The organism is Streptomyces sp. JK94 (assembly GCF_053613315.1).
This window is the reverse complement of record NZ_JBSICH010000009.1, coordinates 173,015-229,746: the sequence shown is the minus strand read 5'-3', so window position 1 is coordinate 229,746 and position 56,732 is coordinate 173,015. Positions and strand designations below refer to the sequence as shown.

The 56,732-nt window shown below is 73.6% G+C and carries 48 protein-coding genes (2 of these 48 running past the window's edge); 23 read left to right on the top strand and 25 right to left on the bottom strand.

The window, feature by feature from the left end; genetic code table 11:
• Positions 1-844 carry the 3' portion of a macrolide-inactivating glycosyltransferase gene (mgt, locus tag ACVV2G_RS10050; protein WP_453842275.1) on the top strand. Its footprint begins 359 nt before the window's first position, so only the last 844 of its 1,203 coding nucleotides appear in the window; its start codon lies off the left edge, out of view; the stop codon is at positions 842-844.
• A 123-nt stretch (positions 845-967) separates the two neighbouring features.
• Here mgt and ACVV2G_RS10045 read toward each other — a convergent pair whose 3' ends face one another.
• Complete coding sequence (locus ACVV2G_RS10045) at positions 968-3,271, bottom strand: MMPL family transporter (protein WP_453842274.1); 2,304 nt, start codon at positions 3,269-3,271, stop codon at positions 968-970.
• A 374-nt stretch (positions 3,272-3,645) separates the two neighbouring features.
• Between ACVV2G_RS10045 and ACVV2G_RS10040 the strand changes: the two genes are divergently transcribed.
• Positions 3,646-4,197 carry a DUF1697 domain-containing protein gene (locus ACVV2G_RS10040; RefSeq protein WP_453842273.1) on the top strand — a complete coding sequence of 184 codons (552 nt, stop codon included), beginning with the start codon at positions 3,646-3,648 and terminating at the stop codon, positions 4,195-4,197.
• Positions 4,198-4,421: 224 nt separating this feature from the next.
• On the opposite strand, the gene ACVV2G_RS10035 is transcribed toward ACVV2G_RS10040, so the two are convergent.
• The 15 genes from ACVV2G_RS10035 to ACVV2G_RS09965 all read right to left on the bottom strand — a co-directional run bounded on the left by ACVV2G_RS10035 (position 4,422) and on the right by ACVV2G_RS09965 (position 19,610).
• Complete coding sequence (locus ACVV2G_RS10035; protein WP_453842272.1) at positions 4,422-5,204, bottom strand: sirohydrochlorin chelatase; 783 nt, start codon at positions 5,202-5,204, stop codon at positions 4,422-4,424.
• An 8-nt stretch (positions 5,205-5,212) separates the two neighbouring features.
• On the bottom strand, positions 5,213-6,139 hold the full coding sequence (locus ACVV2G_RS10030; protein ID WP_453842271.1) for an ABC transporter permease: 927 nt from the start codon (positions 6,137-6,139) through the stop codon (positions 5,213-5,215).
• A complete protein-coding gene (locus ACVV2G_RS10025) occupies positions 6,126-6,920 on the bottom strand; it encodes an ABC transporter ATP-binding protein (RefSeq protein WP_453842270.1) in 795 nt (264 codons plus the stop codon). Before ACVV2G_RS10025 ends, ACVV2G_RS10030 begins: the two co-directional genes overlap by 14 nt.
• 34 nt (positions 6,921-6,954) lie before the next feature.
• Positions 6,955-8,058 carry an aliphatic sulfonate ABC transporter substrate-binding protein gene (locus tag ACVV2G_RS10020; protein ID WP_453842269.1) on the bottom strand — a complete coding sequence of 368 codons (1,104 nt, stop codon included), beginning with the start codon at positions 8,056-8,058 and terminating at the stop codon, positions 6,955-6,957.
• Positions 8,059-8,280: 222 nt separating this feature from the next.
• Positions 8,281-9,636 (bottom strand): sulfate adenylyltransferase subunit 1, encoded by a 1,356-nt coding sequence (locus ACVV2G_RS10015; protein WP_453842268.1) that lies wholly within the window; start codon positions 9,634-9,636, stop codon positions 8,281-8,283.
• A gap of 2 nt (positions 9,637-9,638) precedes the next feature.
• Positions 9,639-10,577, bottom strand: coding sequence for a sulfate adenylyltransferase subunit CysD (gene cysD, locus ACVV2G_RS10010; protein WP_453842267.1), 939 nt, complete (start codon positions 10,575-10,577; stop codon positions 9,639-9,641).
• On the bottom strand, positions 10,574-11,152 hold the full coding sequence (gene cysC / locus ACVV2G_RS10005) for an adenylyl-sulfate kinase (RefSeq protein WP_453842266.1): 579 nt from the start codon (positions 11,150-11,152) through the stop codon (positions 10,574-10,576). Before cysC ends, cysD begins: the two co-directional genes overlap by 4 nt.
• 1 nt (position 11,153) lies before the next feature.
• The gene (locus ACVV2G_RS10000) at positions 11,154-11,864 is read right to left on the bottom strand and encodes a phosphoadenylyl-sulfate reductase (RefSeq protein WP_453842265.1); all 711 of its coding nucleotides are present in this window, start codon (positions 11,862-11,864) and stop codon (positions 11,154-11,156) included.
• Positions 11,861-12,040, bottom strand: coding sequence for a hypothetical protein (locus ACVV2G_RS09995; RefSeq protein ID WP_453842264.1), 180 nt, complete (start codon positions 12,038-12,040; stop codon positions 11,861-11,863). The genes ACVV2G_RS10000 and ACVV2G_RS09995 overlap by 4 nt, the downstream gene beginning before the upstream one ends.
• Complete coding sequence (gene sirA / locus ACVV2G_RS09990) at positions 12,037-13,734, bottom strand: sulfite reductase SirA (protein WP_453842263.1); 1,698 nt, start codon at positions 13,732-13,734, stop codon at positions 12,037-12,039. Before sirA ends, ACVV2G_RS09995 begins: the two co-directional genes overlap by 4 nt.
• Positions 13,735-13,862: 128 nt before the next feature.
• Positions 13,863-13,946 (bottom strand): putative leader peptide, encoded by an 84-nt coding sequence (locus ACVV2G_RS09985; protein WP_351391960.1) that lies wholly within the window; start codon positions 13,944-13,946, stop codon positions 13,863-13,865.
• A gap of 115 nt (positions 13,947-14,061) precedes the next feature.
• Positions 14,062-14,634 (bottom strand): GNAT family N-acetyltransferase, encoded by a 573-nt coding sequence (locus ACVV2G_RS09980; RefSeq protein ID WP_453842262.1) that lies wholly within the window; start codon positions 14,632-14,634, stop codon positions 14,062-14,064.
• A gap of 100 nt (positions 14,635-14,734) precedes the next feature.
• Positions 14,735-16,042: a hypothetical protein gene (locus tag ACVV2G_RS09975; protein WP_453842261.1), complete on the bottom strand. Its 1,308-nt coding sequence runs from the start codon at positions 16,040-16,042 to the stop codon at positions 14,735-14,737.
• A 388-nt stretch (positions 16,043-16,430) separates the two neighbouring features.
• Positions 16,431-17,720: a GAF domain-containing protein gene (locus ACVV2G_RS09970; protein ID WP_453842260.1), complete on the bottom strand. Its 1,290-nt coding sequence runs from the start codon at positions 17,718-17,720 to the stop codon at positions 16,431-16,433.
• Positions 17,721-17,966: 246 nt separating this feature from the next.
• Positions 17,967-19,610, bottom strand: a complete 1,644-nt coding sequence (locus ACVV2G_RS09965) for an acyl-CoA dehydrogenase family protein (protein ID WP_453842259.1) — start codon at positions 19,608-19,610, stop codon at positions 17,967-17,969.
• 99 nt (positions 19,611-19,709) lie between these two features.
• On the opposite strand from ACVV2G_RS09965, the gene ACVV2G_RS09960 reads away from it, so the two are divergent.
• Positions 19,710-20,843 carry a YihY/virulence factor BrkB family protein gene (locus ACVV2G_RS09960; RefSeq protein WP_453842258.1) on the top strand — a complete coding sequence of 378 codons (1,134 nt, stop codon included), beginning with the start codon at positions 19,710-19,712 and terminating at the stop codon, positions 20,841-20,843.
• Positions 20,844-21,032: 189 nt separating this feature from the next.
• Entirely contained in the window at positions 21,033-21,560 is a 528-nt protein-coding gene (locus tag ACVV2G_RS09955; protein WP_453842257.1) for a copper chaperone PCu(A)C, read from the top strand.
• 177 nt (positions 21,561-21,737) lie between these two features.
• On the opposite strand, the gene ACVV2G_RS09950 is transcribed toward ACVV2G_RS09955, so the two are convergent.
• Entirely contained in the window at positions 21,738-22,295 is a 558-nt protein-coding gene (locus ACVV2G_RS09950) for a DUF2238 domain-containing protein (RefSeq protein ID WP_453842256.1), read from the bottom strand.
• Positions 22,296-22,805: 510 nt separating this feature from the next.
• Between ACVV2G_RS09950 and ACVV2G_RS09945 the strand changes: the two genes are divergently transcribed.
• Entirely contained in the window at positions 22,806-24,158 is a 1,353-nt protein-coding gene (locus ACVV2G_RS09945) for a DUF2254 domain-containing protein (RefSeq protein WP_453842255.1), read from the top strand.
• 35 nt (positions 24,159-24,193) lie between these two features.
• Here ACVV2G_RS09945 and ACVV2G_RS09940 read toward each other — a convergent pair whose 3' ends face one another.
• Positions 24,194-25,057, bottom strand: a complete 864-nt coding sequence (locus ACVV2G_RS09940; RefSeq protein WP_453842254.1) for an NmrA family NAD(P)-binding protein — start codon at positions 25,055-25,057, stop codon at positions 24,194-24,196.
• A gap of 82 nt (positions 25,058-25,139) precedes the next feature.
• Between ACVV2G_RS09940 and ACVV2G_RS09935 the strand changes: the two genes are divergently transcribed.
• A complete protein-coding gene (locus ACVV2G_RS09935) occupies positions 25,140-26,072 on the top strand; it encodes an AraC family transcriptional regulator (RefSeq protein WP_453842253.1) in 933 nt (310 codons plus the stop codon).
• Between the two features lie 10 nt (positions 26,073-26,082).
• Positions 26,083-26,772 (top strand): helix-turn-helix domain-containing protein, encoded by a 690-nt coding sequence (locus ACVV2G_RS09930; RefSeq protein WP_453842252.1) that lies wholly within the window; start codon positions 26,083-26,085, stop codon positions 26,770-26,772.
• On the opposite strand, the gene ACVV2G_RS09925 is transcribed toward ACVV2G_RS09930, so the two are convergent.
• Positions 26,752-27,156 carry a VOC family protein gene (locus ACVV2G_RS09925; protein WP_453842251.1) on the bottom strand — a complete coding sequence of 135 codons (405 nt, stop codon included), beginning with the start codon at positions 27,154-27,156 and terminating at the stop codon, positions 26,752-26,754. The two genes, ACVV2G_RS09930 and ACVV2G_RS09925, sit on opposite strands and share 21 nt — an antisense overlap.
• Positions 27,157-27,304: 148 nt before the next feature.
• Here ACVV2G_RS09925 and ACVV2G_RS09920 point away from each other — a divergent pair, with 148 nt between their 5' ends.
• From ACVV2G_RS09920 to ACVV2G_RS09910, 3 genes are read left to right on the top strand one after another with little or no spacing between them, the layout of a single operon-like run.
• The gene (locus ACVV2G_RS09920; RefSeq protein ID WP_453842250.1) at positions 27,305-27,634 is read left to right on the top strand and encodes a hypothetical protein; all 330 of its coding nucleotides are present in this window, start codon (positions 27,305-27,307) and stop codon (positions 27,632-27,634) included.
• A 23-nt stretch (positions 27,635-27,657) separates the two neighbouring features.
• Entirely contained in the window at positions 27,658-28,305 is a 648-nt protein-coding gene (locus tag ACVV2G_RS09915) for a hypothetical protein (protein ID WP_453842249.1), read from the top strand.
• A gap of 41 nt (positions 28,306-28,346) precedes the next feature.
• Positions 28,347-28,994, top strand: coding sequence for a ThuA domain-containing protein (locus tag ACVV2G_RS09910; protein ID WP_453842248.1), 648 nt, complete (start codon positions 28,347-28,349; stop codon positions 28,992-28,994).
• Positions 28,995-29,025: 31 nt separating this feature from the next.
• On the opposite strand, the gene ACVV2G_RS09905 is transcribed toward ACVV2G_RS09910, so the two are convergent.
• The 4 genes from ACVV2G_RS09905 to ACVV2G_RS09890 are packed head-to-tail and all read right to left on the bottom strand — an operon-like array spanning position 29,026 to position 31,683.
• The gene (locus ACVV2G_RS09905; protein WP_453842247.1) at positions 29,026-29,880 is read right to left on the bottom strand and encodes an ABC transporter permease; all 855 of its coding nucleotides are present in this window, start codon (positions 29,878-29,880) and stop codon (positions 29,026-29,028) included.
• Positions 29,881-29,891: 11 nt separating this feature from the next.
• Complete coding sequence (locus ACVV2G_RS09900) at positions 29,892-30,830, bottom strand: ABC transporter ATP-binding protein (protein ID WP_453842246.1); 939 nt, start codon at positions 30,828-30,830, stop codon at positions 29,892-29,894.
• Complete coding sequence (locus tag ACVV2G_RS09895) at positions 30,827-31,180, bottom strand: transcriptional regulator (protein WP_453842245.1); 354 nt, start codon at positions 31,178-31,180, stop codon at positions 30,827-30,829. Before ACVV2G_RS09895 ends, ACVV2G_RS09900 begins: the two co-directional genes overlap by 4 nt.
• Complete coding sequence (locus ACVV2G_RS09890; protein ID WP_453842244.1) at positions 31,177-31,683, bottom strand: hypothetical protein; 507 nt, start codon at positions 31,681-31,683, stop codon at positions 31,177-31,179. Before ACVV2G_RS09890 ends, ACVV2G_RS09895 begins: the two co-directional genes overlap by 4 nt.
• A 300-nt stretch (positions 31,684-31,983) precedes the next feature.
• Between ACVV2G_RS09890 and ACVV2G_RS09885 the strand changes: the two genes are divergently transcribed.
• From ACVV2G_RS09885 to ACVV2G_RS09870, 4 genes are all read left to right on the top strand, one after another.
• A complete protein-coding gene (locus ACVV2G_RS09885) occupies positions 31,984-33,279 on the top strand; it encodes a sugar-binding transcriptional regulator (RefSeq protein WP_453842243.1) in 1,296 nt (431 codons plus the stop codon).
• Entirely contained in the window at positions 33,276-33,935 is a 660-nt protein-coding gene (locus tag ACVV2G_RS09880) for a type VII secretion system-associated protein (RefSeq protein ID WP_453842242.1), read from the top strand. Before ACVV2G_RS09885 ends, ACVV2G_RS09880 begins: the two co-directional genes overlap by 4 nt.
• A complete protein-coding gene (locus tag ACVV2G_RS09875) occupies positions 33,932-37,258 on the top strand; it encodes a hypothetical protein (RefSeq protein ID WP_453842241.1) in 3,327 nt (1,108 codons plus the stop codon). Before ACVV2G_RS09880 ends, ACVV2G_RS09875 begins: the two co-directional genes overlap by 4 nt.
• A 62-nt stretch (positions 37,259-37,320) precedes the next feature.
• The gene (locus ACVV2G_RS09870) at positions 37,321-38,604 is read left to right on the top strand and encodes a hypothetical protein (RefSeq protein ID WP_453842240.1); all 1,284 of its coding nucleotides are present in this window, start codon (positions 37,321-37,323) and stop codon (positions 38,602-38,604) included.
• Positions 38,605-38,685: 81 nt separating this feature from the next.
• On the opposite strand, the gene ACVV2G_RS09865 is transcribed toward ACVV2G_RS09870, so the two are convergent.
• The gene (locus ACVV2G_RS09865) at positions 38,686-42,009 is read right to left on the bottom strand and encodes a right-handed parallel beta-helix repeat-containing protein (protein ID WP_453842239.1); all 3,324 of its coding nucleotides are present in this window, start codon (positions 42,007-42,009) and stop codon (positions 38,686-38,688) included.
• A 74-nt stretch (positions 42,010-42,083) separates the two neighbouring features.
• Between ACVV2G_RS09865 and ACVV2G_RS09860 the strand changes: the two genes are divergently transcribed.
• Positions 42,084-43,310, top strand: a complete 1,227-nt coding sequence (locus ACVV2G_RS09860) for a S8 family serine peptidase (protein ID WP_453842238.1) — start codon at positions 42,084-42,086, stop codon at positions 43,308-43,310.
• A gap of 224 nt (positions 43,311-43,534) precedes the next feature.
• Here the strand turns inward: ACVV2G_RS09860 and eccCa are convergent, their stop codons facing one another.
• On the bottom strand, positions 43,535-47,485 hold the full coding sequence (eccCa, locus tag ACVV2G_RS09855; RefSeq protein ID WP_453842237.1) for a type VII secretion protein EccCa: 3,951 nt from the start codon (positions 47,483-47,485) through the stop codon (positions 43,535-43,537).
• A gap of 345 nt (positions 47,486-47,830) precedes the next feature.
• On the opposite strand from eccCa, the gene eccD reads away from it, so the two are divergent.
• The 8 genes from eccD to ACVV2G_RS09815 form a co-directional block, all read left to right on the top strand.
• Positions 47,831-49,228 (top strand): type VII secretion integral membrane protein EccD, encoded by a 1,398-nt coding sequence (eccD, locus tag ACVV2G_RS09850; RefSeq protein ID WP_453842236.1) that lies wholly within the window; start codon positions 47,831-47,833, stop codon positions 49,226-49,228.
• Between the two features lie 17 nt (positions 49,229-49,245).
• Entirely contained in the window at positions 49,246-50,718 is a 1,473-nt protein-coding gene (gene eccB, locus ACVV2G_RS09845; RefSeq protein WP_453842235.1) for a type VII secretion protein EccB, read from the top strand.
• Between the two features lie 390 nt (positions 50,719-51,108).
• Positions 51,109-51,459 carry a hypothetical protein gene (locus ACVV2G_RS09840; protein WP_453842234.1) on the top strand — a complete coding sequence of 117 codons (351 nt, stop codon included), beginning with the start codon at positions 51,109-51,111 and terminating at the stop codon, positions 51,457-51,459.
• Between the two features lie 84 nt (positions 51,460-51,543).
• The gene (locus ACVV2G_RS09835) at positions 51,544-51,864 is read left to right on the top strand and encodes a WXG100 family type VII secretion target (RefSeq protein WP_159535892.1); all 321 of its coding nucleotides are present in this window, start codon (positions 51,544-51,546) and stop codon (positions 51,862-51,864) included.
• Between the two features lie 29 nt (positions 51,865-51,893).
• A complete protein-coding gene (locus tag ACVV2G_RS09830; RefSeq protein WP_453842233.1) occupies positions 51,894-52,340 on the top strand; it encodes a type VII secretion system-associated protein in 447 nt (148 codons plus the stop codon).
• Between the two features lie 12 nt (positions 52,341-52,352).
• A complete protein-coding gene (locus ACVV2G_RS09825; RefSeq protein WP_453842232.1) occupies positions 52,353-56,162 on the top strand; it encodes an AAWKG family protein in 3,810 nt (1,269 codons plus the stop codon).
• A 16-nt stretch (positions 56,163-56,178) separates the two neighbouring features.
• Positions 56,179-56,682, top strand: coding sequence for a YbaB/EbfC family nucleoid-associated protein (locus tag ACVV2G_RS09820; protein ID WP_453842231.1), 504 nt, complete (start codon positions 56,179-56,181; stop codon positions 56,680-56,682).
• Positions 56,683-56,684: 2 nt separating this feature from the next.
• On the top strand, positions 56,685-56,732 hold the beginning of the coding sequence (locus ACVV2G_RS09815) for a GCIP family protein (RefSeq protein ID WP_453842230.1). 300 nt of this gene lie beyond the right edge of the window; only the first 48 of its 348 coding nucleotides appear in the window; its start codon is at positions 56,685-56,687; the stop codon falls past the right edge of the window.

Here is a 56,732-nt window from a genome sequence, read left to right as displayed (position 1 = left end):
CTGGGGCGTCCCCGCCGTCTCGCTCTCGCCGAACCTGGTCGCCTGGGAGGGGTACGAGCAGGAGGTCGGCGAGCCGATGTGGGAGGAGCCGCTCAAGACCGTGCGGGGCCAGGCGTACTACGCCCGTTTCCACGCCTGGCTGGAGGAGAACGGGATCACCGAGCACCCCGACCCGTTCGTCGGCCGCCCCGCCCGTTCCCTGGTGCTGATCCCGAAGGCGCTCCAGCCGAACGCCGACCGGGTCGACGAGAAGGCGTACACCTTCGTCGGCGCCTGCCAGGGAGACCGTGCCGCCGAGGGCGACTGGCAGCGTCCCGACGGCGCGGAGAAGGTCGTCCTCGTCTCGCTCGGGTCCTCCTTCACCAAGCAGCCGGCGTTCTACCGGGAGTGCGTCAAGGCCTTCGGCGAGCTGCCCGGCTGGCACGTGGTGCTCCAGGTCGGCCGGCACGTCGGCGCCCCCGAGCTGGGCGACGTACCGGACCACGTGGAGGTCCGTTCGTGGGTGCCGCAGCTGGCGGTCCTCAGGCAGGCCGACCTGTTCGTCACCCACGCGGGCGCGGGCGGCAGCCAGGAGGGCCTCGCCACCGCCACGCCGATGATCGCCGTACCGCAGGCCGTGGACCAGTTCGGCAACGCGGACATGCTCCAGGGGCTCGGCGTCGCCCGCCACCTGCCCACCGAGGAGGCCACCGCCGACGCACTGCGCACCGCGGCCCTCGCCCTGGTCGACGACCCGGAGGTGGCACGGCGGCTGGAGGAGATCCAGGCCCGGATGGCCCGGGAGGGCGGCACCCGGCGGGCCGCCGACCTGATCGAGGCGGAGCTGGCGGCGGTGAAGGCGTGACCGCACCGCCGGTGGAGGCGTGACCGCACCGCCGGTGGAGGCTCGACCGCACCGCCGGTGAGGAGGCGCGAAGGGCCCGTCGGTTCCCCCGAACCGACGGGCCCTCCCCGCGTACCGGGACACTCAGACCCCGACCCGCTCGCCCCGCTCCCCGCGCTCGCCCTCGTCGTTCCGGTGCGTCGGCACGATCGCCTCGGGCGTCTCGTCGTGGGTGAGGTCGGGCAGCCGGTGCAGCCACTTCGGCAGGTACCAGTTGCGTTCGCCGAGCAGGGCCCTCACGGCCGGCAGCAGGACGCCCCGGATGACCGTCGCGTCGATCAGCACCACCGCCGCCAGGCCCACCCCCATCTGCTTCATGGACTGCATGGACAGCGTGCCGAAGATGGCGAACACGGCGACCATGATGACGGCGGCGCTGGTGACGACGCCGGCCGTGGTGACCACATCGTGCCGGATCGCGTCCCCGGTGGTCCGCCCGCGCAGCCGGGCCTCGCGGATCCGGGACACCACGAACACGTGGTAGTCCATCGACAGGCCGAACAGGATCACGAAGAGGAACAGCGGCAGCCAGGAGATGATGGCGCCCACGCCCTCCGCGCCCACCAGCGAGGCGCCCCACCCGTGCTGGAAGACGGCGACCAGGATGCCGTAGGCCGCGCCCACCGACAGCAGGTTGAGCACGATGGAGGTGAGCGCGATCGTGAGCGAGCGGAACGACAGCAGCATCAGCACGAAGGCGAAGATCACCACGAACACGAAGACCGGGAGGACCGATCCGACGAGCTGGTCGTTGAAGTCCTTCGAGCCGGCGACCTGCCCGGTGATCGGCGCCTCGACCCCGTCGACCTTGCCGAGCGTCGCCGGCCGCACCTCGTCGCGCAGCTTGTCCAGGCTCTCGCCCGCCTCGTCCAGGTCGGAGCCGCCGACCAGCGGGACGTACACCAGGGCCACGTTCTGCTCGTCGTGCGTCACGACGTGGACCGGCCCGCGCGAGGCACCGGAACCGACCGCCCGCTCGCGGAAGGCGGCGAGCGCCTCCCTCACCTCGGGCGCGTTGATGTCGTCGGCCTTCACGACCACCTCGGCCGGGTCGGAACCGCCGGGGAAGGCCTCGTCGGCCCGGTTGTACGTCTGCACGACGGGCAGCGAGGCGCCGAACTCCTGGTCCAGCGTGAAGTTCTGCGTCTTCATGCCGAGGGCGGGGGCGGCGACGGCCAGCAGCGCGCCGGTCGCCACGGCGGCGGCGAGCAGCGGCTTGGCGAGCACGCGGTCCAGAACGGCCGTCCAGAACCGGCTGCCCTCCCCGCCACCGTTCCCGCGGTGCCTGCGCAGGAACGGCACGCGGCCCTTCTCCACCCGCTCACCCAGCAGGGACAGCAGCGCGGGCAGCACCGTCACCGAGCCGACCATGGCGACCGCGACCACCATCAGCGAGGCAAGACCCATCGCCTCGAACTCGGCGATACCCGTGAACAGCATGCCCGCCATCGCCGCGCACACCGTGACACCGGAGACGACGATCGCCCGGCCGCTGGTGGCGGCGGCGATCCGCAGGGCCGTCCGCGCGTCCCGCCCGGCGGCCCGTTCCTCGCGTTCGCGGCGCAGGTAGAACAGGCAGTAGTCGACGCCCACGGCCAGACCGACCAGCAGCATCACGGAGTTGGCGGTCTCGCTCATCGGCTGGAAGTGGCTGACCAGCCCCATCAGGCCCATCGTCGCCATGATCGCGGTGATCGCGGTGATCGCGGTGATCGCGGTGATCGCCAGCGCCACCGGGACCGGCGCCGCCACCAGCGCGCCGAACGCGACGAGCAGGATGCCGAGGGCCACCGGCACCGCGGAGTACTCGGCCTTCTTGAAGTCGTCGCCGAACGCGTCGTCGAACGTCTTCATCATGCTGGCGCCGCCGATCTCCTCGATCCGCAGCGAGCCGTGCTTCTCCTGGACGCCCGCGACGGCCTTCAGCACCGGTTCGACCCGCTCGCCCGCGGTGTCCGACGCGCCGCGCACGTCGAACTGCACCAGCGCGCTGCGGCCGTCCTCCGAGATCGTCCTCGTGTCGTACGGGGACGTCACGCCCGTGACCTCACCGGTGCCCTCCACCGCCGCCATCACCGCGGTCACCGCGGTCACCGCGGCACGGAACTCGGCGTCCGTGGCCTTCGTCCCGTCGTCCTTCGCCTGGACCAGGACACTCTCTCCGGCCGGCTCCTCGATCCCGGCGTCCTCGATGATCTTCGCGGCGGTGTGCGTCTCACCCCCCGGCTGGTCGCTGTCCTTGACGTCGACCCGGCCGGCCGCCGAACCGAGCCCCATCGCCAGGACGACGAACAGCACCCAGATCCCGACGGCCGCCCATCGGTGCCGTGCGCTCCAGCCACCGGCCCGGGCGGCTATGCCCCGCACCCGTGTTTCTCCGTTCCGCATGACGGGCCAGCCCCCTCGTGAGAGGTGGCAGCCCCCGCCGCCACCTTCCGTTTCGAAGGTAGGGGCCGGACAAGGCCGTCTCGTCGTGCTCTCCGGTGACCCGCGGCGGCACCGGGGCATCCCCCTGTACCGCCGTTCCTCACCGCTGAGGAGGACGCGGGCCCCTACATCTGTCGGGGTGGCTCGGGGGAGCCGGTCAGGGTGCGGTGCACGCACCGCGCCCTTCCGCAGAGTTGTTGAATAAGTCACAGGTACGCGTAGTGGTTGAAGCGCGCGCCCCGCATCGGAGAGAGTGGCGCGCACGTCCGCCCGGCACGCGGGCACGGCCGTCGTGCCCACCCCCACGGGGCACGACGGCCCCTTATGGTGTGCGCATGACGACGATGTACGCGGCGCTGCTGCGCGGAATCAACGTGGGCGGCGCGAGGAAAGTCCCCATGGCGGAACTGCGCACGCTCCTGGAGAGCCTCGGCCACGAACGCGTGAGCACCTACCTCCAGAGCGGACAGGCCGTGTTCGCGTCCGGCCGTCGCGACGAGGATGGCCTGGCGGCCGAGTTGGCCCTGGCGATCGAGAAGCACTTCGGCTTCACGGCGGACGTGATCGTGCGCGACCACGCCTACCTGAGGGACGTCGCCGAGGCGTGCCCGTTCCCCGCCGCCGAACTGGAGGCCAAGCAGGTGCACGTCACCTACTTCTCCGCGCCGGCCGACGCCGGACGCTTCGAGGCGATCGACCGAAGGGACTTCCTCCCGGAGGAGTTCCGCCTCGGAGACCGGGCCCTGTACCTGTACGTCCCGGACGGCCTCGGCCGCTCGCAACTCGCCGACGCCCTCGCCAGGCCCCGCGTCAACAAGGGCCTGATCGCCACCACCCGCAACTGGAACACCGTCGCCAAGCTCGTGGAGCTGACCCGCCCCTCCTAGTCCGCGAGCCCGGTACGACCCGCGCGGGAGGGCGCCGTGCACGCCCCTCGCCGCACCGCCCCTGACCCGAGCACGTCCAGCGACGGGACCGGGAGCCGGCACTCCCGGTACCGGCGCCGGGAGCCGGCACACCCGGGGCACGGCACACACCCCGGGGCACGCGTCCGGCACCGCGAGGCCCGCCCACCCGGCGGACGACGCGCGTGCGCCGTCCGCGCCCGGGGTCAGGCCCCGACCGCCGCCAGCACCGGCACCCGGGCCTCGTCGTACCGCTCCAGCACCACCCGCGCCACCTCCGGCGAGGGGCCGAGGACGTCCGCCAGCACGTCCGCCCCGTCCGCGCCCCGCGCGATGCGGTCCGGCAGGAAACCGGGGGCCAGGACGTACGGTGCCACGGCGACGCGTGCGCAGCCCAGTTCCCGCAGCTCGCGCACCGCGTCCTCGGTGCGCGGAAGGGATGCGGAGGCGAACGCAGGCCGCACGGCGCACCAACCGGTGTGCCGCCACTCCCGCGCGATTGCTGCGATCACTGCGATCGCCTCCGGGTCGGAGGACCCCGCCGAGGCCAGCACGACCCCGGTCGAGGACTTGTCGGCGGGCGTGAGGCCCGCCTCGTACAGGCGCCGTTCGAGCGCCGACAGCAGCAGCGGAGAGGGCCCGAGCACCTCCGTCTGCCGGATCCTGAGGCGCGGCGGCGCGTCCGCGAGGACCGCCGGGATGTCGGCCTTGGCGTGGAAGGCGCGGGTCAGCAGCAGCGGCAGTGCCACCACCTCCCGCACCCCCTCCCGTCGCCCGCCGCCCCTGCCGCCGGGCGCTGCGCACCGCGCCTCCTCCGCCAGGGACTCCAGAACGGCCTGCACCGAGGGCACGTTGAAGTCCAGGAAGCCGGTCTCCACCCGCAGGTCCGGGCGCAGTGCCTGGACCCGGCGGACCAGGGCGTGCACGGTCGCGGCGTGGCGGGGGTCGCGGCTGCCGTGGGCGACGACCAGAAGGACCGGTGCGGACATGGGGGCCGTCAGCTCCTCACCAGCAGACCGCGGCTGCGCAGCACCCACCGCTCCAGCGGGCTGAAGATCAGCAGGTCGATGGCGATGCCGACGACGAGGATCAGCAGGATGGCCTCGAAGACCATCGCCATGTCGCTGGCGTTGCGGCCGTTCTCCAGCAACTGGCCGAGGCCCACCCCGAGGTCGGGGAAGGACGCGATGATCTCCGCGGCCATCAGCGACCGCCAGGAGAACGCCCAGCCCTGCTTCAGCCCCGCCACGTAGCCGGGCAGCGCGGCCGGCAGCACGACGTGCCAGGTGCCCTTCAGCCCCGTCGCGCCCAGCGTGCGGCCCGCGCGGAGGAACAGCGGGGACACCTGGTCGACACCGGAGACCAGGCCGTTGGCGATGGAGGGCACCGCGCCGAGCAGGATCACGGCGTACATCATCGAGTTGTTCAGACCCAGCCAGATCACGGCCGGCGGCACCCAGGCCACGGACGGCAGCGACTGGAGGCCGGACAGGATCGGTCCGATCGCCGCGCGCACGAACGTGACCCGGGCCACCAGCAGCCCCAGCGGGGTGCCGATCAGCAGCGCCAGCACGAAGCCGGACAGACCGCGCGAGACGCTGGTCCAGATGTAGCCGAGCAGTTCGCCCTGGAGCCAGGCCCGGTGGACCACGTCCCAGACGTCGGACGGGGCGGGCAGCTTGGTCGGATCGTCGACGATGCCGAAGGAGACGAGTCCCTGCCACACCGCCAGCACCAGCAGCACGGCGACGGCCGGCGGCAGGATCTTCTCGACGAAGGTCTGCCGGAAGGGCGTGCGGCCCTGCTGCACCGTCTCCAGCGCGTCCAGGCCCGCCTCCAGACCGGCGAGGTCGCCGCGGTCGTCGGCGCTCCCGTCCCCGCCGCCCCCGTCCTTCGCGGAGCGCGTCGTGTCAGTGCTGGCCATGGCGGCGGATCTCCCCACGCAGTTCTTCGGTGATCTCGACGGACAGTTCCGCCACGGCGGTGTCCTCGATGCGGCGCGGGTGCGGGATGCCGACCGTCCACTGGCGCGCGACGCGCCCGGGGCGCGACGACAGCAGCACCACGCGCTCGGCGAGCCGGACCGCCTCGCGCACGTTGTGCGTCACGAACAGGACGGACAGCCGCGTCTCGCGCCAGATCCGGGTCAGCTCGTCGTGGAGCACGTCCCGGGTGATGGCGTCCAGTGCCGCGAACGGCTCGTCCATCAGCAGCAGCCTGCTCTCCTGGGCGAGCGCCCGGGCCATCGCCACCCGCTGGCGCATGCCGCCCGACAGCTCGTGCACCCGCTTGCCGTGGGCGCCCTTCAGCCGGACGAGTTCGAGCAGCTCGTCCGCCTTGTCGCGGCGCTCGGACCTGGGCACGCCCCGCAGCTTCAGGGCGAGTTCGATGTTCTTGCCCGCGGTCAGCCACGGGAAGAGGGCGTGCTCCTGGAACATCAGGGCCGGCCGCCCGTCCGTGGAGATCGTGCCGGCGCTGGGCCGGTCCAGCCCCGCCACCAGGTTCAGCAGCGTCGACTTGCCGCAGCCGGAGGCCCCGAGGAGGGTGACGAACTCGCCGGGCGCGACATCGAGGGTGATGTCGTCCAGCACGAGCTGCCGCCCGGCGGGGCCGGCGAACGACTTGGATACGTGTGCGATCCGGGCGGCGTGCGGGGCCGTCTCGGTGCTCTCGTCGGCCTTGGCGAGGGTCGTGGTCGTGGCCATGGTCGTCACCTCCTGGGAACGGTCGGGATCGGGCTTACTTCACGCCGAGGCCGGCGTCGTCGACCGCGGGCTCGCCCTTGGCCCGGAGGACCTTGTTGAGCAGGGTGAGGTCGTAGATGCCGGTCAGGTCGGGCTGGTCCAGCAGGCCGGCCTCGACGGCGTGGTCCGCCTGGGCGTCGAGGGTGGCGGCCAGCGGGTCGTCGGTGAGCCGGATCGACTGCCACGCCGGGTCCAGGACGTCGGCCGGCAGCGCCTTGCCGGTGTCCTGCTCCAGCTGCTCGTTCGCCGCGGCCTTGGCCTCGTCCGGGTGGGCCTCGATCCACTCGTTGGTGTCCACCGAGGCCTTCAGCACCGCCTCGACGGCCTTCGGGTGCTCTTCGAGGAACTCCTGCGACACGATGATGTTCGTGGTCACGAACGCCTCGTCCGGCCACAGCGCCGACTCCTCCAGCAGCACCTCGCCGCCCTGGGCGACCAGCTGCGAAGCGGTCGGCTCCGGCACCCACGCGCCGTCCACGGAACCGGACGCGAAGGCGCCGGGGGTGACCTTGTTGTCGCTGCGGACGACCGTGACGTCGCCCCTGCCGCTCTGCGCGTCGACCTTCCAGCCCTGCTCGGCCACCCAGTCGAGGAAGGCGACGTCCTGCGTGTTGCCGAGCTGCGGGGTCGCGATGCGCTTGCCCTTGACGTCCTGCAACGACGTGATCTTCTCCGGGTTCACCACCAGCTTCACGCCGCCGGAGGCGGAACCGCCGATGATCCGCAGGTTCCTGCCGTCCGACTTGGCGTAGCCGTTGATCGCCGGGGACGGGCCGATCCAGCCGATGTCGATGGAGCCGGAGTTCAGCGCCTCGATCTCGGACGGGCCCGCGTTGAACACCGCGTACGTGGCCTCGGTGGCGCCCAGCTCCTTCTGGAAGAAGCCCTTCTGGTTCCCGACCAGGGCGGTCGCGTGGGTGACGTTGCCGAAGTAGCCGATCCGGACGGAGTCGAGACCGTCGGTCTTCTCGGCCCCGGCGGCGATCTCCACGCCCCCGACGTCCTTGGCCTGGGAGCCGTACCCGCAGCCGGCGAGGGCCAGCAGCGGCAGGGCGGCGAGGACCGCCAGGGTACGGCGCAGGGCGGTGGTGGCTGGCACGGGAGGTGTTCCTCTCGTAGGCCCGGCGGTCACGGTCTCTCAGGCCGCGGCCGGGAGTCCGGCGGGTGTGCGTCTACGGCGGTGGGGGTGCGGGCGCGCGAGCGGTGCGCGTGCGTCACCGTCCGCATCGCCCGACGCCGCCCTGCCCGCTGCCGAGGGCACCGCTGCCGACACGGCCGCCCTCCTTCGCGAACGTGGAGTAGAAGTCGGGGGAGCCCATGCTCAGAAGTCCCACCCGTCGTCGTCCGCCTCGTTCTTGACTGGTTCCGGCGCGGCGAAGGACTCGCCGGCCATGCCGGCGGTGAGCGTGGTGCCGTCGCTCGGGTCGATCAGGATGAACGATCCGGTGCGGCGGGAGTCGGCGTAGGAGTCGGCGGGCAGCGGCTCAGCGGTACGGATCTTCACCCGGCCGATGTCGTTCGCGACGAGCTGCCCGGGGTGCGGGTGCAGGGACAGGTCGTCCAGCGTGAGCCGGGCCGGGATGTCCTTCACGATCGCCTTGACCGTGCGGGTGCCGTGCTTGATGAGCACGCGGTGGCCCACGGTGAGCGGCGCGTCGGCGACGTGGCAGACCGTGGCCTCGACGTCCTGGGTGGTGGCCGGGGCGTCCTTGCTGGGCACGATCAGGTCGCCGCGCGAGACGTCGATGTCGTCCTCCAGCAGCAGCGTCACCGACTGCGGCGTCCAGGCGGCATCGACCGGCTCGCCCAGCAGGTCGATGCCGGACACCTTCGAGGTGCGGCCCGACGGCAGCACGGTCACCTGGTCGCCGATGCGGAAGGTGCCGGCGGCGATCTGGCCCGCGTAGCCGCGGTAGTCGGGGTGCTCGGTGGTCTGCGGCCGGATCACGTACTGCACGGGCAGCCGGGCGTGGCAGTGCGCCAGGTCGTGGCTGACCGGCACGGTCTCCAGGTGCTCCAGCACGGTCGGGCCGCCGTACCAGTCCATGACCGCCGACGGCTCCACCACGTTGTCGCCCGCGAGCGCGGAGATCGGGATCGCGGTGACCTCCGGGACGCCCAGTTCCAGCGCGTACGCCGTGAACTCCTCGGCGATGGCGGCGAACACCGGCTCCCGGTAGTCGACCAGGTCCATCTTGTTGACGGCGAGGACGACGTGCGGGACCCGCAGCAGGGCGGCGATCGCGGCGTGCCGGCGGGTCTGCTCGACCACGCCGTTGCGGGCGTCGACCAGGATCACCGTCAGCTCGGCCGTGGACGCGCCGGTGACCATGTTCCGGGTGTACTGCACGTGCCCCGGGGTGTCGGCCAGGATGAACCGGCGGCGCGGTGTGGCGAAGTAACGGTACGCCACGTCGATGGTGATGCCCTGCTCGCGCTCGGCCCTGAGGCCGTCGGTGAGCAGCGCGAGGTCCGGGGCCTCCTGGCCCCGGCTCGCGGAGGCGCGCTCGACGGCCTCCAGCTGGTCGGTGAGGATCGACTTGGAGTCGTGCAGCAGCCGGCCCACCAGAGTGGACTTGCCGTCGTCGACGGACCCGGCGGTGGCGAACCGCAGCAGGGTGGACTCCGACAGCTGCTCGACCGACAGCGGCTCGGTGGGTTCGGTGGTGCTGGTCATGGCTAGAAGTACCCCTCGCGCTTGCGGTCTTCCATCGCGGCCTCGGACATCTTGTCGTCGGCGCGTGTGGCGCCGCGCTCGGTGAGCCGGGAGGCGGCGATCTCGGCGATCACCTTCTCGATGCCGTCGGCGTCGGAGTCGACGGCGCCGGTGCAGGACATGTCGCCGACGGTGCGGTAGCGGACCCGCCGCTTCTCCACCGACTCGCCGTCCTTCGGGCCGCCCCACTCGCCGGCGGTCAGCCACATGCCGCCGCGCGCGAAGACCTCGCGCTCGTGGGCGTAGTAGATCTGCGGCAGCTCGATGCCCTCGCGGGCGATGTACTGCCACACGTCCAGCTCGGTCCAGTTGGAGAGCGGGAAGACGCGGACGTGCTCGCCGGGGGCGTGCCGGCCGTTGTACAGGTTCCACAGCTCCGGCCGCTGGCGGCGCGGGTCCCACTGGGAGAACTCGTCGCGCAGCGAGAACACCCGCTCCTTGGCGCGGGCCTTCTCCTCGTCGCGGCGCCCGCCGCCGAAGACCGCGTCGAACCGCTCCGCCTGGATCTTCTCGGTCAGCGGCAGCGTCTGCAGCGGGTTGCGGGTGCCGTCCGGACGCTCCTTCAGCACACCCCGGTCGATGTAGTCCTGCACGGAGGCGACGTGCAGGCGCAGCCCGTGCCGCTCCACCGTGCGGTCGCGGTACTCCAGGACCTCGGGGAAGTTGTGGCCGGTGTCCACGTGCAGCAGCGAGAACGGCACGGCCGCCGGGGTGAACGCCTTCAGCGCCAGGTGCAGCATGACGATGGAGTCCTTGCCGCCGGAGAAGAGGATCACCGGCCGCTCGAACTCGCCCGCCACCTCGCGGAAGATGTGCACCGCCTCGGATTCGAGGGCGTCGAGGTGGGAGAGGGTGTACGGGTTCGCCGTACCCTCCTCCACCGCTGCGGCGGTCGTCGTCATGCCAGTCCCCTTTCGGTGAGCAGGGCGTGGACCGCCGCGGCGGACTCCTGGACGGTCTGGTCCTGCGACTCGATGCGCAGGTCGGGCTTGACGGGCTCCTCGTACGGGTCGTCGACCCCGGTGAGCCCTGTCAGCTCGCCCGCGGCCTGCTTGGCGTACAGGCCCTTCACGTCGCGCACCGAGCACACCTCGACCGGCGTCGCCACGTGCACCTCCACGTACGCCGTGCCGTTCGCCTCGTGGCGTTCGCGCACCGCGTCCCGGCTGTCCGCGTACGGGGCGATGACCGGCACCAGCGCGGTGACGCCGTTGCGGGCGAGCAGTTCGGCGACGAAGCCGATGCGCTGCACGTTGGTGTGCCGGTCCGCGCGGCTGAAGCCGAGGCCCCGCGAGAGGAACTCGCGGATCTCGTCGCCGTCGAGGAGTTCGACGCGGCGGCCCTCCTCGCGCAGGCGCCCGGCCAGCTCGTGGGCGATGGTGGTCTTGCCGGCGCTGGGCAGCCCCGTGAGCCAGACGGTGGCTCCGGTCGTCACGTGGTTCTCCCTGGGTCTCGATGGTCCGGTGGTCGTCGTCATGTCAGCCGTGCAGTCCGCACTCGGTCTTGGAGCGGCCCGTCCAGCGTCCGGCGCGGGTGTCCTCGCCCTCCAGCACACGACGGGTGCAGGGCGCGCAGCCCACGGAGGCATAGCCGTCCATCAGCAGCGGGTTGGTGAGGACTCCGTGCTCGGCGACGTACGTTTGCACATCTTCCTGTGACCACCTCGCGATGGGGGAGACCTTCACCTTCCGCCGCTTCTCGTCCCAGCCGACGACCGGCGTGTCCACCCGGGTCGCGGACTCGTCGCGGCGCAGGCCGGTCGCCCAGGCCTGGTAGCCCTTCAGGCCCTCCTCCAGCGGCTTCACCTTGCGCAGCGCGCAGCACAGGTCGGGATCGCGCTCGTGCAGCCTCGGCCCGTACTCGGCGTCCTGCTCGGCGACCGACTGCCGCGGGGTGAGTGTGATGACGTTCACGTCCATCACGGCCTCCACCGCGTCCCGGGTGCCGATGGTCTCCTCGAAGTGGTAGCCGGTGTCGAGGAACACCACGTCCACGCCGGGCAGCGCCCGGGAGGCGAGGTGGGCGACGACCGCGTCCTCCATGGAGGAGGTGACGCAGAAGCGGCCGCCGAAGGTGTCGGCCGCCCACCGGAGGATCTCCAGCGCGGAGGCGTCCTCCAGGTCGCGGCCCGCCCGCTCGGCGAGTGCCTTGAGTTCCTCGGTCGTGCGCTCTTCCTGAACCGCCGTCATATCGGTTCCCCTCCCGTGGAGTCGGGCTGAAGGCCCCGGGCGAGGAGCCCGAGGAACTTCAACTGGAATGCGCGGTTGCACGCCCCGCATTCCCAGGCGCCGTGACCTTCCCCGTGGGGGCGCAGGTCCTCGTCGCCGCAGTAGGGGCAGTGGAACGGCGCGGCACGCTCGCTCATGACAGGGCCTCCTCGGAGGCGCGGGCCGCCCAGGTGGCGAACCGCTCGCCGTCCTCGCGCTCGGCCCGGTAGCGCTTGAGGACGCGCTCCACGTAGTCCGGCAGCTCCTCGGCCGTGACCTTGAGGCCGCGCACCTTGCGGCCGAAGCCGGGCTCCAGGCCCAGTGCGCCGCCCAGGTGCACCTGGTAGCCCTCGACCTGCTCGCCCCGGTCGTTCAGGACCAGCTGGCCCTTGAGACCGATGTCCGCGGTCTGGATGCGGGCACAGGCGTTCGGGCAGCCGTTGAGGTTGATGGTGAGGGGCTCGTCGAACTCGGGGAGCCGGCGCTCCAGCTCGTCGATGAGCGAGGCGCCCCGCGCCTTGGTCTCGACGATGGCCAGCTTGCAGAACTCGATGCCGGTGCAGGCCATGGTGCCGCGCCGGAAGGTGGAGGGCCGGGCGGTGAGGTCCAGCGCCTCCAGGGACTCGACCAGGGACTCGACCCGGCCCTGCTCGACGTCGAGGATGATCATCTTCTGCTCGACGGTGGTGCGCACCCGGCCCGAGCCGTGCGCTTCCGCGAGGTCGGCGACCTTGGTCAGGATCGTGCCGTCGACCCGGCCGACGCGCGGGGCGAAGCCGACGTAGAAGCGGCCGTCCTTCTGCCGGTGCACGCCGATGTGGTCGCGCCAGCGGCTGGTCGGGTCGGCGGGTGCCGGGCCGTCGGTCAGCTTCCGCTTCAGGTACTCGTCCTCCAGTACCTGGCGGAACTTCTCCGCGCCCCAGTCGGCGACCAGGAACTTCAGGCGGGCGCGGTTGCGCAGCCGCCGGTAGCCGTAGTCGCGGAAGATGGAGATGACGCCCTCGTAGATGTCGGGTACGTCCTCGATCGGCACCCAGGCACCGAGGCGCACGCCCAGCTTGGGGTTGGTGGACAGGCCGCCGCCGACCCACAGGTCGAAGCCCGGCCCGTGCTCGGGGTGCTCGACGCCGACGAAGGCCACGTCGTTGATCTCGTGCACCACGTCCAGCACCGGCGAACCGGAGATGGCGGTCTTGAACTTCCGCGGCAGGTTCGAGTACGCCGGGTTGTTCAGGACCCGGCGCTTCATCTCCTCCAGCGCCGGCGTGCCGTCGATGATCTCGTCCTCGGCGATGCCCGCGACCGGGGAGCCGATCATCACGCGGGGCGTGTCGCCGCAGGCGGTGACCGTGGACAGGCCGACGCCCTCCAGGCGGTCCCAGATCTCGGGCACGTCCTCGATCCGGATCCAGTGGTACTGGACGTTCTGCCGGTCGGTGAGGTCGGCCGTGCCGCGCGCGAACTCCTGCGAGATCTCACCGATGACGCGCAGCTGCGCGGTGGTCAGCGCGCCGCCGTCGACGCGGACGCGCAGCATGAAGTAGCTGTCGTCCAGCTCCTCCGGCTCCAGAACGGCCGTCTTGCCCCCGTCGATGCCCTGCTTGCGCTGGGTGTAGAGCCCCCACCAGCGCATGCGTCCGCGCAGGTCGCTGGGGTCGATCGAGTCGAAACCGCGCTTGGAGTAGATCGTCTCAATGCGTGTCCGTACGTTGAGACCGTCGTCGTCCTTCTTGACCTGCTCGTTGCCGTTGAGCGGGGTGAAGTGACCGGCCGCCCACTGACCCTCGCCGCGGTGACGGCTCACCTTGCGGCGGGGGGTCGCGGCAGCGGGATTCGGCGGCGTGGCGGCCATGGTTGACACGTCCTTCGGGACAGGCGGAAAGCGACTCTGACCTGCGCGTGTGCGCGCACGGGCAGGCATGCGCGTCATTGCGCGGAATGAGGTGAATGCGGGAGATCCGGTGGTGCTGGAGGGTGCTCTCAGCGGACCGGACAGATGGCGCTGGACATGCGGCCGAGGTCGACGTGCCGCCGACTCACCAAGGCAATTCCAGTTCCAGGCATGACGGAAGCCTGGCACGACGATCTGGACACCGTCCAGCTTTGTCCACGATGCAGACACCCTTGTCTCGTACCGCGAGACAAGGGTGGCGTGGGTCACAGGGCGGGCGGCGCCCGGTCAGGCGGGGAACGCTCCCGGCCAGGGGCCCGGGGTGGCGATGTCCGGCTCCTCCTCGACCTTGGTGTCGAAGAGGCGGAAGCCGCGGCGCCGGTAGTTGTCCCTCGCGAACGCGCCGTCCTTGCTGCACGTGTGCAGCCACACCCGCTTGGTCGCGGCCAGCCCCGGCCAGCGGTCCGCCAGGTCCCAGGCGCGGGCGGTGCCGTACGAGAGCAGGTGGCCCCCGATGCGCCGGCCCCGGAAGGCGGGGATCAGGCCGAAGTACTCGATCTCCACGGACCCGTCGTCGCCGGGCGTCAGCTCCACGTATCCGGCGGGCGTGCCGCGGTCGTGGGCGACCCAGGTCTCCACGCCGGGCCGCTCCAGGTGCTCCCGCCACCGCGCGTGACTCCAGCCCAGCCGGTCCGTCCAGCGGACGTCCCCGCCCACCGAGGTGTACAGGAAGCGGCTGAACTCGGGGGAGGGCACCTCGGAGCGGACGATCCGGACGTCCCCCTCCGGTGCGGCGGCCGGCAGCAGGTCGGTCGGCGCCGTCTGCTCCAGGGACCAGGTGGTCACGGCGATGTGGGTCATGCCGGCCAGACAACCATCCGCTCCGCGGATCTGTCGATCCCGGCCCCGCCGTTCCCGGGGTCCGGGGCCCGGGATCAGGGGTCCCGGGGGTCCGGGGGCGTCAGTCGAGCGCGTCCTCGATCGAGGTCAGCGGCAGTGCGAACAGCATGCGGCCCGACTGCGACCACACCTCGCCGGTCCCGGCCCAGTACGACAGGGAGCCGGCCTGCCCGCTCCAGCACCGCTGCGAGCGGTCCGCCCCGCACTCCGTGGCCCGGGCCCCCTCCGTGTCCTGACGCCACAGGGTCCCGCGCCCGTCCTGGCCGCCGGCCGCGCGCCCCAGATACCAGTCGGGGCGTGCCGCGCCGGCCGGGCGGTGCGACAGGACGCCTCCCACCTCGGCCGCGCCGGTCTCGTACGCCTCCACCGCGTCGACGTGTCCCGCGGAGTCGACGGCCGGCAGTCCGGCGCGGGCGGGATCGGCGCTGAGCGCGTAGCGCCACAGCCGGGTGGGGCGGTCGCCGCCGGCGGGCACCCGCTCGCTCGCCACCAGGCTGTCGGGGACGGTGCCGCGGTCCAGGGAGATCGCGGCGGGGCGCGCGGCACCGGAGGTGCCGGAGAGCCGGTACGAGGCGACGGCGGGCAGCACGTACCGGTGGCCGCCCGCGGCCCAGCCCCCGGGCACCCGGCCGACCGCGTCCGCCTCGGTGGTGGCGCGCTGGATCCGGTCCATGTCGTACGCGTAGAGCGCCTCGCGGCCCCCGGAGCCGGTGGTGACCAGCAGTTTGTCCTGGTACCAGACCATGCCGGAGACGGGGGAGGCGAGCCCCCGGTAGTCGTGGCCGCCGTCGACCGGGACGGCGAGCAGGGCCGAGGTGTAGCCGGGGCGGTCGGGGGCGTCCGCGTCGACGAAGGAGACCCGGGCGAGGCCGCCCCCGGGCGTGCCGTCGTCGCGGGTCCACGCGGAGAGCACGACGCGGTGGGCGCCCCAGCGGCCGTCGTCCTCGGCGTCCCCGGAGGTGGTGACCGCGCCGGGCCGCCAGCCCTCGGTGTCGCCCTCGTCCCAGCAGTAGGCGCGGGTGGCCGCGGGGGAGAGGGGCAGCGCGTCCTGCTCCCCGCTCGTACAGTCGGCGGCGTCGCGCAGCGTGTGGTCGGCGGAACCGAGGACGGCGGAGACGTCCACCGGTTCGCCCATCGCGGTGGAGAGGCGGTCGAGCCAGGGGCCCGGCACGCGGTGTTCCGTCAGGCGCAGCGCGTCGGTCCCGGCGGCGGAGGTGAGGGGCCGCAGGGCGCCGGGGTCGTCGGCGACCGTGGCCTGCGAGGCGCTGATCATCGTGGCGGCGCCCGTCAGCGCCAGGGCCGCGCCGGCCAGGGCCGCGCGCAGCGCCCGGCTCCGCCTGCGTCGGCGGTGTCTGCCGCGGTGCTTCATCAAACCTCCACAGGCGCCGGAACAACCGGGCTCGACGGGGGTCGCGTTGACCGAGGAGCGGATGGTGCGGTCCGTAGGGGATGCTACGGCAGACGGACGGGTTCGCGGACGCGGACGAGGCAACTGTGCGGAACCGTGGCGTCTGCGGGGCCGTCCGGGACGCCCGGTGGAACCGGTGGCCACCCGGCGCCGAGGGTGTCCGCGCCGGCCGGGGGAGGGTGCCGGTAGCCGGTAGCCGGTAGCCGGTAGCCGGTAGCCGGTACGGCAGCGGAAGGCGCTCGCGCGGGCGGGCGTGAGGGCGCCCGGGCGGCGCGGCGCGGCCGTGCTGCTGTGATGCCGTCGTGCGCGCTGTCCCCCGTTCCCCGCGCCCTCGGGAGGGCGTCGGTCTTCAGGGCGCCGGAAGCGTGGACCGGTGCGCCGCCACCGCCGGGGCCGCCGAGTGGGGGAGCAGGTCCCGGGGGTCGTCCGGGAGGACGACCTCGACCCCCGCGTGCGTGCAGAAACGATACGGCCGGTGTTCCAGGTAGGCCCCGAGGTACCTCCGCACCCGGGACATCTCGGCCCGTACCGTCACCGTGCGCGCCCGGTCGCCGAACACGTCCTCGGCCAGTCCCGCGGCACTGCGGCCGGCCCGGTGGACGGCCAGCAGGTAGAGCAACTCCGCGTGCCGGGGACTCAGTTCCCGCACCCAGTCCTCAGCGCCCCCCAGCACCCGCACCGACCAGCGGCGCGGCTGCCCGAGGTCCAGCACGATCCGGACGGCACCGCGCGGCACCGGCTCCTCGGCCGCCCGGACCAGCCAGCCCTCGCCCAGCGGCTCCACGGTGCACGCCCCGAGTACCGGCAGCCACCTCGTCCCCGCCGTCGGCGGTTTGGGCAGCACCACCCGCTCCAGGTACGGCATCCCCGTCACCGCCGCCGTCCAGCCGTCCCGGTCCGTGACGAGGGCTCGCCCGTCGAGCCGGGCCAGCACCGGCGCGGCCACCGCCCGCAGCCGCTCCAGCGACCGCACGTGCAGCTCGCGCAGCCGGGCCTCGGCGAGCTTGGCCACCGAGCCGACCCAGGCGAGCGTGGCCGGGTGCATCGTTTCCAGCGGCCCGCTCACGTCCACCACGCCGAGCAGCCGGCCGCTGCGCGGATCGGTGAGGGGCGCACCGGCGCAGGTCCAGGTCGCCTGGGACCGTACGAAGTGTTCGGAGGCGAAGACCTGTACGGGCCGCCGGGTCACCGCCGGCGTCCCCACGCCGTTGGTGCCCACCACCTCCTCCCGCCAGTCCGCCCCGATCTCGAAGCCCAGTCCGTCGGCCTTGCGCAGGACCCGCGCGCTGCCCTCCCGCCACAGCAGACGGCCCTCGTCGTCGGCGACCACCATGATGTGGTCCGCGACGTCCGCGACGGACAGCAGGCCCTCCCGCAGCACCGGCAGCACGTGCCGCAGCGGCGAGGCCTCCCGCCGCCGGCGCACCTCGTCGAGGGGCAGCAGCCCGGAACGGAAGTCGCGCTCCGGGTCGACGCCGCTGCGCAGCATCCGCTCCCAGGACTGCTCGATCACCGGACGCGGCGCCACCGGAGCCCGTCCGCCCGAGAGCCTCGCGGAGCGGACCTCGCTGAGCATCCGCGCCGCACGCGCCGTGTCGACGACGGCGAACCGCGTCACGTCCGTCGGCGAGAGCGCCACTGGTCCCCGTCCTCCCGAAAGCCCGATGTCCGGTCCGATACCGACTGCCCGCCCCCGACCGCCGGACACCGTCCGCACACGGCCGGAAACGAGTTGCAACCCCCTGCAACCCTGGTGACCGGCCCCGGCCGGTGTCCACACTGGAGCCACGTCGCCCCGAGCGGCGTACACACGGCCCGCACGGGCCCGTGGGGCGGGGGTGGTGCCGTGTCGGCGCAGCACCACCCCCGCGCCACGCCGGCGGGATCACTCCACCGGGCGCGCCCGCTCCACCACCGACGCCAGGTCCAGGGTGGGCGGCAGCGTGCCGAAGGCCGCGCCCCCGTCACCGCCCAGCCGCGCGGCGCAGAACGCGTCGGCCACCGCCGGCGGCGCGTACCGCACCAGCAGCGACCCCTGGAGCACCAGCGCCAGCCGCTCCACCAGCCGCCGCGCCCGTCCCTCGGCGGCCCCCAGGTCGGCCAGCTCCGTCAGCAGCCGCCCGGTCGCCGCGTCCAGGCGGTGGTCGGCACCGCGCGCCAGGCCGATCTCCGTCAGGCAGGCGTCCAGCGCGAGCGGCTCCCGCCCGAGCGCCCTGAGCACGTCCAGCGCCTGGACGTTGCCGGCGCCCTCCCAGATCGAGTTGAGCGGCGACTCGCGCACCAGCCGGGGCAGCCCGGACTCCTCGACGTAGCCGTTGCCCCCCAGGCACTCGGCGGCCTCCACCGCCACCGGCGCGCACCGCTTGGTCACCCAGTACTTGGCCGCGGGTACGGCCAGCCGCAGCAGCGCCCGCTCCCGCTCGTCACCGGCCTCGGCGGCGTCGTGGGCCGCCGCCAGCCGCAGCGCGAGCGTGGTGGCCGCCTCCGACTCGATCGCGAGGTCCGCGAGCACGTTGCGCATGAGCGGCTGGTCGACCAGCTTCGCGCCGAACGCCTCCCGGTACGTGCAGTGGTGCACCGCCTGCGCGACGGCCTGCCGCATCAGTCCCGCCGACCCCAGCACGCAGTCCAGGCGGGTCGCCGCCACCATGTCGATGACGGTGCGCACCCCGCGCCCCTCCTCGCCGACCCGGCGCGCCCAGGTCCCGGCGAACTCGATCTCGGCGGAGGCGTTGGACCGGTTGCCCAGCTTGTCCTTGAGCCGCTGGATCAGGAACACGTTGCGGGACCCGTCCGCCAGCACGCGCGGCACCAGGAAGCAGGTCAGCCCCCCGGGAGCCTGCGCCAGCACCAGGAACCCGTCCGACATCGGGGCCGAGCAGAACCACTTGTGCCCGGTCAGCTCGTACGTGCCGTCCTCGGCCAGCGGCCGGGCGGCGGTGGTGCCCGCCCGGACGTCGCTGCCGCCCTGCTTCTCGGTCATGGCCATCCCGAACAGGACCCCCGCCTTCAGGTGCGCGGGACGCAGCTCCCGGTCGTAGACCTGCGAGGTCAGCCGCGGCTCCCACTCCGCGGCCAGCTCCGGGTCGGCGCGCAGGGCCGGCACGGCCGCGTGGGTCATCGACAGCGGGCAGCAGTTGCCGGCCTCCACCTGCGACCACATCAGGAAACCGGCGGCGCGCGTCACCTGCCCGCCCGGCCGGGACCAGGCGGCGGTCAGGCCCGCGGCGACGCCCTTGCCCAGCAACCGGTGCCAGGCCGGGTGGAAGTCGACCTCGTCGACGCGGTGGCCGTAGCGGTCGTGGGTGCGCAGGGCCGGCGGGTTCTCGTTCGCCTGCGCGCCCCACTCCCGGCTCTGGAGGGACCCGCAGCTGCGGCCCAGCCCCGACAGCTCCTCGCGCGCCCCGTCGAGCAGTTCGGGCGCCAGATGCCGCTCGACCGCGGCCGTCAGGGCCCGGTCGGTGGTGAACACGTCGTAGCCGACCAGCGGCGGGGCCTGGTTCGTCACGGTGTGGGTGCTGCCTGCCATGACCGTGAACCTACCGTGCCGCGGGCCGGCGGGCGGGCGGCTTCGGCCGACGGGCGTCCGCGGATGAGTGCGGCCCCCCGCTGCGGATACCTTTAGGGCGTGCAGCCAGCAAGTGAATCCCCCGAACGGCCCTCCGGCCGGCTCCATCGCGCCCGGGTCCTGTACCGGAACGTCTCCAAACGGAGGACCGCCTGGCTGCTCCTCAAGGACACCGTCAACTCGTGCATGGAGTACCGCATCCTCGGCCTGGCCGCCGAGGCCGCGTTCTTCACCCTGCTGTCGGTGCCGCCCCTGCTGCTGAGCGTCATCGGCCTGCTCGGCTACGTCGACCTGTGGATCGGCGCCGACACCACCGAGAGCCTGCGCACCAGCATCCTGGACGCCTCCCGCGCGGTGCTCTCCGAGCAGGGCGTCAAGCAGATCACCGAGCCGATCCTGGACGACGTGATGAAGGGCGGCCGGCCCGACGTCATCTCCCTCGGCTTCCTGTTCGCCCTGTGGTCGGGCTCCCGCGCGGTGAACGTCTTCATCGACACCATCACCGTGATGTACGGCCTCGACGGCGTCCGGGGGATCGTCAAGACCCGCCTGATGGCGTTCCTGCTCTTCCTCGTCGCCCTGCTGATCGGTTCGGTCGCGCTGCCCCTGATGGTGGCCGGTCCGGACGCCGTGGTGCGCATCGTGCCGTGGTCGACGACGGTCGTCCAGGTGCTGTACTGGCCGGTCGTCATCATCCTGTCCGTCGCGTTCCTGACCACGCTCTACCACGTCTCCGTACCCGTGCGCTCCCCGTGGATCGAGGACGTGCCCGGCGCCCTGGTCGCCCTCGCCATGTGGGTGCTCGGCAGCTTCCTGCTGCGCATCTACCTCACCAGCACCGTCGAGGGCCCCACGATCTACGGTTCGCTCGCCGCGCCCGTCGCCGTACTCCTGTGGATCGGCGTGTCCGCCTTCGCGGTGCTGGTCGGGGCCGCGGTCAACGCGGCCATCGACCGGGTGTGGCCCGCCGCCGCCACCGCCGCGGCCCGCGAGGCCAACGAGCGGCTGCGGCAGGCCCAGGTCGCCGAGTACGTGGCCCGCGCCGCCGCGAACGGCGAGGCGGACCCCGACATGCCCTCCGAGTTCCCCGAACGCTGGTCGCGCTTCCTGCCCCCCGAGGACGTCACGGCCCGCCTGCGCACCCAGGTGAGGAACACCCCGCCCGCGAACCACAACAAGCCCGAGGCCTCCTGACCGGCCCGCCGTCCGAGTGGCCGTCGTGCGGATCGGGTCGCGGGGCGGGGCACGGCCGACCGGCACCGGCGGGCGGGGGAGGCGTGACCTCCCGGAGGCGGCCGTCCGTCCCCGATCAGCTCGCACCGTTTGCCCGGAGCCCGCGGCGTACCCAAGGTGGAACCGCTGGGTCGGTGAGAAGGAGCGATCATGTCAGTTCTCTTCGCGACGCGTGGCCGGTGCGTCCTCGCGGCGACCGCGCTCGCCGTCGCGTTGACCGCGAGTGGGTGCGGCGGCGACGAGGACTTCTCCCTCCCGGACTGGGAGGCGCCGGGCCAGAACGGCCGTGTCGGCGACATCATGATCCGTTACGCGCACGTGGCGGAGCCGCAGGGCGAACCGTGGCAACCGGGAGACGACGTCCCCGCGTACGTGTGGCTGTACAACAAGGGCGGCGAGGACGACAGGCTGGTGGGCGCCGACACGCCGCAGGCGGCCTCGGTGGACATCGTCGGCTCGGACGGCGAACCGCTGACCGGCGGGGTGGAGCTGCCGGCGAACAAGCTCGTGGAACTGGAGTCCGGCACGACCCATCTGGTGCTGCGCGACGTGCGCCGGCAGATCAGGGGAGGCGACTTCATGCAATTCACCATGCGCTTCGAAGACGCCGGAACAGCCACCTTCAACATCCAGTCGCAGGTTCCCGTCTACGACGAAAGCCCATCCCCGACCAGTTAGGCCGCGCACGCGTGCGCGGCTGTGGCCGCCAGGTGGCCGCCGGAGCCGGCCGCCCGGGTCCTGGTCGGCCCGCTCGCGGCGGACCGTGTGCCACCCCCCGGCCCACATGAGTGGTCTTCCCGTCCCGCGGTCCCCGTCGCCCTGCCGCACCGGCAGCAGCGCCTTCCCTCGGCCCCCTCACGACGTGGGCTTCAGGGCGGTGCGCGAAGCCCCGGCGAACAGCGCACCGGCCAGAAGGGAGCCCGCGACGCCCACGGCCAGGTCGGCGACGGTGTCGCCGTAGCCGACCCGCATGGTTTGCGGCGAGACCTGCTCCGCGACCCACTCGTAGAGTTCCCACACAGTGGCGGCACTGGTCCCGGCCATGCCGGTCAGGAGGGTCAGCGTCCAGCGCGGAGCGTTCGCGGCGGCCTGCCCCAGCTCCGGTCCCGCGCCCCTGAGCAGGGCGAAGAAGGCGACCACGGAACCGGATCCGGCGAGCAGGAAGTGCACCACCGTGTCCAATTCCGGGACCCGGTGGTACCAGCGACCGACGTCGCACCAGAAGGCGACCGTCACGACGACCGAGAAGGCCGCCTCGAAGGGTGACGGTACCCGCAGCCTCGTCACGACGACGAGGAGGACGACGCCGGACAGGAAGCGGAGCGCGGAGAACACTTCGCCCAGGGCTCCCACCACGACGGCGCTGCAGGCCAACACCAGGACGGCCGGCCAGGTCACGTTCCGGGCCACCATGCCCCCTCATTCCGCCGAGGCCGGGGAATCCGTCCCGCGACACGGACGCCGACGAGGTCGCGTCCCCCGTGAGCCGTCGCGTCGGCCGGCGGGACGGGGAGGACGGCGGTGGTGACGCGGGACGAGCCCCGGCACGGTGGCGCCGGGGGCGTGCTTCGTTTCCTGGCTCACAGGACCTGTTTACGGCGCGGGCGGCGAGCGGGCGACCGCAGCCGGTCGCCCACGGGGTTCCCACGAGGGCAGCACGGGTCCCGGGCCGTGCCGACCGGGAGGGCCGGCGCCCGACGCGGAGGCCCGACGGTGTGCCGCTGCCGCTGCCGCTGCCGCTGCCGCTGCCGCTGCCGCCGGAGGCGGTGACGGCCTCGCCGTTCGGCGTACCGGCCGCTTCCCGGGGTCGCCGGGATCGGCACGGTGGGTAACGTGAGACCGTGTCGTCACTTATGCGGTCGTTCGTCCTTCCCGCTCCGGCGGTCCGCCCGGCCGGGCTGCCGCCGCGCACACCCCGCACCGATGCGTGACACGCTCCGGGCGCAGCTGTGGCCCCTGCCGACGCTGGGCGTCGTGCTCGCCGTCGTCGCGGGCGTGGGTCTGCCGCGGATGGACGAACGGTTCCAGCACGACATCCCGCCCTGGCTGAGCGACTACCTGTTCGGCGGCAACGCGGACGCCGCACGCTCGGTGCTGGAGGCGATCGCCGGCTCCCTGGTCACCGTCACGGCGCTGACCTTCTCGCTCACCGTGCTGACACTGCAACTGGCCAGCAGCCAGTTCTCCCCGCGTCTGCTGCGGACCTTCACCGCGGACCGGTACGTCCAGACGACTCTGGCGCTCTTCCTCGCCACCTTCACCTACGCCCTGACCGTGCTGCGCACCGTACGCACCGGCGAGGACGGCCGGGGCGGCTTCGTTCCCCAGGTGTCGGTCACGGTGGCCCTCCTGCTCACGCTGGCCGGCGTCCTCGGCCTCGTGCTCTTCCTGTCGCACCTGGCACGCGAGATCCGCGTCGAGACGATGATGAGCAGCGTCCACTCCGCCGCCGACCGCACCATTCAGCGGCTCCTGCCCCACGAGGAGGACCCGCCGCGCGGGGACCCCACGGCCGGTATCCACCGCTCCGGCTTGCTCGAACCGCCCCCGAACGCCGTGACCCTGACCGCCGGCACGTCCGGCTTCCTGACCTCCGTGGACGAGGAGGCCCTCCTCGACGCCGCCGTGAAGGCCGACGCCGTCCTGCTCATCGACCGCGACCCCGGCAGCTCCCTCGTCACCGGCACACCCATGGGCGCGGCCTGGCCACGGACCAATGAGCCGTTCGCCCCCGGGACCCGGGCGCGTCTGACCGAAGCGGCCGCCAAGGCCGTGACCACCGGCTCCGAACGCACCGACCACCAGGACGTCGCGTTCGGCCTGCGGCAGCTCACCGACATCGCCGCCAAAGCACTCTCCCCGGGCGTCAACGACCCCACGACCGCAGTCCACGCCCTGTCCCACTCCTCCGCACTGCTGTGCGAGCTGACACGACGCCACCTCGGCCCCCGCCTGCTGCTCGACGACGACCAGCAGGTCAGAGTCGTACTGCGACGCCCGAACCTGGAAGAGCTGCTCGACCTGGCCGTGGCCCAGCCCATGCGCTACGGCGCCGCCGAGCCCGCCGTCCTGGGCCGCGTCGCCATGCTGCTGCGCGAACTCGCCTGGACCGGCACCCCCGCCCACCTGCCGCCCGTCCACTCCGTACTCACCCGGCTGCGCGCCACCATCGACGCCCAGGACTTCCACCCCGCCGAACGTCTCCGGCTGACCGAGCTGACCCAGCTCGTCGGACGGACGCTGACGCGGCGACGGGCACACGGCCCCACCCCCTGACCGCACGGTCGGGCCGTACGTGTCCGGCAGGCGCTCTACGACCGCCCGGCCGCCCGCGGCGTCCACGTGCCCGCTGCCGCGCCCTCCCGCACGAAGGCGCCGAAGTCCCTCGGCGCGCGCCCCAGGACCTGCCGGACCCCGTCCGACAGATGGGCGTTGCGGCCGTCGAGCAGGGTGCCGAACAGCTCCACCAGGAACGCGGCCTCCTCCTCCGGCACCCCGAACCCGGCCAGGCTCTCGCCGTACGCGTGCGGGGCGACGGCCCGGTACGTCAGCGCGCGGCCCGTCTCCCGTGCGATCTCGGCGACCGCCTCCCGGAAGGTCAGCAGCCGGGGCCCCGACACCTCCAGCACCCGCCCGGCGTACCGGTCGCCGCAGGTCAGTGCCGCCACCACCACGTCGGCGACGTCCCGCAGGTCCACGAACGGCTCCGGCGCCCCGTCACCGGCCGGGAAGACCAGCTCCCCGTGCTGCCGCAGCTCCTCCGCCAGCGGACCCTCGCTGAAGTTCTGCGCGAACCAGGCGGCCCGCACGACCGTCCAGTGCGCGTCCGCCCCGGCCAGCGCCTCCTCGGCGGGCCGCGCCTGCTCCTCGCCCCGCGCCGACAGCAGCACCAGCCGCCGTACGCCGAGCCCGGCCGCCTCCCGCGCGAGCGCCCCGACCGCCCCGGCGGCGTCGGGGGCGCCGACGTCGGTGGGATACGCCAGGTAGGCCGCGTCGGCGCCGCTCAGCACGTCCGCCCAGGTCGACCGGTCCCGCCAGTCGAACCCGGTCGCCCGGGACGCCGCCCGCACGGTCAGCCCGGCCGCCCGCGCCGCCTCGGCCACCCGGCGCCCGGTACGCCCGGACGCCCCCGTCACCACGACCGTCATGTCCGCTTGCGCGCTCGTCTTCGTCATGGCGCCAGTCAACCGCCGGGCGCTCCGCGTTCCCATCGCCCGACGGCTCACCGGCATGCGCGTGCGTCTACGCTGTGGCGCCATGGACGCACTCGCCGGCCTGCTGGAGGGCCCCCGCGCCCGTGGCGCGTTCATGATCCGCGCCTGCTTCGACCCGCCGTGGGCCGTTCGCGTCGAGGACCGGGCACCGCTGACGGTGATGCTGATGATCCGCGGCGACGCCTGGATCGTGCCGGACACGGGGGAGCGGCTGCGGCTGCGGGCCGGGGACCTCGCCATCGCACGCGGTCCCGGCCCGTACACCTGCGCCGACGACCCCGTCACCCCGCCGCAGGCGGTGATCCTGCCGGGCGGCGCGTGCCGCCGCCCCGACGGACGCCCGCTCAACGGCTCCATGGACCTCGGCGTGCGCACCTGGGGCGGCCGGACCGACGGCGACGCGGTCCTGCTGATCGGCACCTACCTGGTGCGGCGCGAGATCGGCGGCAGGCTGCTGGACGCCCTGCCCCCGCTGCTGTCCCTCACCTCCGGCCAGTGGGACTGCCCGCTGACCCCGCTGCTGATGACGGAGGTCACCCGGGACGAACCGGGCCAGGAGGTGGTCCTGGACCGGCTCCTGGACCTGCTGGTCATCGCCGCCCTGCGAGCCTGGTTCGCCGGGCCGCGGGCCGAGCCGCCCGCCTGGTACCGGGCGTTGGGCGACCCGGTCGCCGGCCGGGCACTGCGGCTGCTCCAGGACGATCCGGCGCGCCCCTGGACGGTGGCGTCGCTGGCCGCCGAGGCCGGTGTCTCCCGCGCCGCACTCGCCCGGCGCTTCACCGGCCTGGTGGGCGAACCCCCGATGGCGTACCTCACCGGCTGGCGCCTCGCACTCGCCGCCGACCGGCTGCGCGACACCGACGACACGCTCGGCGCGATCGCCCGGCAGGTCGGCTACGGCAGCGCGTTCGCCCTGTCCACGGCCTTCAAACGGGTGTACGGCGTCAGCCCGCGGGAGTACCGGACTCCGGCGTAGCCTGGCAGGCGTGTACGCGGAACGGGCCTCCCGGCTGACCGGCGCGGTGGTGTGGACCCACACGCCGGACGCGGCCGGCTCCGGACGTGTCCTGCCCGACGGCTGCATGGACCTGCTCTGGCACGACGGCCGGCTGCTGGTCGCGGGCCCCGACACCCGCGCCCACGTCACCGAGGGCACCCCCGGACCCTGGGCGGGCGTCCGCTTCCACCCCGGCACCGCCCCCGCGCTCCTCGGCGTCCCCGCCCACGAACTGCGCGACCGGCGCGTGGAGCTGACCGACCTGTGGCCCACCGCCCGGGCGCGGCGCCTGGCCGCACGGGTGAACGCCGCGCCCGACCCGGCGAGCGGCCTGGAGGAGGCGGCGCTGTCCCGGGCGGCCGAGACCGGGCCCCCGGACCCGCTGCTGCGCCGGATCGTGGCCGCCCTCGACGCGGGCCGCCCGGTCGCCGCCACCGCCGACGAAGTGGGTGTGGGCCCGCGCCAGTTGCACCGCCGCTCGCTGGCCGCCTTCGGCTACGGCCCCAAGACGCTGGCCCGCGTGCTGCGGCTCCAGCGCGCCCTCGCCCTGGCCCGCGACGGCACCCCCCTCGCCGAGACGGCCGCCCGGGCCGGGTACGCGGACCAGGCACATCTGGCGCGGGACGCGCGCGAGCTGACGGGCCTGCCGCCCAGCGAACTACTCGGCGGGCGCGGGTAGCGGTGCGAACAGGTCGACGCCGTGGCCGTCCGGGTCGTTGACGACGGCGTACCGCTGCCCCCAGGGGGCGTCCCAGGGTGCGCGCTCCCCGTGGCAGCCGGCGCCGGTCAGCTCCTCGTAGCAGGCGTCCACCTCCGCGGGCGTGTCGCACAGCAGGGCCAGCGAATGCCGCCCGCCACCCGCGGGCGGCCGCCACCCGGGCGTGAAGGAACGGACGGACTCCTCGGTGTCGAGCAGCAGCCGGATCCCGCCCGGCAGCCCGGCCTCGGCGTGCGGCTGGTCCCCGGAACCCTCGGGAAAGGCGAAACCGAGCCGCCGGTAGAAGGCCACGGAGGCGGCCATGTCGGAGACGATGAGGCTGATGGCGTCGAAGCGTGCGGTCATGGGGCCACCGTAGGCGGGACGTGCGAGGCCGGTCTTGAAGGAATCGGACACGCGGGAGCCGGCCGGTGGCGGGCGCCGGGCCGCCCCGCGTCTCAGAAACAGCTCAAGTCCCTTGTGCCGCACGTGCCACGGCGACGACCATGACCCCATGTTCGGACGCGGCAGACCACCGGAACTCAACGTCCTCGTCCTGCGCGACGCGGACGTCATCGCCCAGGACGTCCGTCAGGCGCTCGCCGAGGCGACGCCCGAGCAGCGGCCCGGCCTGGAGCGCGCCGCCGCCCTGGTCGAGCAGGCCGCCGCCGCCTCCGAGGCGGAGCTGCGCGCCCGTTGGGTCCACGAACGCTTCGCCGAGGCCGGCTACCAGGGCCCCGCCGACTCCGTGCAGGCGGTCAAGACCCTGCGCGACGCGGCACCGGGCCTCAGCCTGCTCTCGGCCGTGCAGCTGACGAGGGACGCCGCGGCGCACCGTCCCTGAGGCCGGTGCGGCAGGATGGACGCATGATTCGTCCCGCGCGCGTCCTGCCCGTGCTGTTGCTCACGCCGCTGCTGCTCACCGCCTGCGGCACCGGGAAGGCGGACACCGGCCCCGGAGCCGGCGGCGCATCGGCGGAGGCCGCCGACCGGGGCGAACTGGACGCCCGCGCACAGGCGATGGGCGTGGCCCCGGAACTGGTTCACCTCACCGAGGCACCCGGGTTCACCCTGGCCCGGCAGTCCGTCGGCGTCCTCGGCGACGACGGTTTCTCCGCCACCTGGGTCTCCGACGAGACCGGAGCCCACCTGGGCCTCTCCGTCGACCGGGGCGCGATCACCGCCGGCACCTGCCGCGAGCAGCCGGTCGGCGACATGTCCGGCGAGCACACGACCTGCGAGCGCGACGGCGGCATCTGGTACCGCACCGGTGCCGGACGCCACGAGTACGCCGTACCCGGGAAGGGTTACGTCGTCCGCGTCTTCGGCGAGGAGGGCGCCGTACCGCGCGACGTGCTGCGGGGGGCCGCTCTGGCCGCCCACCGCCCCGACGCGGCCGAGGTGGCCGGTCTCCTGCCCTCCGTCGAGCCCGCGCCCAGCACGCCGGTCGAGCGCGGCGACCTGCCCCGCTTCGGCGACGGGGCCCCCGACAACAGCGTGGGCGTGGGCGGTTGAACCGGCCCCGCCGTCCGGCCCGGCGGCCCGGAGGAGCAGCCGTGGCACCCCGGCTGCTCCTCTACACGCGCACCACCGCCTACCGCCACGACTCCCTCCCGGACGCGGTCCGCGCCGTACGGGCCCTGGGCGGGTTCGAGGCCGACCACACGGAGGACCCGGCGGTGCTGGAGCGGCCGCTCGACCGGTACGCCGCCGTCGTCTTCCTCTCCACCAGCGGCGAGGTGCTCACCCCCGCCGGACGCGACCGGCTCGCCGCGTACGTCGAGGCCGGCGGCGGCTTCGTCGGGGTGCACGCGGCGGCCTGCACCGAGGACGACTGGCCGTACTACGGCGACCTGCTCGGCGCCCGCTTCGACCGCCACCCCGCGTACCAGCCGGGCCGGGTGGTCGTCGAGGACCGCGCCCATCCGGCGACCGGGGACCTGCCGCCGGTCTGGGAGTTCACGGACGAGTGGTACGACTTCCGCACCAACCCGCGCGGTGCGGTCCGTGTCCTCGCCCGCGCCGACGAGTCGTCGTACGAGGGCGGCGGCATGGGCGAGGACCATCCGCTGGTCTGGTGCCGCGAGCAGGGCGCGGGCCGCGTCTTCTACACGGCCCTAGGCCACGCCGCCGGCGCCTACGCCGATCCGGACTTCCGCGGTCATCTGCGGGGCGGCATCGCCTGGGCGGCACGCACGGCGTAGGTCCGTGGCCCCTCGCGCGTCCCGGGCCCGCCTACGCGGGTACCGCCCCGCTCCGTGCCGCCCTGCGGTGGCGTGCCGACAGACGGGAACCGGACTCGCGGCGGGCGGCGCGGCGCAGGAGCGGGACCGCGAGCAGGAACCCGAGGACGGTCCAGGCGGTCAGTACCAGGGCGACCAGGGGCAGCTCCCAGGAGCCGGCCGGCTCCGAGGCCCGCGCGGAGTCCGGCAGCAGGGCCGCACGCAGGCCCTGTGCCATCCACTTCAGCGGGAAGACCGACGCCACCTGCTGCACGGGCACCGGCAGCGAGGTGATCGGGAACATCGCCCCGGAGGTGAGCAGCAGCGCCAGCGCGGGCAGCATGATCAGCGCCAGCGCCTCGCGCGGGTTGGGCAGCACGGCGCCGATGGCCGCGCCCAGCGGTACGACGGCGAGCAGCCCGAGCGCGGTGACCCACAGCAGCGTCAGCCAGGCGCCCGGCCCGTGCGGCAGCGGCCCGTCCACCAGCAGCGCGGCTGACGCCAGGAGCACGGCCAGGGTGCCCGCCGCCATGACGACCACCAGCAGGCACTTGGCGACGAGGTAGGCCGGTATCCCGCCGGGCGTCGCGCGCAGCCGCAGCAGGGCGCCCTCCTCCCGTTCGGTCACGAGGATCTGCGGCAGGTTGATCAGCCCGATCTGGAACAGCAGGTAGGCGGCGAAGCCCGCCAGCACCAGGTGGGCCATCGGGGTCCCGGTGCCGGGCACGTCGTCGCTGATGTAGGCGGCGATCAGCAGTGCGACGACCACGTTGCTCAGATGGCCGGACATCTCCTTGGGGTTGCGCAGGAGGTGCCGCAGCTCGATGCCGCCGCGCTGGATTCCGGCGCGCAGTCGGTGCGTCGTCATGTGTGTTCCCCTCATGCCGCCCGTGTCTCCCCGGTCTCGTCCTCGGGTCCGTTCCCGGCCTCGGTCCCGTCCGTGCGGCCGGTCTCCCGGTGCACCATGTGCAGGTAGGTGTCCTCCAGCGTCGGGCGGCGCACCTCCAGGCCGGCGATCGGGCCGTTCGCGTCCCGGTGCAGTTCCCAGACCAGTTGTGAGGGGTCCGCGGTGCGTTCGCGGCGGGGCGTCCCGTCCTCGGCCGTCCACCGGACCTCGGCCCGGGCGGCGGCGCTGCGGGCCAGCTCCGCCGGGGTGCCGCAGGCCCGGATCCGGCCGCCGACCAGCATGGCGATCCGGTCGGCGAGCCGCTCGGCCTCCACCAGGTCGTGCGTGGTGAGCAGGACGGTGACACCTTCCTCGCGGGCCAGTCGTTCGACCAGGAGGTGGAACTCGCGCCGCGCCTCGGGGTCGAAGCCGGTGGTCGGCTCGTCCAGGAAGAGCAGTTCGGGGCGGCCGACGATGCCGAGCGCGACGTCCAGCCGCCGGCGCCGGCCGCCGGACAGCCGGTTCACCTGTTGGCCGGCCTGGTCGGCGAGGCCGACCAGCGCCAGCAGTTCGTCCGGGTCGCGCGGGTCGGGGTAGTACGTCGCGAAGTGGCTCACCAGCTCGGCGACCCGCCAGCGCGGGTGGTCGCGCCAGGACTGCAGGACCAGCCCGATGCGCCCGCGCCAGGCGTCGTCGCCCCGCTCCGGGTCCGCGCCGAGCACGCGGACCTCTCCGGCGGAGCGCTGCCGGAAGCCCTCCAGGATCTCGACGGTGGTGGTCTTCCCGGCGCCGTTGGGTCCGAGCAGGGCGAACACCTCGCCCCGGTGGACGTCCAGGTCGACGCCGTGCAGGACGTCGGTGCCGCCGTACGACATGACCAGGTCGCGGACCCGGATCACCGGCTGGGCGGGTGGGTGCTCGTGCCGTGTCATCGTGCTGCCTCCGAGTGCTGTCGTCGTGGTGGTGCCGTCCCGGCCCCGGCCGTCGGCGCGGCACCCTCGACGATCGCCCGGAGCGCCGCCACGTGCCCCTCGAAGGCGGTGCGGCCGCGGTCCGTCAGCCGCACCTTCGTGCGCCGCTTGCGGCCGCCGCCCTCCTTGCGGATCTCCAGGTAGCCGGCCTCCTCCAGGGTGTGCAGCTGTTTGGAGAGCGCGGAGTCGCTGAGCGAGAGGCTGTCGCGGACGAACGCGAAGTCCGCCCACGCGGTGGCGGCGAGCAGCGAGACCACCGACAGTCGGGTGGCGGGGTGGATCAGTTCGTCGAAACCGGTGGGGATGCTCATCGGCCCGCCGTCTCGCGCGCCGCCGGTTCGCCGGCGAGACGCGGTGAGCCGACCGCCCGGCGGGTCATCGGCCCGACGACCGCGAGGAACACGGCCGACGACACCGTGGCCTGGACGAGACTGGCGGGCATCGGCTCCAGGGACCCGGCCAGGCGGCCGGACAGCAGGACCGTGCCGCCAGTCACCACCGCGCCCGCGACGAACGACGCGAGCAGCCGCCCGTCGCAGCGGGAGTGGTGCAGCCGCATCCGGCTCCTGCGCCGGGACAGCACGGGCGGCGCGCTCAGCAGAGCGACGTAGGCGGCAAAGGCCAGCCAGACGCCCCACCGGGGCAGGTCCAGACCGAGGACGGCCAGGAAGACCCACATCACCGCGGCCGTGGCGTAGGTCGTGCCGGGGCCGCCGGACGCGGACCGCTCGAACTCGTCGTACACCCGCTCCTGCGGCACCCGGATGCGCTGCAGGTCCCGCCACGCCCGTTCGGCGTCCACCGGTGCGCTCACGGCCGTCCTCCTCCTGTCCTCGCTCCACTTTCCTGCCGGGAAAGTTATCGCCGACTTTCCCTGTGGGCAAGTCGGCCGCGCGGGAACGCCGCGAATCGCCGTCCCGCACCGCCGCTGCGCCCCCTCGGTCCCCGGCGGCCGTCGACCGCCGAGGGGGCGCAGCTCGGTCCCAGGGACCACTGAGACCTCTTGTGTCACTCCGACGTCGTTCCCCCGTCATCTGCCGCTCACTTCGCACAGATGAACTAGGCGTAGAAGTCGCACAGTTGGCGACCGATGAGAGCGCGGAGAAGACACGACATGGCCGAACCGGCTGAGACGGTGGCGTTACCCGCGCCGGTCGACAAGTTGCTCGCCGCCACCGTCGCGCGGCGCTTCTACCTGGAGCAGTGGTCGAAGGTGGAGATCGCCAAGGAGTTGGGCATCAGCCGGTTCAAGGTGGCCCGCCTCCTCGACGCGGCCGTGGCCCACGACATCGTGCGGATCGACATCACGGTCCCCGCCGAGATCGACGTCCCGCTCGGGCGGGCGGTGACCGAGCGGTTCGGGCTCCGGCACGGGCTCGTCGTCGACCTGGGCCACAGCGAGGGCGGTTGGGCGTCCCCCGCGGACCAGCGCCGGGGCGTTCGCTGGCTGGGCACGGCGGCGGCCCGGCTGGTCTCGGAGATCGCCGAGGAGGGCGACGTCCTCGGCCTCGACGGCAGCCACGCGGTGGACGCGCTGAGCGAGGCGGTCACCCGGTTGCCTCCCTGCGACGTGGTCCAGCTGACCGGGGTGCACGGACGGGACCTCGCCCACGACGCCGCGATCGCCGCGGTCCGGCGTACGGCCGCGGCGGGCGGGGGCCGGGCGTTCCCGCTCCACACGCCGTTCCTCCTGCCCGACGCGGCTACGGCCGCCGTCCTGCGCAGCCAGCCCGCCACCGCCGAGGCGCTGGGCCGGTTCGGCCGGGTCACCAAGGCCGTCGTCGGCGTCGGCGCGTGGGACGCCCCGCAGTCTCCGCTGTACGACGCCCTGTCCGAGCGGGAGCGGCAGGCGCTCCGGGAGGCGGGAGCGTGCGCCGAAGTGGCCGGCCACGTCCTGGACGCCGAGGGCCGGCTGCTGCCCACGGGGCTCGACGCCCGCGCGATCGCCGTCAGCGCCGCCGAACTCCGCGGCGTCGCGGAGCTGATCGGCGTCACGGCCGGCGGACACGGCACCGGGGCGGTCCGCGCCGTACTGAGGTCCGGACTGCTCACCGGGGTCGTGACGGACGCCACGACCGCGCGCCGCCTTCTGCGGGACGAGGATCCGGACGGCACGACCGTGAGCCTTCTGCGGGGCGAGGATCCGGACGACATGACCGTGAGCCTTCTGCGGGAGGAGGACACGGACGGTACGACCGTGCATCGCCGCCTCCGGGAGGAGGATCTGGACGGCACGACCGCGCACCGCCGCCTCCGGGAGGAGGACCCGGGGAGCATGGCCGCGCACCGCCGCCTCCGGCACGACGACCTGGACGACACGACCGCGAGCCGCCTCCTCCGGCGCGAAGACCCGGACGACGCGCCGCGGACCGCTCCGTCGTCCCGACCCCCCGAACGAGGACAGCGATGAGCCGGCGGGACGAGGCGCTGCCGCCGGTCCCGGACGACATCCGTGAGGCGGGCCGTCTCGCCCCGGAACACTGGCTGGGGGTGGTGGACCCGATGTGGTCCGGCACGGGCCGGCCCCCGCAGTGGGCCATGACCGGCCGTTGGCGGTCCGGCCCCGACGGCCGGATCGTCGAGTGGGAGGACAATCCCGCCTACCGGCCGTCTCCGCGCGCCCTCGGCTGGCCCGAACCGGAGGACGAGGTGGACCGCGCCGTCCAGCTCGCGTCGACCGGATACGGACCCGGCGAGGCGGTGCCGGCCGCGCTGGCGGGGCGCGAGGTGGCCGTGCTGACGGCGCCGGGCGGCGGGCCGCTGAGCGCGGTGGCGCCGGGCGGGACGCCGGTGGTGCCCCTGTACACCTCGTCGGTGTTCCTGCACGCGGCAGGGCGTTTCGCGTTCGAACTCGTCGATGCGGACGGCCTGGTGACGCGTGTCCCCGACGGGCACGTGCTGTACCTCAACCCCTCGGCCGCGGTGAGCATGCTGCTGGACCCCGACGCCGTACGCGACGCGGTCCGGGACGGCGCGGGGGAACGGGCCTCGGCCGCCGCGCCCGCGGGCCGTACCGCGCCGGTGCTGTTCGAGGCCGTTCACCAGGCGCGGGGGACGGACCTGTGAGCCGCTGGTCGTCCGTGGTGCCGGCTCTGGGACGCAGGAGCGGCTCCGGTACGGGCCGCCGCGGCTCGGCGCGGGTGGCCGCCGACGGGAACGGCACCGACGGCCGGGGCCCCACCGGCGGCCCGCCGGTCGAGGACGTCGACGGCGTGCTGCTGGTGCGCTCGGTCGAGGACGACTCCTTCCCGCTGGACGTCCTGGCGGAGGTGGCGGGTGCCGTCGGCCGGGAGACGGGCGTCGTCACGGTGATCGTGGGTTCCGGCGCCGGGGGCGGGGAGCCCGACGCCGGACACTGGGCCCGGCTGGGCGCCCTGCTGGACTCCCTGCGCGCACGGGGCACCGACCGGGTCCGGCTCGTGATGTCCGGCGCCGGGGACGACCGGCCGGACCGGCCCAGCGTCGCCCGCAGGATCGCCGACGCCTGGGAACTGGAGGTGACCGCACCGGACGGGGACGTCCTGATCACCCCCGGCGGCACGCTCTTCGTCCACGGGGACTCCGGTCCGGGCTGCTCCTGGTGGCGGTTCGCGCCCGGAGCGGAGCCCCGGAGGGCCGGCCGGCGTGCACCGGCGCCCGCCTGGGAGGGAGCACTGGACGGGGTGCCCGTGCGCACGGCCGGCGGCTGTGTGGTGGACCGCGTCCCGGCGGGCGTGGTGATCCGCCCGGCCGACGCGCCCGGGCCGGCCCCCGACGACCTGTGCTTCTCCGTGCCCGTCGACGCCGACCGGCTCACGGTGCTGGTCGGCGCCCCGCAGGCGGAGGACGTCGCCGTCGACGAGGTCGCCGCCGTACTCGCGGGACTGCCCGCGGCGCAGCGCGCCCGCGCCCGGCTCGCGCCCGGCGGCCGTCGTGACCTGCTGCGCCTCGGACAGTCCGTCGCCGACCTGCTGCGTGCCGAGGTGGAGGTCCTCACCGGCCTGCCGCTGCTCGACGACCACGCGCCGCCCGGAACCCCTCCCCGGCCGACTCTGGTCGGCCTGGACGGGAGGCCGAGCTGGCGGCCGTTCGTGTCGTCCGTGGTCTGCGGGCCGGTCGACGCCGAGGGGCGGGCCCCCGTGCCGCGGCCGACGGAGATCCACCCGCCCGACTGGATCCTGGGCGGCGGTGAGCGGGGGGTGGTGCGGCTGACGGACCGGTGGCAGGCGACGGTGACCCGGGCCGGCCTCGCCCTGTGGGCCCCGGACGGCCCCCGCCCGGGGCCGCTCGGACCCGCCGTCGACCCGGAGGTGTGCGCCATCGAACTGGGTATGCCGGGACAGCCGTTGGACGGCTCCCTGCTGCCCGCGCTGTCCCGCCTCGTGCGCGGTCTCGGAGCCGACGTCCGGTCACGCACCACCCTGCTGGTCCGCGGCAGGCTCCTGGCGGGCGACGGCGACCTGCGCCGCCTGGCGGCGGAGCACGGCATACCGGGCATCCGCTACGTCACCGCCCGCCGCCCCCCGCGCCCCGGCACGGCGACCGGCCGGCCGGGGGCGGCTGCGGAGGCCGGCCGGGTCCCCCCGTCCGGTGGGGCGGCCCACACGTCGGGTACGGCCGCTGCCCCGCCGGTCGCCGGGCCCGGGGTGCCGGCGCCCGCCCCGCGCCCCGGTGCCCTGCGCGGCGGAAAGACCGCGGAAGTCAACGGTGCCGCCGCCGGGCCGCCGGTCGCCGGGCCACCGGTCGCCGGGCCCGTCGCGTCCTCGGACGCCCGTGCCGGCGCCGGTACCCCGGGCCGGCGTCCGGTCACCGTCGCCGGGGCGAGCGTGCCGGGCCCGGGCCCTCGGGAGGGGCGGTCCGTCCCGGCGCCGGAGGCCCCTCCGGCCGCGAGGGCCCTTCAGGCCGCGGGGGCCGCCGCCACCGGCGCGGATGCCGGCCCCGGGAGCGCGGCGGGCACGCCGCCGGAGTTTCTCGCGGGGGCCGCCGAGCCCGCGGAAATGGAGCGCGAGGACATGGGGCCCGGGGACATGGGGCCCGGGGACGCGGAGTCCGGGGGGATGAAGCCCAGGGAAGGGGCGCCCAGGGAAGCGGAGCCCGGAGCAGCCGAGTCCAAGGAAGCGGACACCGGGGGAGCGGAGCCCAGGGAGGCCGAGTCCCGGGAAGCGGCTACCGGGGAAGCCGAGTCCGGGAGGGCTCGGCCTCGGGCGGCGGAGTCCAGGGGAGCCGAGTCCGGGGAGGCGAAGTCAAGGAGATCGGAGCCCAGGAGGGCTCGGCCTCGGGCGGCGGAGCCCGGGGAAGCCGAGTCCGGGGAGGCGAAGTCCAGGGGAGCGGACTCCAGGAGGGCTCAGCCCCGGGAAGCCGAGCCCGGAGCAGCCGAGCCCGGAGCAGCCGAGCCCGGAGCAGCCGAGTCCGGGGAAGCGGAGTCCGGTACGGTCGCGTCCGCCGGGACGGCGGAGGCCCGTCCGCCGGTGCGGCCCGCCGAGGGGCCCGCGCCCGCCGCGCTGCCGCAGGCCGGGCCGGGCGCGGGGAGCGGGCGGAGCGCGGCCGTGCCCGTCGCGCCGCCGGACGGCGGCCTCGCCGGGCGGGCCGACGCGCGGACGGAACCGCCGGTCCGGGCCGGGCAGGCTCCGGCCCCGCACCGTGCCGTCCTTCCGTTCGTGCCCGGGCACGTCAGCGGCGCCGCCGAGCGGGCCGCGTTCCGGGACGCCGCGGCCGGTGCCTGGGAGGGCCACGCCGCCGCCGTGTCCCGGGTGCTCACCCGGATGCCCGCCCTGCGCGGCCACGAACTGGACGCGGCACGCACCGACCTCGTCGCCGCGCACGCCTACCTCACCGCCGAGGAAGGGCCGCTGCACCACCGCGAGGTGGTGCGGGACCTGCGGACGGGCGAGGGACGTCTGCTGCCCTATGCCGGGTGCCTCGCGTCCGCCCTGCGCCGGCTGCCCTCCTACCGGGGCGTGGCCCTGCGCGGCGGGGACGCCGACGGCCCCGAACCGGCGGTCGGCACGCTGCTGCACGACCCCGCCCCGGTCAGCGCCCTGGCCGGACCCCCCGGGCTCCCCACCGGGGCCCCCGTGCGCTACGCGATCTGGTCCGTCACCGGACGCAAGGTACGCCAGCTGCTCGACCGGCAGGACGGCTCCACGGGGACGTACGAGGAGGTCGTCTTCGTGCCGGGGACCGGCTTCCGGGTGCTGGGGGTGCGGACCCGGCCCGCGGGCCCCTCCGTCGTACTGCTGCGTGAACTGCCCGGGAACGCGACCGCCTACATGGACGCGTCGGAGGAACTGAGCGCGCTGGACCTCAGGGCCCTCGCGCAGCTCGAGGAGGCGTTGGCCACCGGCTTCCGCGTCGGCGACGACCCGCGGTGGCCGGAACGCTGTTCGGGGCCCGTGGGCCAGGACGGATAGCGAGCGGGGCCGCGCCGTACGACCACCTGTCACCCCGCAGTCCCCACGGATCGAGGAGAACGATGGCAAGTCAGAAGAAGCCGCCCACTCGGGTCGGGCCCGACGGCGCGGGCGGTTCGTCCGTCCGCAGAGCCGTCTCCCTCGGGTCGGCGGCGGCCGACCCCGGCCCGGTACTGGCACCGGCCGTACGGCGCACGCCCACGCCGGAGCCGGGCGAGGGCGGCACCGGGGGAGCACGGGCGGCGCGCCCGGCCCCGGAGACCACGGGCACCGCCGACGAGGAGGCCGCTCCCGGGCGGGGCGCCGCCACGGGCAGCACCGAGGAGCCGGCCGCAAGGCCCACGGGGGCCACCGCGTCCGCCTCACGGCAGGGGCAGGAGGCGAGGAGCGAAAGCGCCGCGGAGCCGGCCGCCGCCGCCCGGACCGCCTCCGACGCCGAGGCCGAAGGGGCCGCAGGGGCCGGCGAGACCGCCGCGGCCGGTGCGGACGGTGCGGACGGGCCGCCGTCCGGGAACCCGAAGAAGCCTCTGCTGGCCGCCGCCGGAATCGCGGGCGTGGTCCTCCTCGCGGTGCCGCTGCTGATCTGGGCCACGGACGACTCGCGGCAGAAGAGGGACGAGGTGGCGGTGGCCGCCGGGGCCGACACGCTGCTCGAGGAGGAGGCCCTGGAGGTGCCGAAGGGAGACTACGCCCCGGCGGAGCCCACCGTGGAGCCCACGCCGGAGCCCACGCCGGAGCCCTCGACGCAGAAGCCGTCCGCCGAGCCGAAACCGGTCGTCGTCCAGCCCGACCCGGTGCCGAGCCCGGTCGTGACCGACAAGCCGGCCGGGACGGTGACGAAGAAGGCGGAGCCCAGGATCGAGGAGCACAAGGCCCCCCAGCTGCCGCCGAACACGGCCGCCTACGCCGTCCAGCGGCTGGCCGCGTCGAGCCCCGGCCGGCACATCTGCTACCGGGTCCACGCGAAGGGCGCCGGCTGGACCGCCCCCGTGTGCGACGGGGCCACCGCGGGCCAGGAGGGCAGGGGACGGCCCGTCACCGCCATCAACATCGCGGTGGCGGACGCGAAGAAGGTGAACGGCAACGAGTTCATCCAGAAGGACGGATGGACGACCGAGTGGTCGAGCGCGGCCGACGGGACGGATCTGACGCTGGGCAGCGCCGCCTCGAACGCGCCGAACCTCAGCGGCTTCACCATCGGTGTGGGTTCGGGCAACGTCTGCCAGAACCACAAGCTCGGCAAGCACGCCTGGGGAGGCCTGGCGTGCCAGTCGCCCCAGGGCTGGATCTTCGGCGGGTCGACGGAACCGCAGTTCTGGCTGGAGGCCGTCCGGTTCACCGTGTGAGCGACGCGTCCGCCGGGTGCGTGCGTGACGGTCCAGCGAACGCCCGCCGGTTCACACCGGCGGGCGTTCGCCTTCACGACGTCACAGGGCGGCTCCCTGCCGCCGGGCCGGCGGCAGGTCCTCCGGCAGCAGTGTCGTGAGGTCGGCGAGCGTGGGTGACTCCAGCCCGCCCAGCCGGCGTGCCTGGCTCGTCATCATCGTCTCCAGCAGTTGCCGGGCGAGCCGCGCGTTGCCGAAGGACCGGTCGCGCGGGACGGCGTCCACCTGGGCGCGCAGCGCCTCCAGGGTGGCGTCCGCGCACTCGTACCCGGAGGCGGCGGCGTGCCGGGACACGATGGTGACCAGTTCGTCCGTGCTGTAGTCCTCGAACGTCACGAACTTGGAGAACCGGGACGTCAGGCCGGGGTTGGAGGAGAGGAACCGCTCCATCTCCCCGGTGTATCCGGCGACGACGACCACGATCTCGTCGCGGTGGTCCTCCATCAGCTTCAGCAGGGTGTCGACGGCCTCACGGCCGAAGTCGTTGGACGAGCCCTCGGGGGTCAGGGTGTAGGCCTCGTCGATGAACAGCACCCCGCCCAGCGCGCTGGTGAAGACCTCCTTGGTGCGCTGGGCGGTGTGGCCGACGTACTGGCCCACCAGGTCCGCCCGCGCCACCTCCACCAGGGAGTCGCGGGGGAGAACCCCCAGCGAGTGCAGGAGCTTCGCGTACAGCCGGGCGACGGTGGTCTTGCCGGTGCCGGGCGGCCCGCTGAAGACGAGGTGGTTGCTGATCCGGGGGGCGGGCAGCCCCGCGGCGATCCGCTGCCGGGCGTTGGCCAGCAGGCTGACCAGGTCGGCGACCTCCCGCTTCACGGCGGCGAGCCCCACCATGGCGGTCAGCTCGGCCATCGGGTCGGACGGGTTCTCGGCGTCCTGCGCCGTCCCGCCGACGGCCGCCGCCTCCGCGTCGCCGACGTCCTGCGGCAGCAGCAGCGTCAGGTCGTTCTCCGCCGGGTCGCTCATGGCGGCGAGCCGGAACGCCTGCCGGTCCACCATGTCCTCGAACACGCCGCGGGCCGCCCGGCCGTTGCCGAAGCTCGCGTCGCGGGTCATCTGTCCGAAGCGCAGGACGAGCGCCTCCCGGGTCAGCGGTCCCAGCTCGAACTGGTGCCGCAGGCAGAGGTTCTCGGTGATCGTCACCAGTTCCTCCACCGCGTAGTTGCCGAACTCGACGGTGCGGGTGAACCGGGAGGCGAGACCCGGGTTGGCGGTCAGGAACGACGCCATCTGCTCGGAATAGCCGGCCGCCACCACCACCACGTCCTCGCGGTGGTCCTCCATCAGCTTCAGCAGGGTGTCGACGGCCTCACGGCCGAAGTCGTTGGACGAGCCCTCGACGGTGAGGGTGTAGGCCTCGTCGATGAACAGCACCCCGCCCAGCGCACGGGTGAACGCCTCGGTGGTCTTGATGGCCGTACCGCCGATGACCTGCGCGACGAGATCGGCGCGGGCCACTTCGACCAGGTGTCCGCTGCGCAGCACACCCAGATCCGCGAGGATGCTGCCGTAGAGGCGGGCGACGGTGGTCTTGCCGGTGCCGGGCGGCCCCGCGAAGATCAGGTGCCGGCTCATCGACGGGACCGGCATGCCGAGCCGGCGCCGGCGCTCCGCGAGCTGGTTCAGGTTGACCAGCGTGTTCACCTGGTGCTTGACGTCGTCCAGGCCGACGAGCGCCTGCAGTTCGGCCAACGGCCCCTCGGGCTCGCGCTCCTTGCCGGACGCGCCCGGGGCGCCGTCCTCGCCGGCCGTGAGCGCGGACTCGCCCCAGCTGTCCGGCAGGCCGTTGTCCGCGCTGGTCAGCAGCTCGACCGTGAGCCGCTCGCTCGCGCGGCTCTGGCGCAGTCCCGCGCCCCGGTTGTCGCGTACGACGCACCGGGTGACGTCGACGGGTTCGGCGCTGTCGACCCGTACGCCGTCGCCCGTGCTCCCGGCGATCTCGCAGGCGTCGAGGACGGCCCGGCCGCCGCGCGACACCTGCACGCCGTGGGCCCTGGAGCCGTGCACCCGGACCCGTTCCAGGGTGATCTCCGCGCCGTCCCGCACGCCGACCCCGGCGTCGGCGCTGTCGTTGATCCCGCAGTCCCGCAGGGTGCCCCGGCCGCGTTCGCCGACGAGCAGGCCCGAGCGGGCGGCGGAGTTCAGGACGGTGTCGCTGATCTCGGGGTCGGAGTCGTCGTCGATGCTCACTGCGCAGCCGCCGGCGGACTCGATCGCGCAGTGCTCGATCCGGCCGCGCCCGTCGTCGGTGAACTCCATGCCGTGGCCGCCGGCGCCGGTGACCGTTGCGTGGCGCAGGAGGGGGTTGGCGGCGGAGCGCACCGAGATGCCGACGCCCGCCGCGTCCAGGACCTCCAGGCGCTCGAACTCGGCCGTGGAGTCGTCCGCGAGCTGCACCGCCCCGGCGGTGTCGGCGCAGTCGCTCACCACCGTGTCCCGCAGCAGCGGTGCACTGCCCTCGACGACCCGCACGGCGGCCTCGGCGGAGCCGTGGAAGGAGCAGCCCTCCAGCGTTCCGCGCGAGCGGTCCAGGACGAGCAGTCCGCTGCCCTTGGTGCGCCGGGTGACGCACCCGCGCAGCACCGGGTCGGCCCCACCGGAGATGACGACGGCGCTCTGCGCGATCGACTCGAAGGAGGTCTCCTCGATCTCCGGACGGGACATGCTGCTCACCAGCAGGCCCACCGAGGTGTGGTGCACGGCGCACCGCAGCACCCGGGTCGAGCTGTGGCCCTCCAGGGCGATGGCCGGCTTGTCGGTGCCGGAGATGTCACAACCCTCCACGGTCCCCCGGGCCTCACCGCTGGCCAGGACGCCGTTGGCCCGCGCGCCCCGGATGCGGCAGTCGCGGACGAGGGGTCCGGCCGTCTCGCCGATGACGACCGCGGAGGTGCCGAAGTTCTCGAACACGCAGTCGTCCACGACGCTCCGGGTCTCCGAGGAGTCGACGAGTCCGGCACCGCCGGGATTGCCGATCCGGCAGCCGCGGGCGGCCAGCGAGCCCTTGCCGCGGACCAGCAGCGCCGTCCATCCGGCACCGGTCACGGTGCACCCGTCGAGTGCGGCCTGACCGGCCGGTACGTCGACGACCGCGGCCTCCTTGTCGCGGCCCCGGAGGGTCAGGGCGCTGAGCATCACGGCGTCGGCCATCAGGGTGACGGCGGTGCCGTCCCGCGGGCAGACTTCGGCGCTGCCCGGCTCGCCCTCGCCGACGATGCTCACCCGGTGCCGGATGACGAGGTTCTCGGTGTAGCGGCCGGGACGGACCCGGATCACCGCCCCGGTGCGGGCCTGGGCCAGTGCCTCACCGATCGTCTGGAAGCCGTCCGACCGTTCCGGGCCGACCGTGAGTATCTGCCGTGCCACGCCTCGAACCTCCTTGTGTTGCTGCGGTAGTTGGCGTTGTATGCCGTACATCTTGTGTGCATATCATGCGGCTCATGCGCAATGTCATAAGAGGCCGGAGTGCGGGGCTCGTGCTGGCGGTCTCGGTGGTCCTGCCCGTCATGGGCGGACCGGCCTCCGCCCTGCCCGCCGCCCCGGCCGCGCCGTCGGCGAGCCCCAGTGCCGGAGATCCGGGAACCACGCTGCTGCCTCCCCTGCCCGTCCGGCTCGGCGAGGACAGTCCGTGCACCGGGGCCTCGGGGCAGACGGCCGCCGGAGCGGCGTGGTCCCAGACCGCGCTCGGACTGGCGCGGGCCCAGCAGATCTCCCGCGGCGGCGGGGTGACCGTCGCGGTGGTCGACACCGGTGTCGCCTCCGGCGTCCCCAGTCTGTCCGGCCGGGTGACGGCCGTCGGCGGGGCGGACGAGGACTGCGTGGGCCACGGCACGTTCGCCGCCGGTCTGATCGCCGCCGCGCCGGAGCGGGGCAGCGGCATCACCGGGGTCGCCCCGCAGGCGGACCTCCTCGCCCTGTCCGGCACCGACGACCGCGGAGTGCCCTCCGTGGAGCGGGTCGCGGCCGGGATCCGGACGGCGGCGGACCGCGGCGCCCAGGTCATCTACGTCGGCCAGGCCCTGCGCACCGGCCGGGCCGAACTCACCGCCGCCGTCGCCCACGCCACCCGGCGCGACGCCCTGGTCGTCGCCCCCGCCGCACCGGACGCCGTCCCCCGCGAGGAGCGGGGGCCCGACGGCGAGCTGCCCGAAGGCCCGTACTGGCCGGCCGCCGCGCCCGGCGCGCTCGCCGTCGTGGACTTCGGCCCCGGCGGCGTACGGCAGGAGAACGCGCCGCCCGCCCACGAGCCCGACCTGTCCGCGCCCGGCAGCGCGATGGTCAGCGCCGGCCCCGAGGGCTCCGGCCACTACATCGGTTCCGGGGCCTCGCTGGCCGCGGCCGGCGTCGCCGGCGCCGCCGCACTCGTACGCGCCTACCACCCCGAACTCACGGCGCCGGAGACCGTCCGCCGCCTCCTCGACACCGCCTACCCGTCGGACACCCCGCGCCTCGACCCGTACGCCGCCCTCTCCCTCCTCGGGGAGCGGGCCCAGGCTCCCGCGCCGGCCCCCCCTGCACGGATGCCGGCCCCCGCCGATCCCACCCCCCGCGACCGCTCCCTGACGATCGCGGCCGGGGGCCTGACGGCGGTCCTCCTGCTCGCGGCCCTGGCCGCGGTCGTCCCCCGGGGCCGCGCACGCGATTGGCGCCCCCCGACGGTCCCCTAGCAACGCCCCCGCGGGCGGGCGCACCTGCACCCGGGCCGCGCAGGGCCGGGCCGCGGGCGGTCGTGCCGCCCGGGCGGCATGCGCGGGCCGCCCGGCGTCCCTCCGGAGCCGGGCCGCGCCCCCACCCGCCGGCCCCCACCGGCACGGAGCGCGCCGTGCACGCCGGCCCGCGCCGCACGCGGCGGCGGCCGGCCGGACGGGCACCCGGGCCGGACCCGGACGCCTCACCACGCGTCCTCCACCAACGCCGTCTGCACCTGCAGGGTCTTGCGGCGGGCGATCCGGACCGCCCGTCCCGGAATCAGCTCCCGCCCCTTCACACTCCCGAAGAGGTACCCCTCGCTCGGGGGACACGACAGCAGCAGCCCGGGGGTGTTGACCTCCTGCAGCCTGCGCAGCAACGCCTCGTTGAGCCCGCGCCCGGCACCGGCCGAGGACCGCGCCACCACCAGGTGCAGGCCCACCTCGTGCCCCAGCGCCAGATGGTCCAGCAGCGGAGCGAACGGCTGCGTCGCCGGCCCGCCGCCCACCATGTCGTAGTCGTCGACCAGGATGAACAGCCGCGGCCCCTGCCACCAGTCGCACAGCCGCATCCGCGACGGAGCGACGTCCTCGCCCGGAACCCGCTGCCTGACCGCCCGCGCCGCGCCGTCCACCAGGTCCCGCAGCATGTCCAGGGACACGGCGTGCCCGAGCCGGTACGCCTCGGGCACGCTCTCCACCAGCTCCCGCCGGTAGTCCACCGTCATGATGCGCGCCTCGGCCGGCGTGAACCGCTCGGTGATGCCGCGCGCGACCAGCCTCAGCAGGTTCGTCTTGCCGCTCTCCGTGTCGCCCACCACGATCAGGTGCGGGTTGTCGGTGAAGTCGTGCCACACCGGCGACAGTTCGTTCTCGTCCAGACCGATGGCGAGCCGCAGGCCGTTCTCGCCCTCCGGCTCCGGCAGTTCCCCAACCGGCAGCTTCGCCGGCAGCATCCGCACCCGCGGCGCGAGGGGCCCGGTCCAGTTCTCGGCGATCGCGGCGACCAGCCCCGCGACCCCGTCCGCGAGGTCGTCGGCGTCCTCCACCCCGTCGACGCGCGGCAGCGCCGACAGGTAGTGCAGCTTGTCCGAGGTCAGCCCCCGCCCGGCGCTGCGCGGGACGGTCGCGGCCTTCCGGGAGTCGATCTGCGAGTCCATCGGATCGCCCATCCGCAGCTCCAGCCGGGTCCCGGTCTGGTCGCGCACCGAGGACGACAGCTCCACCCAGCGGGCGGTGGTGACCAGCAGGTGGACTCCGTAGTTGAGCCCGCGGGCGGCCAGCGCGTTGAAGGTGGGGATGTGCCGGTCGAAGTCCTGGCGCACGGTGGCCCAGCCGTCGATGGCCAGGAAGACGTCCCCGTGCGGCTCGTCGGGGAACTCGCCCGCCGCGCGCCGCTTGCGGTACGTCGCCATGGAGTCGATGCCGTGCTCCAGGAAGAACCGCTCCCGCCTGGCGAGCAGGGCGGTGACCTCCGCGATCGTACGGCCCACCCGTTCGGTGTCCACGCGCGCGGCGACCCCGCTCACATGCGGCAGCCCGTCGAGCGCGGCCAGCGTGCCGCCACCGAAGTCCAGGCAGTAGAACTGCACTTCGCGGGGGGTGTGGGTGAGGGCCAGCGCGGTGATGAGCGTCCGCAGCAGGGTGCTCTTGCCGCTCTGCGGACCCCCCGCGACGGCCACGTGGCCGCCGGCCGCCGACAGGTCCACGGTCAGCAGATCGCGCAGCTGGTCGAAGGGACGGTCCACGACCCCCACCGGCACGGTGAGGCGTCCCCGCAGCGGCCAGTCCGTCGTGGTCAGGCCGTACCGCGGATCGGGTGCCAGCGGAGGCATGATCTGGTCCAGCGTGGCCGGCCGGCCCAGCGGCGGCAGCCACACCTGGTGGGCGGGCGGCCCCGAGCCGCGCAGCCGGTCCAGCGCGACCGACAGCAGCGTCTCCCCGCCGCCCTCCGGCTCGGAATCCGCCTCGTCGGGCTCGTCGGGCTCGTCGGGCTCGCCCGCCGGGTCCGGGTCCGAGGGCGCGCGCGGCACCACCCACTCCGCCGTCCACGGCACCACCTGACGCGCCACCTGCGCCTGCACGACGGTCCGGCGCCGCTGGTACGGCCCCGAGACGTACGCGGCCCGGAACCGGGTCAGCGCGTCGACGCCGCTCTTGAGGAACCCGGCACCCGGCTGCGCGGGCAGCTCGTACGCGTCCGGTACGCCGAGCACGCCCCGGCTCTCCATCGCGGAGAACGTCCGCAGACCGATCCGGTACGACAGGTGGCTCTCCAGCTGGTGCATGCGGCCCTCGTCCAGTCGCTGCGAGGCCAGCAGCAGATGGACCCCGAGACTGCGCCCGAGCCGGCCGATCATCACGAACAGCTCCATGAAGTCGCGGTGCGAGGCCAGCAGTTCGCTGAACTCGTCGACCACCACGAACAGGCTGGGCAGCGGCTGCAGCGGTGCCCCGGACTGCCGCGCCTTCTCGTACTCCAGCGCGGAGGTGTAGTTCCCGGCGGCGCGCAGCAGCTCCTGCCGCCGGATCAGCTCCCCGTGCAGGGCGTCCTGCATCCGGGCCACCAGCGCCACCTCGTCGGCGAGGTTGGTGATGACCGCCGAGGTGTGCGGCAGTTCGTCGAGGCCGAGGAAGGTGGCACCGCCCTTGAAGTCGACGAGGACGAAGTTCAGCGTCTCGGAGGAGTTGGTCAGCGCCAGGGCCAGCACCAGCGTGCGCAGCAGCTCGCTCTTGCCGGAGCCGGTGGCGCCGATGAGCATGCCGTGCGGCCCCGTGCCCCCCTGCGCGGACTCCTTGATGTCCAGCTCCACGGGCCTGCCCTCGGCGCTCACCGCGATCGGCACCCTCAGCCGGGCACTGCCGCTCGACCGCTCCCACAGGGTGGCCGGGTCGTGCCGGTGCAGATCGGGGATGTTCAGCAGCGAGGTCAGCTCGACGTCGTCGGCCAGCGGCTTGGAGTCGTCGCCGCCCACACTGATCCGGTACGGCGCCAGCAGCCGGGCGAGCGCCAGCGCTCCCACCGTGCCCAGCCGGTCGGGCCTGCCGAGCACCGTCGACTGCTCCTTGCGGTCGCGGTCGGTGCGCACCAGCGCGACACCGCTGTCGTCCACCTCCAGGCGCAGCGTGGTCCGCCCGGGCTTCCACGCGAGCGCCCCGGTGAGGTCGAGTACCACCGCGTTGCGGAACCCGTGCCCGTCGAAGCGGTGCCCCGCGGGTACCGTGCAGCCGTCGACCACGACGACCGTGTACGGCTCCTCACGTCCCGGAACCGCGTCGGGGTCGGCGCCCGGCCGCTCCAGGAACTCGGCCCCGAGCAGGTTCTCCAGCTCGGTGAAGGCCGAGGCGATCATGCGGGCCGGTCCGGCACCGTCCTCCTCGTGCCGGTGCAGGCTGTGCGGCAGCCACTTCGCCCACTCCCACTGCGCACGCCGCTCGTCCGACACGCACAGCGCGATCCACAGGTCGTCGGGGGAGTGGAACACCGCCAACTGCGCGAGCAGGGCCCGGACCTGGGCGCGTATGCGCTCCTCGTCGCCGCGGAACAGCACCTTCGACCAGGCGCGCAGATAGATCGCGACGGGCTGGTCCCGGACGGTGGCGTAGGCCCGGGTGAAGCTGCGCAGCGCGTGTGCCGACAGCGGCTCCAGGTCCTCGACGGGCTTGGTCGACAGCGGCGTCAACCTCATCGCCAGTCGCTGGTCGCCCACCCCCATCCGCACTTCGGCGAAGTCCTCGTCCGACGCCCGCCGCTCCCACAACCGGGTGCTGCGCGCCAGCGACGACAGCGCGTCGGGTTCGGGGTGGCGCCAGGCGAGGGCGCGCTGCTGCTCGACGACGGAGGTGCGTACCAGGCGCCGGGTCTGCCGCAGGTACCGCAGGTAGTCGCGGCGCTCGCCCTTCATCCGCTGCTTGCGTTCGCCGTTGCGGCGCATGACCTGACCGAGCATCATGCCCGCCGACGCGATCACCATCACACCGAGCGCGATGTAGATGAATCCGCCGCTGTCCCGGCTCATTCCCGGCCGCATGAACATCAGCATCATGGAGACCGACATCAGTGCCATCGGCAGGTACGTCCACACCGCGGAACTGTCCGGCACGACTTCCGGAAGGGTCGGCGGCTCCTGAAGGCTCAGTTCCCCCGACGGCATTTCCGGACCTCTGCGGCGGGCCGGCCGTCGGAACAGGATCACGCTCAACGAACGTCCTCCATAGTGATGTCGGAAGGAATTCCGCGGGAACCGCGCGGGAACGTCACGGGTTTCCGTAAAGGGTCAGATTCCCGCGCGACGGCGGCGGGAGGATTGCCGTGGGGTTCCCTTGTGCTGAACTCCCCACGTGGTGTTGCGAAAAGCCCGGCGTACGGTCAAACTCGTCGGCGCATGCCCTGTCCGGATTCTTCCGTCGCCTTCCTTCGGCGACCGACCGGTGTGCCGCTGCCACCTTCCAGCCACCGCGTATCGCGTGGTCTGCCAGAAAGTGTGAACCCCGAACCCATGACTGAGATGCAGACGGCAAGCCTGTGCCGCGTCACCGTACGTGCTCCGGCCAGGACCGTCGACCTGGCCGTGCCCTCCGACGTCCCCGTCGCCGATCTGCTGCCCACAGTGATCGGCTACGGGGGGGACGACCTGGCGGAAACCGGCCTGGAGCACGGAGGCTGGGTGCTCCAACGCCTCGGCGGTCCACCGCTCGACCCCGAGAGTACCTTGGACTCCCTCGGTCTGCGGGACGGAGAACACCTTCATCTGCGGCCGCGCACCGAGGCGTTGCCCGAGGTGCACATCGACGACCTGGTCGACGGCATCTTCGACGGCATGGGCCGCAGGCCGCACGGCTGGAGCCCGGAGGCCGGCCGGCGCCTGCTGCGGGGACTGGCCGCGGCCACCCTCGTGCTGGGCATCGTGCTGCTGGCCATGCCGGGAGCGGCGGGCTGGGTGCGGGCCGTCGCCGCCTCGGCCGCCGGCCTGCTGCTCATCGCCGGAGCGGGCTCCGCCTCCCGTGCCGTCGGGGACGCCGGGGCCGGCTCGGTGCTCGGCATCATGGCGGCCCCCTACTTCGCCCTGGCGGGCTGGCTGCTGCCCGGCGGCGACCTGGGCGGCGCCGACGGCGAAGCCGTCCTGGGCGCACGGCTGCTGGCGGCCTCCGCGGCCGGGGGCGCGGGCGCCGTGCTCGCCCTGGCGGCGGTCGGCGTGTACCCGGCGCTGTTCATCGGCGCGGCCTGCGTCGCCGCGGCGGGCGCGCTCGGCGCCACCCTGATCGCCCTGAACCTGGCGCCGGAGCAGGCGGCCGGCGTGGTGGCCGTCGTGGTGGTGCTTTTCGGCGGGTTCGTGCCGTCCCTGTCGTTCCGGCTGGCCGGCATGCGGATGCCGCCCCTGCCGACCAACGTCCAGCAACTGCAGCAGGGCATCGACCCGTACTCCTCGTCGGACGTCGACGCGCGGTCGGCACTGGCGGACGGCTGGATGACCGCCCTCTACGGTGCCATCGGCCTGGTGTGCCTGCCCTGCCAGGCGGCCCTCATGGCCACACCCGGCCTCGCCGAGGTCCTCACCGTCGTGGCCCTCTCCCTCCTCCTGCTCCTGCACAGCCGGGGGCTGGGCAACGTCTGGCAGCGGCTGGTCCTGACCGCCGCCGGGGCCTGGGGCGTGGTCCTGCTGCTGTTCGTCTCCGCGCGCGAGCTGGCCCCGACGGACCGGCTGACCATGACGGCCGGGCTGATGGGGCTGGCCGCCGCGATCACCATCGCCTCCTGGACCGTGCCCGGGCGGCGGCTCGTCCCGTACTGGGGGCGAGCCGCCGAACTGCTGCACTCACTGGCCGCCATCAGCATCCTGCCGCTGACGCTCTGGTCGATGGGCGTCTACGGCCGGCTCCGCGGCATCAACGGCTGACCCGGGAGAACGGCGACATGCACAGCAAACGCGACCAGGTACAGGCCCACCTCTTCGTCATGGGGCGGCTGGCCTCGGCCATGCTGCGCGCCGACCCCGACGCCCCGGAGAGCCCGCTGGGCCGGACCAACCGCGGCGCCGCGATCGGCGTGATCATCGCCGTACTGGTGTGCGCCGGCGCCTTCGTCTTCGGGCTCATCCGCCCCGGCGGCAACGACTCGTGGCGCTCGGGGGAGAACCTCGTCGTCGACAAGCAGACCGGCGCGCGCTACCTGTACCTGGACGGGCGGCTGCGGCCGGTGCGCAACTACGCGTCGGCCCGGCTGGTCACCGGCAAGGACGTCGGCGTCACGACGGTGGGCACGTCCTCGCTGGCGGGCACGGCGCACGGCACGCCCATCGGCATCCCGGACGCGCCCGAGGCGCTGCCGGGGACGGGCGATCTGGACCGCACCCCCTGGCTGGTGTGCTCCGGAGTCCTGCCGCGGACGACGGGCGTCGTCACGGCGACCACGGCGCTCGCCCTCGGCACCGACGCCCCGCGGGACGTGCCCGGCGGCCGGCGCCTGGGCGAGGACGAGGGCCTGCTGGTCGCCGGTCCGGACGGCGCCGCGTACCTGCTCTGGCAGGGCAGCCGGCTGCGCCTGGACCGGCAGGCGAAGGCGGCCGAGGCCCTCGGGTACGGCGACGTCACCCCGCGGCCGGTGTCCGCCGCGTTCCTGGACGCCTTCCCGCTGGGGCCCGACCTGGCCCCCGCCGACGTACCCGGCCGGGGTGCGAAGGGCCCGGAACTGGCCGGACGGAGCACCAGAATCGGGCAGCTCTTCAAGGTCGACGTACCCGGCTCCGCCACCCGCCACCACCTGCTCACGCGGGAGGGGCTCGTCCCCCTCACCGACACCGGGGCGGCCCTCCTGCTGGGCGACCCGCGCACACGCGAGAAGGCGTACGGCGGGGACGCCGCGACCGTCGCGACGCTCGGCGCGGACACGCTGGCCGGGCATCTCGCCCCCGACGCGCGGAGCGCGGGAACGGCGCAGTTGCCCGCGAAGCCGCCGAAGGCGGTCACCGTCGCCGCCGGCTCCGTGACCTGCGCGGAGGTCGAATCCGCGGACTCCGGTGTCCGGGTGGGCACCTCGGTGCTGCCCGAGAGCGCCCTGCCCCGGACCGTGCAGGCACCGGCGCCCGAGATCGAACCGGGCTGCCTGAAGGTCGACTCCATCGCGGTACGGGCCGGGAAGGGCGCGCTGGTGCGGGCGTTGAGCGCGAGCGGCAGCCCGCTGGGCGACACCACGTACCTGGTGACGGACGAGGGCGTGAAGTACCGGCTGCTCTCCCAGGAGGCGGTGGACGCGCTGGGCTACGAGGGCGTCGAGGCGCGGACGATGCCGTCCCCGATGCTGGCCATGCTGCCCAGCGGCCCGGACCTGACCCCCGAGGCGGCGTCCGAGGGCGAGGCGCGGGTGACGCTGCGCTGCCCCGGGCGGTAGCGGCGGCCGGGAGGGCGGCCGGGTCCCGCCGGCGATCGTCCGGGCCCCGCCGGCGACCGTCCGGAAGGAGAACTCTTGGCATCCGCGTGGTCATCTCGCGTTAATCCGCGCACCCGGCGGCGACCGGCGGACGGTGCCGATGTCCCTTTCCGTTGCCCTATTCCACCGCGCCGCTCACTTGAGCGGCGCTCGTTCCCGCTTGCTGCACAATTGAGCTTCCCTGTCGCGGAGTTCGGGAATCCGGGGGCAATTGCCAAACAAGTTGCGGCCTGCATAGCATCTGGCCACCCCCAGCCCCCGGCGAGTCGGCCGTGACCGTAGGGGCGCTCTGTCTGCCCGCGGAGCGAAAGGGGTCCGCCCGGTGAGTTCCGCCGACAAAGGAGTCCTCTGATGGCCATGCAGCAGTCCGAAGAACGTGCGACGCGCAACGGGATCATGGCGCTGGAACAGGCTTTCACCGGTGTCCAGCGCTGCCAGCAGGACGTCCAGTCCACGTCGCACACGCTCGCCTCCCATTACGGGGGAGCGGACGGCGGGAAGTACAAGAAGTTGCTGGAGCAGTGGGACGAACACGTCGACACCATTCTCGTCAACCTGGACCGGATGGTCGACGAACTCAACGGCACCCTCAAGGAGCACGGGCTGGTGCAGGGGTCCACCAGCGACGCGATCGACACGGAGTACTCACGCTCCACGCAGGTGTTCGACGAACTCAACGGCACCAACACGTCGTCGAACTGATCCGGCACGTACGCACCTGATCCCCAGCCCTTCTCTCGTCGTCAGCCCTTCTCTCGTCGTTCTCCCGGTGAATCGAGGATCCCGATGGACTTCTCCGACGGCTACATCTACGTCGACTACAACCATGCCGAAGGCGCGGCGGACGACATGGTCGGCCAGTCCCAGGCCATCATGAGCATTCTGGCCAACCTGGAGATGGAACTGGCCGAACTCCGGAACAGCTGGATCGGTGACGACCGGGACGTCTACAGCGAGGTCCAGGCGAAATGGGACAACGCCGTCGAGAACATCAAGAACCTGCTCGCCAACCACTCCGGTCTGCTCACCGAGATCTCCTCCAACTACCGGTACACGGAGCAGAACCTGTCGCAGCGGTGGGGCGACATCAGGATCGGCAGCCGCTGACCACCGGCTGGTGACGGGAGGGTGATCACGTGGCCGTCACGGTCCTGGACACCACATTTCTGAAGAACTTCATCAACAACCAGATCGACGGCTTCCGTACGACGCTGGAGAACATCCTCAAGGACAGTCCGAGCGCCGGGCCCGCGATCTCGTTCATCGCGGACAGCATCTCGACCACGACGATCGATTCCGCGAAACCGCTCGTCATCGGCCTCATGGCCGGCGAGAACAGCGCGGTCGGCGGGGGCGCCCTGAACAAGGTCATCCAGCAGGGCGCTGATGAGGTCCTGCGCATCCTGGAGGATCAGACGGTCCTCTTCGAAGACCTCGAACAGGCGCTGTGGGACACCATCGACGAGTTGGCCAAGAGCCAGGGCAAGAACCTCGAAAGCATCTCCGCGGACGAGTTCATGGACATCTTCGAGGACGTCGACAGCAGCCTCGACAATCCGGGTGCCAACGAAGAGAAAGAGTAGCGGAGTCCGGCGATGGCCAGCCCCGAGGACAACAACAACGACAACTGGAAGAAAGCGGTTGACCTGCTGACCGGCTATGTCCTGCCGGAGCGGAAAACGTTGTTCGATGATCTGAAGGGCAATGACGGCATACCGCTGATACACGTCCGGCTGGACAAACACGGTGGTCCGGAGTACTCGTCGGGCTTCCTGTCGTCGAGCGGGTGGAAGACGCACAACACCGACTACACCATTCCCTTCTACCGCCCCAGTGACGACTCACAGGACGTGTCCGCGGGGAAGCTCCTCTACCGGTACCGCGCCTACATCACCTTCCTCGCGTCCGGCCAGGACCTGCCGCCGAGCGGGGACAACGTGATCCCGGACTACACGAAGACGAGTGACCGGCTGAAGGACAAGGGCGGCTGGAACAAGGAGGGCGAGAAGCTCGACTGGAACACCAATGCGCTGGTCCGGTACGTCTACGGCTCCAAGGCCGCCCTCTCGCAACTCACCATGTGGCCCTACTCGACCCACGGGTTCAGCAACCGCGGCTACCCCGTGAACGACGCCGACTACGTGGACCTGCGCACCTTCACGGAAGCGGCCAGGGCCTTCGACCGGGTGGTCAAGTTCTTCGAGGACAGCGCGGCCACCGTCGAGAAGTGGGACTCCGAGAACATCGGAGAGGGCAGCGACGCCTGGGACGGCACGTCGGCCGCCGTCTTCAAGGAGCTCATCCACAAACTGGCCCGCAACTACGAGGGATACGCCAACCAGCTCAACGGCAAGGCGGGCGGGGACTCCGTCGTCACCATCGACGACGTGACGGTGACCTCCGAGCCGGCCCGGGCGCTGGCCGAGGCGCAGGGCGTCCTCCTCGCCCAGGCGCAGAAGCTCTACCGCGCCTGGGAGGCGTGGAAGGCCGAGAGCAATCCGCAGCGCTGGCTCTACGACATGCTCCAGAACGCCCGGCTGACGCTCTTCGACACCCAGTACGACAAGACGGACATCGAGACGACGTCGAGTGGCAGCGGGGCGGCCATCTCCTGGCACAACTACGTGGTGTCGACCGCCGGCTTCCAGAACGAGATCGTCATCGAGGGCAAGTCGTACGGCAAGCCGAGCGAGATGACCACGTGGAAGGCGATCGCAGACGAGGCGGTGCGCCGGTGGGAGCAGTCCGTGCAGGACTGGCTCAGCACGGCGGGTGCCGAGGCCATCGTCGCCATCCACAAGGCCTTCAAGACGGCGGAGAAGGCGTTCGACACCAGCATCACCGACAAGGACGACCGTCCCCTCTCCGAGATCTCCGCCGATGTGGAGGCCGACGCCGAGAAGAAGAAGGCCGACGCCGAGGCGGCCGCGGCCAAGGCGGAGGCCGAGAAGGAGAAGGCCGAGGCCAAGGCCGAGCGGGACAAGGAGAAGGCGGAGGCCGAGAAGGAGAAGGCCGAGGCCAAGGCGGAGGCCGAGAAGGAGAAGGCGGAGGCCAAGGCCGAGCGGGAGAAGGAGAAGGCGGAGGCCGAGAAGGAGAAGGCCGAGGCCAAGGCGGAGGCCGAGAAGGAGAAGGCGGAGGCCAAGGCCGAGCGGGACAAGGAGAAGGCGGAGGCCGAGGAGGAGAAGGCCGAGGCCAAGGCGGAGCAGGAGAGGGAGAAGGCGGAGGCCAAGGCGGAGCAGGAAGCCGCCAAGGCGGAGGCCGAGGAGGAGAAGGCCGAGGCCAAGGCGGAGCAGGAGAGGGAGAAGGCGGAGGCCAAGGCCGAGCAGGAAGCCGCCAAGGCGGAGGCCGAGGAGGAGAAGGCCGAGGCCAAGGCGGAACAGGAGAAGGAGAAGGCGGAGGCCAAGCAGGCTGCCGCCGAACAGCAGGCGGTCGTCCTCGCGCAGAATCAGAAGGCGCAGGACGAGGCGAAGAAGGAACGGGAGCGGGCCGCGGCCCAGGCCGAAGCCGACCGCGCCGAGGCCAAGGCCGAGCAGGATGCCGCGAAGGCGGACGCCGCCGCCGAGAAGGAGGCCGCCAAGGAGGAGCAGGCCCGGGAGAAGGCCGCGGCGGAGCGCGAGCAGGATGCGGCCAAGGCGGAGGCCGAGAAGGAGAAGGCGGAAGCCAAGGCCGAGCAGGAGGCCGCGAAGGCCGAGGCGAAGCAGGAGCAGGAGGCCGCGAAGGCGGAGGCCGAGGAGGAGAAGGCCGCGGCGAAGGCCGAGCAGGATGCGGCCAAGGCCGAGGCCAAGGCGGAGCAGGATGCCGCGAAGGCCGAGGCAACTGCCGAGAAGGAGGCCGCCGAGCAGCAGCAGACTCAGGCGAGGGCCGCGGCAGAGCGCGAGCAGGAGGCCGCGAAGGCGGAGGCCGAGGAGGAGAAGGCCGCGGCGAAGGCCGAGCAGGATGCCGCGAAGGCCGAGGCCAAGGCGGAGCAGGATGCCGCGAAGGCGGAGGCGACTGCCGAGAAGGAGGCCGCGAAGGCGGAGGCCGAGGAGGAGAAGGCGGCGGCCAAGGCCGAGCAGGACGCGGCGAAGGCGGAGGCGACCGCGGAGAAGGAGGCCGCCGAGCAGGAGCAGACTCAGGCGAGGGCCGCGGCGGAGCGCGAGCAGGAGGCGGCCAAGGCGGAGGCCGAGGAGGAGAAGGCGGCGGCCAAGGCCGAGCAGGAGGCGGCCAAGGCGGAGGCGACTGCCGAGAAGGAGGCCGCCGAGCAGGAGCAGAACGACGCGCGGACCCGGGCGGAGGCCCAGCAGGAGGAGGCCCGCCGCGAGGCCCTGCAGGAGAAGCAGCAGGCCAGGCTGGACGCCGAGGACGCCAAGGCCGAGGCGCAGGCCGACTACGAGCAGCAGAAGGCCGAGGCCCGCGCCGAGCGCGACGCCGCCCTGCAGGAGGCCGACCGCCAGGAGCAGGCGGCGAGGCAGGAGTACGAGCAGGAGAAGGCCGAGGCCCAAGAGCAGCGGGACCAGGCGCGGCAGGACGCCGAGCAGGAACGGACCCAGGCACGCCAGGAGTACGAGCGTGAGGTAGCCGCCGGCACCGACGAAGGCGTGGCCCGCGAGGAGTACGACCGGCGGATCGCGGAGGCCGACGCCGCCGAGCGCACGGCCGTCGAACGGGCGGACGCCGCCGAGGCAGCGGCCAGGAGCGAGTACGACCAGGCGAAAGCCGACGCCCGGGCGGAACGCGAGGAGGCGCGCACCGACGCCGAGCAGGCGCGCAAGGACGCCAAGTCCGAGTACGACCGGCGCATGGGCGACATCCAGGCCGAGTACGACCGGGCCAACGCCACCGCCGACAAGGACGTCGACGAGCTGATCCGGCAGCGCATCGCCGACCTCCCCGAACCTCCCGACCTCTCCGCCTCCACCCCGGGCGGCTCGGTGGGCGCGACGGGCTCGGTGGGATCGGCGTACTCCTCCGCGTTCGACGACAACCTCTACAACCAGGACGACCTCGCCTCGGCACTCGGGCGTCCGCAGGGCAGCGACGCCCTGGCCGGCTCCTCCGCCGGGGGCACCGGCCAGGGAGCGGGCTCGCCGGGCATGTACCCGCCGATGATGCGCGGTGCGGGCGGCGAGGCCGGCGGCAGCTCCGGCGAGCGCACCAGGAACGTCATCGAGCCCACGGTCGGCCGGTCCGGCCGGACGGCCGCCGTCACGCCGACCGTCGACGACGAGGAGCACCGCATCGTCCCCAGGTCGGCGCAGACCAGCAGCAGCACGCCCTTCATGCCGCCGATGGGGCCCATGGGCGGGGCGGGGGAGGGCAGGCCGCAGACGGAGAGCGGGGACAGGGAACGGACGACCTGGCTGGCCGAGGACGAGGACGTGTGGGGCACCGACGAGGGCGGGGCGCCGCAAGCCTTGGGGCGCTGAGAGGAAGGGGACCGGTATGAGTCAGCCGATGGAGGACCGAGTGGCCCAGGCGATGGCCCACCTCAAGGCGGCGGAGGAGGCCGCGGCCTCGGCGCGGGCCGAGCTGGACGCGGCGTCGGTCACCGCGCGGTCGACGGACCGGTCGGTCCGGGTCTCCGTGGGGGCGAAGGGGGAACTGACCAGCCTGGAGTTCCTCGACGGCAAGTACCGGTCCATGGCCGCCGCCCAGCTCTCCGCGGCGGTGCTGGAAGCCGCGAACAAGGCGCGGGCCGAGATGGCCCGCCGGGTCGTCGACACGCTCGACCCGCTCACCAGGATGACCGCGCGCGGTGCCGCCCCGCAACGGATGGGCGTCGACTGGGAGTCCGTCTTCGGAACGCTGCTCAGCGAGACCTCCGTGACGGAGGGGCCCACGGCGATGAGCAGGCTCCGCGACGAGATCGTCGAGGACGACGAGGAACCCGCGACCCCGGCCAGGGCGGCCCGTGCCGCCTACGACGGACGGCAGGAGGGCGCCTGACCATGGCCGGCAACTACTCCGCCGACATCCAGGCGATCCTGCAGGGTTCC

What these genes read in the sequence shown, in the direction of transcription:
- ACVV2G_RS09980 (WP_453842262.1), bottom strand. Translation starts at nt 14,634, where the DNA reads ATGACCCACATCGCCGTGACCACCTGGTCCCTGGAGCAGACGGCGCCG.
- ACVV2G_RS10040 (WP_453842273.1), top strand. Translation starts at nt 3,646, where the DNA reads ATGACGACGATGTACGCGGCGCTGCTGCGCGGAATCAACGTGGGCGGC.
- ACVV2G_RS09965 (WP_453842259.1), bottom strand. Translation starts at nt 19,610, where the DNA reads ATGGCAGGCAGCACCCACACCGTGACGAACCAGGCCCCGCCGCTGGTC.
- ACVV2G_RS09915 (WP_453842249.1), top strand. Translation starts at nt 27,658, where the DNA reads ATGATTCGTCCCGCGCGCGTCCTGCCCGTGCTGTTGCTCACGCCGCTG.
- ACVV2G_RS09885 (WP_453842243.1), top strand. Translation starts at nt 31,984, where the DNA reads ATGGCCGAACCGGCTGAGACGGTGGCGTTACCCGCGCCGGTCGACAAG.
- sirA (WP_453842263.1), bottom strand. Translation starts at nt 13,734, where the DNA reads ATGGCCGCCACGCCGCCGAATCCCGCTGCCGCGACCCCCCGCCGCAAG.
- ACVV2G_RS09920 (WP_453842250.1), top strand. Translation starts at nt 27,305, where the DNA reads ATGTTCGGACGCGGCAGACCACCGGAACTCAACGTCCTCGTCCTGCGC.
- ACVV2G_RS09955 (WP_453842257.1), top strand. Translation starts at nt 21,033, where the DNA reads ATGTCAGTTCTCTTCGCGACGCGTGGCCGGTGCGTCCTCGCGGCGACC.
- ACVV2G_RS10045 (WP_453842274.1), bottom strand. Translation starts at nt 3,271, where the DNA reads ATGCGGAACGGAGAAACACGGGTGCGGGGCATAGCCGCCCGGGCCGGT.
- cysD (WP_453842267.1), bottom strand. Translation starts at nt 10,577, where the DNA reads ATGACGACGACCGCCGCAGCGGTGGAGGAGGGTACGGCGAACCCGTAC.
- ACVV2G_RS09835 (WP_159535892.1), top strand. Translation starts at nt 51,544, where the DNA reads ATGGACTTCTCCGACGGCTACATCTACGTCGACTACAACCATGCCGAA.
- ACVV2G_RS09950 (WP_453842256.1), bottom strand. Translation starts at nt 22,295, where the DNA reads ATGGTGGCCCGGAACGTGACCTGGCCGGCCGTCCTGGTGTTGGCCTGC.
- ACVV2G_RS10015 (WP_453842268.1), bottom strand. Translation starts at nt 9,636, where the DNA reads ATGACCAGCACCACCGAACCCACCGAGCCGCTGTCGGTCGAGCAGCTG.
- ACVV2G_RS09820 (WP_453842231.1), top strand. Translation starts at nt 56,179, where the DNA reads ATGAGTCAGCCGATGGAGGACCGAGTGGCCCAGGCGATGGCCCACCTC.
- ACVV2G_RS09935 (WP_453842253.1), top strand. Translation starts at nt 25,140, where the DNA reads ATGGACGCACTCGCCGGCCTGCTGGAGGGCCCCCGCGCCCGTGGCGCG.
- ACVV2G_RS09940 (WP_453842254.1), bottom strand. Translation starts at nt 25,057, where the DNA reads ATGACGAAGACGAGCGCGCAAGCGGACATGACGGTCGTGGTGACGGGG.
- eccCa (WP_453842237.1), bottom strand. Translation starts at nt 47,485, where the DNA reads ATGCCGTCGGGGGAACTGAGCCTTCAGGAGCCGCCGACCCTTCCGGAA.
- ACVV2G_RS09945 (WP_453842255.1), top strand. Translation starts at nt 22,806, where the DNA reads ATGCGTGACACGCTCCGGGCGCAGCTGTGGCCCCTGCCGACGCTGGGC.
- ACVV2G_RS09905 (WP_453842247.1), bottom strand. Translation starts at nt 29,880, where the DNA reads ATGACGACGCACCGACTGCGCGCCGGAATCCAGCGCGGCGGCATCGAG.
- ACVV2G_RS10025 (WP_453842270.1), bottom strand. Translation starts at nt 6,920, where the DNA reads ATGGCCACGACCACGACCCTCGCCAAGGCCGACGAGAGCACCGAGACG.
- ACVV2G_RS09985 (WP_351391960.1), bottom strand. Translation starts at nt 13,946, where the DNA reads ATGCCTGGAACTGGAATTGCCTTGGTGAGTCGGCGGCACGTCGACCTC.
- ACVV2G_RS09995 (WP_453842264.1), bottom strand. Translation starts at nt 12,040, where the DNA reads ATGAGCGAGCGTGCCGCGCCGTTCCACTGCCCCTACTGCGGCGACGAG.
- eccB (WP_453842235.1), top strand. Translation starts at nt 49,246, where the DNA reads ATGCACAGCAAACGCGACCAGGTACAGGCCCACCTCTTCGTCATGGGG.
- ACVV2G_RS09975 (WP_453842261.1), bottom strand. Translation starts at nt 16,042, where the DNA reads ATGAAGCACCGCGGCAGACACCGCCGACGCAGGCGGAGCCGGGCGCTG.
- ACVV2G_RS09840 (WP_453842234.1), top strand. Translation starts at nt 51,109, where the DNA reads ATGGCCATGCAGCAGTCCGAAGAACGTGCGACGCGCAACGGGATCATG.
- ACVV2G_RS10035 (WP_453842272.1), bottom strand. Translation starts at nt 5,204, where the DNA reads ATGTCCGCACCGGTCCTTCTGGTCGTCGCCCACGGCAGCCGCGACCCC.
- eccD (WP_453842236.1), top strand. Translation starts at nt 47,831, where the DNA reads ATGACTGAGATGCAGACGGCAAGCCTGTGCCGCGTCACCGTACGTGCT.
- ACVV2G_RS09825 (WP_453842232.1), top strand. Translation starts at nt 52,353, where the DNA reads ATGGCCAGCCCCGAGGACAACAACAACGACAACTGGAAGAAAGCGGTT.
- ACVV2G_RS09925 (WP_453842251.1), bottom strand. Translation starts at nt 27,156, where the DNA reads ATGACCGCACGCTTCGACGCCATCAGCCTCATCGTCTCCGACATGGCC.
- ACVV2G_RS09870 (WP_453842240.1), top strand. Translation starts at nt 37,321, where the DNA reads ATGGCAAGTCAGAAGAAGCCGCCCACTCGGGTCGGGCCCGACGGCGCG.
- cysC (WP_453842266.1), bottom strand. Translation starts at nt 11,152, where the DNA reads ATGACGACGACCACCGGACCATCGAGACCCAGGGAGAACCACGTGACG.
- ACVV2G_RS09860 (WP_453842238.1), top strand. Translation starts at nt 42,084, where the DNA reads ATGCGCAATGTCATAAGAGGCCGGAGTGCGGGGCTCGTGCTGGCGGTC.
- ACVV2G_RS09880 (WP_453842242.1), top strand. Translation starts at nt 33,276, where the DNA reads ATGAGCCGGCGGGACGAGGCGCTGCCGCCGGTCCCGGACGACATCCGT.
- ACVV2G_RS10000 (WP_453842265.1), bottom strand. Translation starts at nt 11,864, where the DNA reads ATGACGGCGGTTCAGGAAGAGCGCACGACCGAGGAACTCAAGGCACTC.
- ACVV2G_RS10030 (WP_453842271.1), bottom strand. Translation starts at nt 6,139, where the DNA reads ATGGCCAGCACTGACACGACGCGCTCCGCGAAGGACGGGGGCGGCGGG.
- ACVV2G_RS09895 (WP_453842245.1), bottom strand. Translation starts at nt 31,180, where the DNA reads ATGAGCATCCCCACCGGTTTCGACGAACTGATCCACCCCGCCACCCGA.
- ACVV2G_RS09900 (WP_453842246.1), bottom strand. Translation starts at nt 30,830, where the DNA reads ATGACACGGCACGAGCACCCACCCGCCCAGCCGGTGATCCGGGTCCGC.